Annotated in this window: 32 protein-coding genes and 1 tRNA gene; 25 read left to right on the top strand and 8 right to left on the bottom strand. The window is 65.2% G+C overall.

Annotated elements, in window-relative coordinates; all coding sequences use genetic code 11:
- Positions 1–560: 560 nt before the first annotated feature.
- The gene (locus GTW58_RS10400) at positions 561–1,772 is read right to left on the bottom strand and encodes a dicarboxylate/amino acid:cation symporter (protein ID WP_119933837.1); all 1,212 of its coding nucleotides are present in this window, start codon (positions 1,770–1,772) and stop codon (positions 561–563) included.
- A gap of 475 nt (positions 1,773–2,247) precedes the next feature.
- On the opposite strand from GTW58_RS10400, the gene GTW58_RS14355 reads away from it, so the two are divergent.
- From GTW58_RS14355 to GTW58_RS10350, 11 genes are all read left to right on the top strand, one after another.
- Complete coding sequence (locus tag GTW58_RS14355; protein WP_189587283.1) at positions 2,248–3,237, top strand: hypothetical protein; 990 nt, start codon at positions 2,248–2,250, stop codon at positions 3,235–3,237.
- Positions 3,234–4,142, top strand: a complete 909-nt coding sequence (locus GTW58_RS14350) for an ICP22 family protein (RefSeq protein WP_189587282.1) — start codon at positions 3,234–3,236, stop codon at positions 4,140–4,142. The genes GTW58_RS14355 and GTW58_RS14350 overlap by 4 nt, the downstream gene beginning before the upstream one ends.
- Entirely contained in the window at positions 4,132–5,166 is a 1,035-nt protein-coding gene (locus tag GTW58_RS10390) for an HAD-IIA family hydrolase (protein WP_232818091.1), read from the top strand. The genes GTW58_RS14350 and GTW58_RS10390 overlap by 11 nt, the downstream gene beginning before the upstream one ends.
- On the top strand, positions 5,163–5,345 hold the full coding sequence (locus tag GTW58_RS10385) for a hypothetical protein (RefSeq protein WP_157980530.1): 183 nt from the start codon (positions 5,163–5,165) through the stop codon (positions 5,343–5,345). Before GTW58_RS10390 ends, GTW58_RS10385 begins: the two co-directional genes overlap by 4 nt.
- A complete protein-coding gene (locus GTW58_RS10380) occupies positions 5,338–6,090 on the top strand; it encodes a TlyA family RNA methyltransferase (protein ID WP_119933394.1) in 753 nt (250 codons plus the stop codon). The genes GTW58_RS10385 and GTW58_RS10380 overlap by 8 nt, the downstream gene beginning before the upstream one ends.
- Positions 6,091–6,127: 37 nt before the next feature.
- Entirely contained in the window at positions 6,128–7,315 is a 1,188-nt protein-coding gene (locus GTW58_RS10375) for an NAD kinase (RefSeq protein WP_081993722.1), read from the top strand.
- Positions 7,312–9,033: a DNA repair protein RecN gene (gene recN, locus GTW58_RS10370; RefSeq protein WP_047689398.1), complete on the top strand. Its 1,722-nt coding sequence runs from the start codon at positions 7,312–7,314 to the stop codon at positions 9,031–9,033. Before GTW58_RS10375 ends, recN begins: the two co-directional genes overlap by 4 nt.
- 112 nt (positions 9,034–9,145) lie before the next feature.
- Positions 9,146–10,897 (top strand): CTP synthase, encoded by a 1,752-nt coding sequence (locus GTW58_RS10365; RefSeq protein WP_189587281.1) that lies wholly within the window; start codon positions 9,146–9,148, stop codon positions 10,895–10,897.
- Between the two features lie 3 nt (positions 10,898–10,900).
- On the top strand, positions 10,901–11,602 hold the full coding sequence (locus GTW58_RS10360) for an NUDIX domain-containing protein (protein WP_047689394.1): 702 nt from the start codon (positions 10,901–10,903) through the stop codon (positions 11,600–11,602).
- Positions 11,603–11,745: 143 nt separating this feature from the next.
- Entirely contained in the window at positions 11,746–12,735 is a 990-nt protein-coding gene (locus GTW58_RS10355; RefSeq protein ID WP_047689411.1) for a site-specific tyrosine recombinase XerD, read from the top strand.
- A gap of 330 nt (positions 12,736–13,065) precedes the next feature.
- Positions 13,066–13,953: a hypothetical protein gene (locus tag GTW58_RS10350; protein ID WP_119933388.1), complete on the top strand. Its 888-nt coding sequence runs from the start codon at positions 13,066–13,068 to the stop codon at positions 13,951–13,953.
- 161 nt (positions 13,954–14,114) lie between these two features.
- Here the strand turns inward: GTW58_RS10350 and GTW58_RS10345 are convergent, their stop codons facing one another.
- Genes GTW58_RS10345 through GTW58_RS10330 form a run of 4 tightly spaced genes read right to left on the bottom strand, consistent with a single transcriptional unit; the run spans position 14,115 to position 18,427 of the window.
- The gene (locus GTW58_RS10345; protein WP_119933387.1) at positions 14,115–15,257 is read right to left on the bottom strand and encodes a bifunctional 2-methylcitrate synthase/citrate synthase; all 1,143 of its coding nucleotides are present in this window, start codon (positions 15,255–15,257) and stop codon (positions 14,115–14,117) included.
- Positions 15,254–16,162: a methylisocitrate lyase gene (gene prpB / locus GTW58_RS10340; RefSeq protein WP_119933386.1), complete on the bottom strand. Its 909-nt coding sequence runs from the start codon at positions 16,160–16,162 to the stop codon at positions 15,254–15,256. The genes GTW58_RS10345 and prpB overlap by 4 nt, the downstream gene beginning before the upstream one ends.
- Positions 16,162–17,682, bottom strand: coding sequence for an MmgE/PrpD family protein (locus tag GTW58_RS10335; RefSeq protein WP_047689386.1), 1,521 nt, complete (start codon positions 17,680–17,682; stop codon positions 16,162–16,164). Before GTW58_RS10335 ends, prpB begins: the two co-directional genes overlap by 1 nt.
- Positions 17,683–17,722: 40 nt before the next feature.
- Positions 17,723–18,427, bottom strand: coding sequence for a GntR family transcriptional regulator (locus tag GTW58_RS10330; protein ID WP_119933385.1), 705 nt, complete (start codon positions 18,425–18,427; stop codon positions 17,723–17,725).
- 230 nt (positions 18,428–18,657) lie between these two features.
- Here GTW58_RS10330 and GTW58_RS10325 point away from each other — a divergent pair, with 230 nt between their 5' ends.
- From GTW58_RS10325 to GTW58_RS10305, 5 genes are all read left to right on the top strand, one after another.
- Entirely contained in the window at positions 18,658–20,631 is a 1,974-nt protein-coding gene (locus tag GTW58_RS10325) for an AMP-binding protein (protein ID WP_119933384.1), read from the top strand.
- Between the two features lie 410 nt (positions 20,632–21,041).
- A complete protein-coding gene (locus GTW58_RS10320) occupies positions 21,042–21,935 on the top strand; it encodes a ParA family protein (protein WP_047692076.1) in 894 nt (297 codons plus the stop codon).
- Positions 21,935–22,837, top strand: coding sequence for a segregation and condensation protein A (locus tag GTW58_RS10315; protein ID WP_119933383.1), 903 nt, complete (start codon positions 21,935–21,937; stop codon positions 22,835–22,837). The genes GTW58_RS10320 and GTW58_RS10315 overlap by 1 nt, the downstream gene beginning before the upstream one ends.
- Positions 22,834–23,508 carry an SMC-Scp complex subunit ScpB gene (gene scpB / locus GTW58_RS10310; RefSeq protein WP_232818090.1) on the top strand — a complete coding sequence of 225 codons (675 nt, stop codon included), beginning with the start codon at positions 22,834–22,836 and terminating at the stop codon, positions 23,506–23,508. Before GTW58_RS10315 ends, scpB begins: the two co-directional genes overlap by 4 nt.
- 120 nt (positions 23,509–23,628) lie before the next feature.
- Positions 23,629–25,122: a hypothetical protein gene (locus GTW58_RS10305; RefSeq protein WP_119933381.1), complete on the top strand. Its 1,494-nt coding sequence runs from the start codon at positions 23,629–23,631 to the stop codon at positions 25,120–25,122.
- Between the two features lie 24 nt (positions 25,123–25,146).
- Here the strand turns inward: GTW58_RS10305 and GTW58_RS10300 are convergent, their stop codons facing one another.
- Complete coding sequence (locus GTW58_RS10300) at positions 25,147–26,163, bottom strand: hypothetical protein (protein WP_119933380.1); 1,017 nt, start codon at positions 26,161–26,163, stop codon at positions 25,147–25,149.
- A gap of 445 nt (positions 26,164–26,608) precedes the next feature.
- Here GTW58_RS10300 and GTW58_RS10295 point away from each other — a divergent pair, with 445 nt between their 5' ends.
- From GTW58_RS10295 to GTW58_RS10275, 5 genes are all read left to right on the top strand, one after another.
- Positions 26,609–27,841, top strand: coding sequence for a pseudouridine synthase (locus GTW58_RS10295; RefSeq protein ID WP_119933379.1), 1,233 nt, complete (start codon positions 26,609–26,611; stop codon positions 27,839–27,841).
- A 31-nt stretch (positions 27,842–27,872) separates the two neighbouring features.
- Positions 27,873–28,967, top strand: a complete 1,095-nt coding sequence (locus GTW58_RS10290) for a prephenate dehydrogenase (protein ID WP_168023510.1) — start codon at positions 27,873–27,875, stop codon at positions 28,965–28,967.
- Complete coding sequence (gene cmk / locus GTW58_RS10285; protein ID WP_047689060.1) at positions 28,949–29,647, top strand: (d)CMP kinase; 699 nt, start codon at positions 28,949–28,951, stop codon at positions 29,645–29,647. Before GTW58_RS10290 ends, cmk begins: the two co-directional genes overlap by 19 nt.
- Positions 29,648–29,702: 55 nt before the next feature.
- Positions 29,703–31,271 (top strand): ribosome biogenesis GTPase Der, encoded by a 1,569-nt coding sequence (der, locus tag GTW58_RS10280; protein ID WP_052209399.1) that lies wholly within the window; start codon positions 29,703–29,705, stop codon positions 31,269–31,271.
- Positions 31,272–31,552: 281 nt separating this feature from the next.
- Positions 31,553–32,359: a CPBP family intramembrane glutamic endopeptidase gene (locus tag GTW58_RS10275; protein WP_119933377.1), complete on the top strand. Its 807-nt coding sequence runs from the start codon at positions 31,553–31,555 to the stop codon at positions 32,357–32,359.
- A 95-nt stretch (positions 32,360–32,454) separates the two neighbouring features.
- Here GTW58_RS10275 and GTW58_RS10270 read toward each other — a convergent pair whose 3' ends face one another.
- Positions 32,455–33,684 (bottom strand): FAD-dependent oxidoreductase, encoded by a 1,230-nt coding sequence (locus GTW58_RS10270; protein WP_119933376.1) that lies wholly within the window; start codon positions 33,682–33,684, stop codon positions 32,455–32,457.
- Between the two features lie 262 nt (positions 33,685–33,946).
- Between GTW58_RS10270 and GTW58_RS10265 the strand changes: the two genes are divergently transcribed.
- From GTW58_RS10265 to GTW58_RS10250, 4 genes are all read left to right on the top strand, one after another.
- Positions 33,947–37,396, top strand: coding sequence for a pyruvate carboxylase (locus GTW58_RS10265; protein WP_119933375.1), 3,450 nt, complete (start codon positions 33,947–33,949; stop codon positions 37,394–37,396).
- A gap of 264 nt (positions 37,397–37,660) precedes the next feature.
- A complete protein-coding gene (locus GTW58_RS10260) occupies positions 37,661–38,059 on the top strand; it encodes a (deoxy)nucleoside triphosphate pyrophosphohydrolase (protein WP_119933374.1) in 399 nt (132 codons plus the stop codon).
- Positions 38,056–40,947, top strand: a complete 2,892-nt coding sequence (locus GTW58_RS10255; protein WP_119933373.1) for a DEAD/DEAH box helicase — start codon at positions 38,056–38,058, stop codon at positions 40,945–40,947. Before GTW58_RS10260 ends, GTW58_RS10255 begins: the two co-directional genes overlap by 4 nt.
- Positions 40,948–41,045: 98 nt before the next feature.
- A tRNA-Pro gene (locus GTW58_RS10250) sits at positions 41,046–41,119 on the top strand.
- A gap of 362 nt (positions 41,120–41,481) precedes the next feature.
- Here GTW58_RS10250 and GTW58_RS10245 read toward each other — a convergent pair.
- On the bottom strand, positions 41,482–41,862 hold a 381-nt coding region (locus GTW58_RS10245; protein WP_245195199.1), incomplete at its 5' end, for an integrase core domain-containing protein.

Genomic DNA, 41,862 nt, shown 5'->3' with positions numbered 1-41,862 from the left:
TACAGCGCTGATGGTACTGCACTCGTGAGGGTGTGGGAGAGTAAGTCACCGCCGCATTAACACCACAAACAGGGTTAGGGGCCTCGAACCGTAGTGTTCGGGGCCCCTTTTCTCATACCCGGATTTTTTGTGTGCCGGGTGTTGCCCCCCCCTTGGGGGTGGGGGTTTGTAGTGGGGTGTGCTGGTGCTGGGTTGTTGAGTGCCCCTGTGCCTTGTGCCCTGTGGGTGTGCTGGTTGAGTGGTCGGTTTCCTGGCCCATCAACACTGATCAACCAGAACATCGACCACTGAACAGAGACCAACCAGGCAAGCGACCACTCGGCGTTGGTCGGGCGACGATTGTGGTGACCCCGGGGAGCCAGCACAGATCAGGAATCTGAGCACTGAATGCGGATCCACCATGACTGACCACTCCACGCGCATGTACCACCGGCACCGCGGTGCGGACTTAGAGGTGGGGATGGAGTCCTGTGAACCCGGCTCAGCAGAGATCAACAACGCCGCCGTGGTTCCCTGAGTCTGGGAACCACGGCGTCGTCGTTGGTGGGTGGGGAAGACCCTCAGGAAGCGGCGGGAGCGGGTTCCGTGGCGGGTTCGAGCTTCTGTTCGCGGTCGCCAAAGAACTTGTTGATGGCCACGGCAATGGCGCCGTCGCCGGTCACGTTGCATGCGGTACCAAAGGAATCGATGGCGACGTAGGTGGCGATCATGATGGAGATCATGGTGTCGTCAAAGCCGAGCATGGATCCCAGCAGGCCCACCGCAGCCATGATGGCGCCACCGGGGACGCCAGGGGCTGCCACCATGGTGATGCCGAGCATGAAGATGAAGCCGATGTACGTACCGGGATCGATGTCCCGGCCCATGAACATCATGACGGCAACGCTGAACAGCACGATCTTCAAGGTGGAGCCGGCCAGGTGAATGGTGGCGCACAGTGGGACGGTGAATCCGGCGACGTCCTCCCGGACGCCGTTCTTGAGGGTGCACTGCAGCGTCACGGGAATGGTGGCTGCTGAGGAGGACGTGCCGAGTGCGGTGAAGTAAGCCGGCAGCATGTTGCGCAGCAGCTTGAATGGGTTGCGCCCCGCAATGGCGCCTGCCACCGAGTACTGCAGCACCAGATACAGGACAGTCAGCGCAAAGGCCACGATGACCACTCGAATGAAGGTGTTGATCACGGTGCCGATCTGACCGTTCATGGTCAGGCTCAGGAACGCGCCAAAGATGTAGATCGGCAGCAACGGGATGATCACGGAGATCACGGTCTTCATGATGATTTTGCGCAGTTCCTCCAGCCCTCGGTGCAGGGTGTCGCCCTTGATGAGGGTGATTCCCACGCCAATGCAGAAGGCCAAGAGCAATGCCGTCATGATGTCCATGGGTGCCGGCATGGCGACTTCGAAGAACGGGGTCAGGAAGTGCTCGGAAGGATCAGCAAATGAGGACAGATTGCGTTCGCCCAAGAGCGTGGGGAACAGCGCCGTGGCCGTGCCATAAGCAAGCAACCCGGCAATGATGGTGGAGGCGTAGGCGATACCTGCGGTGATCAGCAGCCACTTTCCGGCGCCGCGACCCAGGTCCGCAATGGCGGGTGCCACCAGGGCCAGGATCAGCACCGGGATGATGAAGCCCAGGAAGTTGCTGAAGAGCCCGTTGAAGGTGGTGAAGACACGGGCAAGTCCCTCGGGGAAGAACAAGCCGCAGATGACTCCCAGGATGATGCCTGCGATCACCCGGGGCAGAAGAGGAGTGAAGATGCGTTTGAGCATGGATAGATCATGAGTGCCTGGGCGTTCATACGCAAAAGTGGTGCCGTGAGTTAACCCTGTGATCCCTGTCTCCAGCGGTGCTGGTCACCCAGAACGTCCTGGATCCAATGGCTCTGGACCCAGGTCAGTCTGGGGCGGGCTTGTAGACTGGCCCGAATGAATTGAGCCCGGCAGGTCTGACAGACCTGGGCCGAGCGAACACATGCGTTGTGCACATAGAGGTTTTGAGTCACCACCTCCGGTGGTGCGTTGAGGAGAGACATGTCCGATTCCCGTTCCCAGGGGTCCCAGGACCGCAATCGCCGCGATGGAGACCGCCAGGGCGGTGCCCGCGGATCCTATGGCCGTGATGGTGGCCGCGACTCGGGGCGTGGCGGCCACGGTCGCGCCTCCGATTCCGGGTCCGGCGGGTACGGTTCCCGCGGCGGGCGTTCAGAGGGCCGGGGCGGACCGCGGCGCAACAACGACGGCGGTCGTGGCTTCTCTGGCGGTGACCGCTCGGGGCACCGGCGGGATGACCGTGATGGGCGCGGTGATTCCCGTGGATCCCGGGACAACCGTGGCGGTTGGGAGAACCGGCGGGAGGATCGCCGGGGTCAAGACGGACGGTCATCCGATCGGCGTGACGATCGCCGTGGGGGCTACCGGGACCAGCGTGAGAACCGAGGCGATCGCAACAATGACCGCCGTGATGACCGCGGCGGCTACCGTGGCGAGCGGTCGGATGCACCCGCACGCCGCGAAGGTGGTGAGCGCTGGCAGCCTCGCCAGGGCGGCCGGGACAGTGGACGTCCTGATTCACGCAGCCGGTGGGAAAGTGGACGTCGGGATGAACGGCGCACCGAACGATTTGGTCGCCGGGACCAGGGCGATGGCCAACGGCGCCGCTGGGATGACCGTGACCAGGGGAACCGCGACGGTGCCGACCGCGGTGAGCGCACCTATAATCGCGATGATCGCCGCGGTGACAGCCACAGCAGGGATGGCTACCGTGGTGACCGCCGTGATGACCGGGGTGCTGCACGACGCGACGACCGGGGCGGTTCACGCCGTGATGACCGCCGCTACGATCGCCGTGATGCGAGGGGCTCGGAGGGCCGCGACGGCCAGCGCAGTGACTTCCGTGGTTCTGACCGGCGCGACGATCGCCGTGATGACCGGCGCGACGATCGTCTGGGTGGCTTCCGTGGTGGTCGTTCGGACGACCGCCAGAGTGGATTCAACCGCGACGGCCGGGACGGCCGTCGGGATGAACGGTGGGAGGACCGCCGGGACGATCGTGGGGAGGATCGTGGGGGCCGTCGGGGTGATGACCGCCAGGGCGGATTCAACCGTGACCGTCGGGATGGCCAGCGGCATGATCGCCGCACCCAGGACCGCTTCCGGGACGACGCCGACCGCAAGCCCCGGATCCCGGCGCCCGAGCTGGACGAGGATGTCACCGGTGACGAGCTGGACCGGGTGACTCAGCACCAGATCCGTTCCTTGGAGGCCACCAATGCGGAGGGCGTGTCCAAGCACCTGGTGATGGTGGGTCGTTACATTTACGACGATCCCGCCTTTGCGCTGGAGCACGCCCGCTACGCCGTCAGCCGTGCCGGCCGTGTGGCTGCTGTCCGCGAAGCAGCGGCTGTGGCTGCTTATGAGAACGAGGAGTACCACGAGGCTCTCAAGGAGTTCCGCACCTACCGGCGGATGACCGGTGACGACTCACATCTGCCGCTCATGGTCGATTGTGAGCGAGCTCTGGGCAAGGCGGACAAGGCCCTGGAACTGGCCACATCGGAAGCCGTGGAGAACTTGGACAAGAACGCCAAGGTGGAGTTGGCGATCGTCGTCGCTGGTATCCGCCGGGACCAAGGGGACTTGGACGGCTCCCTGAAGGCACTGGAGATCCCGCAGTTGGATCGTAACCGTGGCTTCAGCTACAGCCCTCGGCTCTTCCGTGCTTACGGTGAGGCGCTGCGGGGAGTGGGGCGTGAGCGTGAGGCTGCGGCTTGGGACCGGCAGGCGGTGGTGGCCGAGGCTGCATTGGGTCTGGGGCAGTTCAGCGAGCCGGAGATCTTTGACCTGGTGGGTGAGGAGCCCGAACCCGCCGAAGGCATCGCATTGGATGCAGAATCCGCCCCTGACGGTGAATCCACCTCCCTGAACGACGACGACGCCGCGCCCTCCGACGCAGAAGCGACCACGGCTGCGGAGGACGAACTGGGAGCGGAAGCTGATCAGGAGGACACGGAACCGGAGGCCGAACCGGCCGCTGAATCAGGCGTGGCCGATGCTGAGGCAACCGCCGATTCTCCTGACGCTCAAGCAGAGGCAGCAGCGCCTGCGGAGCGCGGTGATGAAGGAGAACCCGGTGAGCGCTGATCGGCTGATTGACCGCTTTGACGCGGTGCTCTCCGACCTGGACGGTGTGGTCTATGCCGGACCGCATGCCATCCCTGGGGCACCGGAGGCCCTGGAATCGGTCAAAGCCGCGGGGATCCCGGTGGTGTTCGTGACCAACAACGCGTCGCGTTCCGTGGAGCAGGTTGCTGAACATCTGAGTGAGTTGGAGGTTGCCACCACCGGCGAGCAGGTGATCAGCTCCGCACAGGCGGCCGCCGTGGTGCTGAAGGACAAACTGGATCCCGGTGCCAAGGTGATGATCACAGGTTCCCAGGCCCTGGCACAGATCGTGCGCGATGCCGGTTTGGAGCCGGTGTGGGGGCAGGAGGACCAGCCTCAGGCCGTGGTGCAGGGCTTTGATCCTGGGCTTGGCTGGAAGGATCTGGCCGAAGCTGCCTTTGTGTTGGCGGACTCGGAGGTGTTGTGGGTGGCCACCAACACGGACGGCTCCATCCCGCAGGCCCGCGGCATCGCTCCGGGCAATGGCACGTTGGTGGCTGCAGTCCGCTCGGCCACCAAACGCGACCCTTTGGTGGCGGGCAAGCCGGAGGCCCCGATCTTCACGGCCGGGGCGCAGCGCGTGAATGCTCAGAACCCTGTGGTGATCGGCGACCGCTTGGACACGGACATCCTGGGTGGCAACCGCGCAGGGTTTGCCACCATTGCCGTGCTCACCGGCGTGGACACCCTGGAGTCCATTCTGGGCGCGGTCACGGCGGAACGTCCGCAGATCGTGATCAATGAACTCTCCGAACTCTTTGAACCTCTCACCGAGGCTGAGTTGGTCACTGCCGCGACCGGCGATTCTCACGACGACGACGCCGCGTCCCCTGTTGAAGCGCGCTGCAAAGGTGCGTGGGCCCAGGCTCATGACGGCGGCCTGACCGTGCACGGTGACCGTGATGACCTCAACGCCTGGCGGGCGGCCATGGCGGCCTGGTGGGATTTGAACCCGGAGGTCACCACGGCGCACGTTCCTGAGATCACGTGGGAATCGGCGTGAGCGGATCACCGAAGTTCACCCCCACCGGACACGCCGGGGCGGACAAGGTGCTGCAGGAACTCCAAGTGCTGGGGGAGCGCCCGGTTCATGACCACGCTGTCGCCTACCAGGCCGCGCACCAGGAGCTGACCGCTGTGTTGGACGCCCCCGTCAATGCCGTACCTGCCCGCGATGAGTGATATCCTCCGGCTGGACCGAGCTCTGGTTGATCGTGGCCTGGCCCGGTCCCGCACCCAAGCCGCGCAGTGGATCGCTGACGAGCGGGTGGAGGTGGGCGGCGTCGTGACCGTGAAAAGCGCGTTGAAGATCACTGCGGATCAGGCGATCACGGTGCGCCCGGCAGGCGGCCCGGAGTACGTGAGCCGTGCGGGGCACAAACTGGCTGGAGCCTTGGAAGCGTTTGCGGAGATCTCCGTGGAGGGCAAGAGGTGTTTGGATGCCGGTGCCTCCACAGGCGGGTTCACGGATGTGTTGCTGCGCCGGGGCGCGCGCCAAGTGGCCGCCGTGGACGTGGGCCACGGGCAGCTGGTGGAGATCCTGCGTGCAGACCCCCGGGTGCAGGTTTTTGAAGGCGTGAACGTTCGTTACATGGACCCGGCGCTGATTGGTGGGCCGGCAGCCCTGACGGTGTGCGATCTGTCCTTCATTTCTCTGAAGCTGGTGGTGGAACCCCTGACGCAGGCCACGCAGCCCGGTGGGGATCTGATTCTGATGGTCAAACCGCAGTTCGAGGTGGGACCTGAGCGTTTGGGCCGCACCGGGGTGGTGACCAGTGAGGACCAACGGCAGGAGGCCGTTGAGGGAGTGGTGGCTGCCGCCCGGGCCGCAGGTCTGGTTGACCGTGACCGGGCGCGTTCTCCCTTGCCAGGCCAGGACGGCAATCACGAATTCTTCCTCTGGCTGAGCCGTCCTCAGGCCGGTTGAGGCTGTGTTGTCACAGGGAACACGTAGGCTGGAGCCCATGACTGATGACACGTCCGGCGAGCACGCGGCAACCATCCGCCGTGTGCTGGTGCTGGCCCACATGGGGCGTGCCGAGGCAAGACTGGCTGCGGAGCAAACCGTCCAACAGCTGCACGAGGCCGGTTTGCGTCCCGTGCTCACGGAGGAGGACCGCCGGGCACTGGCAGATGCCACCAACGGTCAGTCCATGCCGCCGGTGGACCTGCTGCCCGCGGACTGTGAACTCAAGGACCTGGAACTGGTCATGGTCCTGGGTGGGGACGGCTCCATCCTGCGTGCCGCTGAACTGATCCGGGACGTGGACGTTCCGCTGCTGGGGGTGAATCTGGGGCACGTGGGGTTCCTGGCGGAATCCGAGCGTGCCGGGCTGGGTGAGACCGTGGAGGCCGTGGTGGGTGGACGCTACACGGTTGAGGACCGCATGGCCCTGGACGTGGCGGTCTGGCAGGAGGGCAAGAAGGTCCTACACACATGGGCCCTGAATGAGGCCTCCATTGAAAAGGGTGACCGGGAGAAAATGCTGGAGGTGGTCACTGAGATCGACCGCCGCCCCATTTCCAGTTTTGGTTGTGACGGCGTCATCCTGGCCACCCCCACGGGTTCCACCGCTTATGCGTTTTCAGCCGGTGGCCCCGTGGTGTGGCCGGAGGTGGAGGCGTTGTTGATGGTTCCGCTCTCCGCCCACGCGTTGTTCTCCCGCCCCATGGTGGTGGCACCCACCTCCATGATGGCCGTGGAGGTGCTGACCCGCACCGATGCCCGCGGCGTGCTGTGGTGTGACGGCCGCCGGACCGTTGACCTGCCACCCGGCTCCCGGATTGAGGTCACCCGTTCCCCGCGTCCGGTCTCCCTGGCCCGAATGCATTTGACCCCGTTCTCCGAGCGCCTGGTGCGCAAGTTCGAGCTGCCCACGGTGGGATGGCGCGGTCCACGCGGGCAGGTGGTGGACTCAGGCCCACCCACCACCGCGCTGCCGATCGTGCAGCCCACCTACAACCAGCCCACAGTGGAGGGTCAGCGCATCCCTGTGGGCCGGGAAATCACTCCGGACCTTTACGACGACGCCGACCGCCAAGGCGGTCCCGCGACCGGTGGCCACTCGGCGGATGACTCTGCCTGGGACAACTCCCCGGCAACCAGTTCCAGGCCAAGCAGCTCTGCCGCCGGTGGAGGTGATGGCTTGTGATCGAAGAGATCCACATCCGGGATCTGGGTGTCATCACCGATGCCGTCCTGCCCTTGGGACCCGGGCTGAGCATCCTTTCCGGTGAGACCGGTGCCGGCAAGACCATGGTGGTCACGGCACTGGGCATGTTGTTGGGCAGGCGCACCGACGCCGGAGCCGTGCGCACCGGGGCGGAGAAAGCCTTGGCCGAGGCCGTGGTCACCGTTGCTTCCGATCACCGTGCAGTGGCACTGGTGGAGGATGCCGGCGGAGATGTGGACCGTGACGCCGATGCCGCACCGCAGACTGCCACGCTGCAGCTGAGCCGCACCGTGGCTGCCGGTGGGCGCTCGCGGGCCCACGTGGGTGGCCGCAGCGCACCCGTGGCGCGTCTGGGGGAATTGGGGGAGACCCTGGTTGCCGTTCACGGCCAGTCCGATCAGCTTCGGTTGACGTCCGCGGCAGCGCAGCGTCACGCCCTGGACACCTATGCCACGGTGCACGCAGCCGATGACTTCCCGCAGCTGTTGGCCGCTTACCGGCAGACGTTGGAGGACTACCAGGAGGTGTCCTCCCAACTGACAGAGATCCGGGACAAGGTGCGGGAACGTGCCCTGGAAGCCCAGAGCCTGCAGATGGCGCTGGAAGAAATCGACACTGTGGACCCGCAGCCCGGTGAAGACACTGAGCTGGATGCCGAGTCCCAAAAACTCACCCACCTGGAAGCACTGCGCTCAGCGGCCACCACGGCCCAGGCAGCACTCAACGGGGGAGATCTCGATCCGGATGCACCGTCCGCCGTCGTTCTGATTGCCGCAGCCCAGCAGGCACTGGACCAGGAATCGGATGCGGACCCGGAACTGGAGGACCTGGCCAAGCGTGTGCGGGAACTGGCGGTGCTGGTCAATGACGTCTCCGCTGACCTCTCCGGCTACGCCTCCGGTTTGGATGAGGACGGCCCGGCGCGGTTGGCCCAGGTGGAGTCCCGGCGGGCGGCCCTGCGTTCCCTGACCCGGACCTACGGGGCTGACATCACCGAGGTCTTGGAGTTCGCGGACACGGCGCGCACCCGCCTGGGAACGTTGGTGGAGGATCCGCAGCGTGAAGAGGAGTTGGCAGCGCGTCGGGGCGAGTTGGCCACCGAACTGGAGGCGCAGTCCCTGGCACTGACGGACAAACGCCTGGCAGCAGCAGCTGAACTCAGTGAAGTTGTCCGGGCCGAACTGGCCGCTCTTGCCATGCCCAATGCCGCGCTGGTGGTCAGTGTGACTCCCACAGAGAACTTTGGTCGACACGGCCGGGATCGTGTGGAGTTCCTGCTGCGTCCCCATGCTGAGGCCACACCGCGTCCGCTGGACAAGGGGGCATCCGGCGGTGAGCTCTCCCGCCTCATGCTGGCGCTGGAAGTGGTTCTGGCCGCCGTGGATCCGGTGCCCACGTTCGTGTTTGACGAGGTTGACTCCGGTGTGGGTGGCAAGGCCGCCGTGGAGATCGGGCGGAGATTGAAAATGCTGGCACAGCACGTCCAGGTGCTGGTGGTCACCCACCTGCCCCAGGTGGCGGCTTTTGCGGATCAACACATCCTGGTCTCCAAGAGCTCTGACTCCACCGTGTCCGATGTCCGGGTCCTGGATCGGGACGAACGAGTGGTGGAGCTGGCGCGAATGTTGGCCGGCCACGAGGACTCCCAGGCGGCCCGCGATCACGCCCGCGAACTTCTGGATGCTGCAGTGGTGTAGGCCAAAAGCAGTGTGGTCAGTCCGAACAAGCAGGGCTCTGGCCCCGAAGAGCTCAGTGCTACCGGCATCACAGGCCTGAAACCGACATTCCCCTCATGTCCGAACCCCTCCAGTGATAGGCTCGAATTCCGTGGTGAACGCAAACGACGCCGCCTCGACGGCAGGCCAGACGCAGACCGAGACCTCAGCCCCCGCAAAGGTCACCCGCCAGATCTTTGTCACGGGAGGTGTTGCCTCGTCCCTGGGCAAGGGACTGACGGCATCCTCACTCGGCATGATCCTCAAGGCCCGTGGCCTGAAGGTCACCATGCAGAAGTTGGATCCCTACCTCAACGTGGATCCCGGCACTATGAACCCCTTCCAGCACGGTGAAGTTTTTGTCACCGACGACGGCGCCGAGACCGACCTGGACATTGGGCACTACGAACGGTTCCTGGACGAAAACCTGGATGCCTCCTCCAACGTGACCACCGGACAGGTGTACTCCACGGTGATCGCCAAGGAACGCCATGGCGAGTACCTGGGCCAGACCGTTCAGGTGATACCGCACATCACGGATGAGCTCAAGGCCCGGATGCGCTGGCACGCCGACCACCCGCCGGAAGGTGAAGAGGCCCCGGACATCATCATCACGGAGATCGGTGGCACCGTGGGTGACATCGAATCCCAGCCGTTCATCGAGGCCGCCCGGCAGGTCCGCCGGGACATCGGGCGCAAGAACGTGTTCTACCTGCACGTCTCCCTGATCCCGTTCATCGGCCCGTCCGGTGAACTCAAAACCAAGCCCACCCAGCACTCGGTGGCTGCCCTGCGCAACCTGGGCATCCAGCCGGATGCCCTGGTGCTGCGTTGTGACCGGGAAGTCCCGGAAGGCATGCGCAAGAAGGTGGGTGACTCCTGCGACGTCGATGTGGACGCAGTGATCTCCTGTGCCGATGCTCCCTCGATCTACAACATCCCCAAGACCCTGCACTCCCAGAACCTGGACTCCTACATCCTGGACTGGTTCGGCATTGGTTACGGGGAGGCGGATTTCCAGCAGTGGGATCGTCTGCTCTCCGCCGTGCACGAGCCTGCACACCACGTGACGGTTGGCCTGGTGGGCAAGTACATCGATCTCCCGGATGCTTACCTGTCCGTTTCCGAGGCTCTGCGTGCCGGTGGTTTTGACAACAACACCCGGGTGAAGATCAAGTGGGTGGCCTCTGATCTGTGCGAGACCCCGGAAGGTGCGGCCCGCGAACTCGGGGACGTGGACGCCATCTGTGTGCCCGGTGGTTTCGGCATCCGTGGTCTGGAAGGCAAGCTGGGTGCCCTGAAGTTTGCCCGGACCACGGGCCTGCCCACACTGGGTCTGTGCTTGGGATTGCAGTGCATGGTCATGGAATACGCCCGCAACATGGCAGGTCTACCGGAGGCCTCGTCCACCGAGTTCGATCCCGAAACCTCCACCCCGGTGATCGCCACCATGGAAGAGCAAAAGGCCTTTGTGGAAGGTGCTGGGGATCTGGGCGGCACCATGCGGTTGGGCCTCTACCCGGCAGCACTCAAGGAGGGCTCCGTGGTGGCTGGTGCCTACGGTGCCACCGAGGTCCAGGAACGTCACCGTCACCGTTACGAGGTCAACAACTCCTACCGGCAGCAGCTGGAGGAAGCCGGCCTGGTGTTCGGCGGCACCTCGCCGGATGGCAACCTGGTGGAGTTCGTGGAGCTGCCTGCTGAGGTCCACCCGTACTACGTCTCCACCCAGGCGCACCCGGAGTACCTGTCCCGGCCCACGCGTTCCCACCCGCTGTTCCGCGGGCTGGTCAGCGCCGCCCTGTACCGTCAGGCCGCCCGCACCCAGGATCCCGCTCAGGACTGAACCATGGACTTCACGCAACTGAGTTCTGCCGATCTGGCCGATGCCGTTGACCCGCGGCACGTGCTGAGCTCGGAAATCGTCTACACAGGGCGGATCTGGGACGTTCAGTCAGAGGAGTTTGAACTCAGCGACGGCGGGCCCCGGATGACCCGTGACTTCATCACGCATCCGGGGGCCGTGACCGTGGTGGCCTTGGATGATCAGGACTGTGTCCATCTGATTCGTCAGTACCGCCACCCCGTGGGGATGACCCAGTGGGAGATCCCGGCAGGGATCTTGGACATGGAAGGCGAACGCCCGGAGGTCACCGCACGGCGGGAACTGGCGGAAGAAGCCGACCTGGAAGCGGCTGAGCTGTGGGTTCTGGCGGACTTCCACAACAGTCCAGGATCCTCGGCCGAGGCCATCCGGGTTTTCCTGGCCCGCGGACTGACCGAGGTCCCGGAGGACAAGCGCCACGATCGTTCGGATGAAGAATCCGAGATCATCGGGGCGCGCGTTGCCTTGGACGACGTGGTGGCAGCTGTCCTGGATGGCCGCATCAGCAGCCCCAACCTGGTGGTGGGGGTGCTGGCTGCACACGCCGCCCGGGCGGCCGGATGGTCCACCTTGCGCGATCCGTCCGTACCGTGGCCGGCGCATCCCGAGCTGCGCAACACCGGCGCAGTGGTGGCACGGTCCATTGTCCCGCCGGACCAGCGCTGAGCGCCGTGTCGCAGGTCGGCCCCACAAGTCCTGACCCCTCAGGTCGAGACTCCAGAAGTCCTGACCCAACAGGTACTGACCGCACAGGTCCTGACTCCGCTGCGCCACCTTCCGGGGCCGCCGGTGGGGCAGCCCCGGGTCCACTGGACCGTGCAGTTGAGCGCTACCTGCAGCATCTTGTGGTAGAGCGAGGCCTTGCCGCCAACACCCTGGTGGCTTATCGGCGGGACCTGACTCGGTACGTGGAGTTCCTGCGTGCCGTGGCGGATCCGCCCCACGCTCCCACCGTGGACTCACCAGAGATGGTCACTCCGGCGCATGTGTCCGCCTTCGTACGGTTTGTGCAGCGTCCGGTGGACGGTGATACGCCCGGAGCAGGGTTGAGTGCAAGGAGTGCGGCGCGCGTCGTCGTCGCTGTCCGAGGAGCCCACCGGTTCTGGGCTCTGGAAACCATCACGACCACCGACCCCGCAGCCCAAGTTCCTCCGCCCACCCCCGGGATGCGGTTGCCCAAGGCGATTTCGGTGGAGGCCGTGACGCGGCTGCTGGAGGCACCGGATCCGTCCACTGCTGCGGGGCTGCGGGAGCGGGCCCTGCTGGAGATCATGTATTCCACGGGTGCCCGTGTCTCTGAGGCGATCGGGTTGGATGTGGATGATCTCTCCGCGGCGGTCCGCGCGGCCTCCGGATCCCAGGCCGGTGAATCGGGAGAGTTGCCGTTCATCCGCCTGTTCGGCAAAGGATCCAAGCAGCGGCTGGTCCCCTTGGGGCGTCCCGCCGTGGCTGCTCTGGATGCCTGGCTGGTGCGGGGGCGTCCCGAATTCTCGGCCAAAGGCAAGGCGTCACCGGCCGTGTTCCTGAACGCACGCGGTGGTCGGATCAGCCGCCAGACCGCGTGGAACACCATCAAGGCCGCCGCCGAGCGCTCCGGGCTGACCAAGGACGGTGTGGAGGTCACCCCGCACACGCTGCGACACTCGTTTGCCACCCACCTGTTGGAGGGCGGTGCCGACCTACGTGTGGTTCAAGAGCTGCTGGGGCACGCGTCGGTGACCACCACCCAGGTCTACACGTTGGTCACCGCTGACTCCCTGCGCGAGGTCTGGACCACCGCCCACCCGCGTGCTCGCTGAGTCGGCGGTCGGGCGGCATCCGCGTTTGACAGGGAAACAACCGTTCCCGGCGTCCACAGGTGGTTATTTCCCTGACAAGCACACGAAGCATCCCGGACGACGGCGGTGGGCGCCTCCCGTAGAACGTCGAGCGAAGCAGTTCAAGGGAGGCGCCCACCGCCGTCGAGGTGAGCGAATCACCACCGTCAGGAAATAACCCTGTGGACAACTCAAATCCAGGGTGCGCGGGCGCTTAGGTTCGAAAGCATGAAGCCACCGCCCAGGACCCGAGCACGCAGTCACCGGCCGGAAGTGCGGTCCAAAGGTGACTGGGGGCGTCGCCCACGCTCCATGGACGCTGACCCCTGCATGCGTCAGATCGCCCACGGGTACTGGGCCAGGTGGCCGGACGCCAACCTTGCTCTCGAGTTGGAACATTGGGAGAAAGCCGCGTTGCTGCAACCGGAGTTGGGGCCTGATGCTCGGGTGTCACACCTGAGCGCGGGGGTCCTGTGGGGTTTCCCTTTGTCACCGGGGATGGCATGGGTTCATGATCTCCTGGGTGAGCCGATCCGATTGCCCCGTCAGGACCTCCGGCCGCACCTGTCCCTGCGATCGGGACGCCCCAGTCAGACGGCTCTTGGCCACGTGATGCACCGTGGTCTGGGGCTGGAGGACGTGACTGGATTGTGGGGCGCGCAGGTGACGTCGGCTGTGGAGACCCTGCTGGCTCTGCAGCCGTTGCTTCCCGGATGGCGCGGGGTGGCTGCGGTGGACTTTCTGCTGGCATACGGGGATGCCATGGATCTTCGGCGGCCCATGACGGTCGCCGAGCTGGAAACTCACCTTGATGACTTACCGGCAGGGACTCGAGGAACCCCGGCCATGCGCCGGAGCCTCAAGCACGCTGCGGACCGGACGTGGTCGCCCATGGAGACGGTGCTTCGGCTGCTGGTGGTCCACTTCGGATTCCCGCCGCCGGTCATGAACTACGGCGTGATGTTGCCTGACGGGTCCAAGGCGTACATCGATCTGGCGTGGCCCACGTACAAAGTGGGGTTGGAGTACAACGGGCGTGGGCACTACCTCAACGCCGGGTACTCGGAGGAGATGCACCGGTTCAACCAGCTGGGTGAGGATGGCTGGCAGATGCGCAACGTGCTGCTCAACGACCTCAAGCTACCCACCCGCGTGCACAGCCTGTACCAGTGGCTCGAGCCGTTCCTCCCGCGCGTTTGACAGGGAAACAACCGCTACCAGCGTCCGCAGATGGTCATTTCCCTGACAAACACGGGAACCATCCCGGATGACGACGGTGCCGCCCTCCCTCGAACGTCAAGCGAAGCAGTTCAAGGAGGGCGGCCCCGCAGTCGTCGGTCAACCCGGGTGAGGGGCTGGACTCAGCCCATGTGGCGCTCGTCGGAGCCGTTGTAGGCTGAGAGCGGGCGGATCAGGGAGTTCGCCGCACGCTGTTCGATGATGTGCGCGGTCCAGCCGGTGATGCGGGCGCACACAAAGATCGGGGTGAACGTGGGGATGTCGAATCCCATGAGCCAGTAGGTGGGGCCGGCGGGGTAGTCCAGGTTGGGTTTGATGCTCTTGGCCTCATCCATGGACTTGGCCAACCCGTTGTAGAGGCCAAGCAGCTCGGGGCGGTCGTAGTGCTCGAGCATGCGGAACAGGGCGTCCTGCATGGTGGGCACCCGGGAGTCGCCGTTCTTGTAAACGCGGTGGCCAAAGCCCATGACCTTCTTCTTCTGGGCCAAGGCGTCGTCCATCCAGGCCTTGGCGCGGGCCTCGGCCTCCTCGGCGGACTCTTCCTTCTTGATGCCCAGTTCCTCGAACGTGTGCATGACGGCCTCGTTGGCGCCACCGTGCAGCGGTCCCTTGAGGGCACCGATGGCAGCGGTCACGGCCGAGTGGAGGTCGGACAACGTGGAGGTCACCACGCGGGCCGTGAAGGTGGAGGCGTTGAAGGAGTGCTCAGCGTAGAGAATCATGGAGACGTTGAAGGCCTCCACCACCTCCGGCGCGGCTTCCTCACCGAATGCCATCCACAGGAAGTTGGCCGAGTAGTCCAAGTCCTCGCGGGGCTCGATGGGCTCCTGGCCGTGGCGGCGTCGTTGGTCATAGCAGACCACGGCGGGCATGGCGGCGAACAGGGACTTGGCCTTCTCCAGCTCGGCTTCCGGGGACTCGTCCTCCGCCTTGGGGTGCTGTGCACCCAGGACCGAGGCGGCGGTACGGCACACGTCCATGGGGTGACAGTCCTTGGGCAGGGCATCGATCACGGCCTTGAGCTCGGGCGTCGATGCGCGGTTGGCACGCTCAAAGGTGGTGAACTCCGCCAGCTCCTCATCCGAGGGAAGCTCGCCGTTCCACAGCAGCAGAGCCACCTGTTCGAACGAGCAGTTGGCCGCCAACTCCTGCACCGGGTAGCCGCGATACAACAGGGAGTTGGACTCCGGGTTGACCTTGGACACCGCGGTGACATCGGCCACCACACCGGCCAGGCCCTTCTTGATCTCAGTGTTCTGGCTCATGATCGCCCTCCGGGAACCTCGAAGTTGAAGACGTTGCTGTCGAATGCGCTGTAACCGTCGTAGTCAACGGTCTGATACAGGCGGGTGCGGGTTTGCATCTCGGACACTGCGGCTTGCTGGGTGCCATCGGCCTTGATGGTGTCCAAAAGACGTTCGACGGCGCCCATGGCCGCCCTCTGAGCCGAAACCGGGTAGATCACCATGGAGACCCCTGCGTTGTGCAACTGCTCCACGGTGAACAACTCGGACTTGCCGAACTCGGTCATGTTGGCCAGCACCGGAACGGAGACGGCCGAGGCAACGGCCTCGAACTCGTCAATGTCCTTCAGCGCCTCCGGGAAAATCACGTCCGCTCCGGCTTGCACCAAGGCCTGAGCCCGCTCGATGGCGACCTCCAGGGGCTCAATGGCGCGGATGTCCGTGCGGGCCATGATCACAAAGTTGGGATCACGGCGTGCCTGGGCAGCAGCCTGGATGCGCTTGACGGCGATCTCCAGATCCACCACGGACTTGCCGTCCAGGTGACCGCAGCGCTTGGGATTGAACTGGTCCTCGATGTGGCATCCGGAGACCCCGGCGTTCTCCAACTCCTGGATGGTTCGCGCCACATTCATGGGCTCACCGAAGCCGGTGTCAGCATCAATCAACGTGGGCAGGTCCGTGGAGCGAGCGATCTGCGCACCGCGCTGGGCCACTTCCGTCAGCGTGGTCAACCCGACGTCGGGAAGACCCAACTCGTTGGCCAGCACGCCGCCGGAGATGTAGACGCCGTCGAACCCCTTGTCCTGGATGACCTTGGTGGCCAGAGGAGTGAAGGTGCCAGGGAACTGGACGCAGCGGTCTTCTGCCAGCAGTTCGCGGAACTTCACCCGCTTGGCTTCAGCGGTGACGTGTGAATACAACATCAGAAAATCCCCTTGGTTCCGGATTCCAACTTCACGGAAGCGGTGATGTTCAACGCGTCCAGGTCACCGGCGCCCAGCTCCGGCAGAGACTCGGCAGCCTGGATGAAGCGCTCGAGCTCGGTGTCGGCCACCAGACCCTCGGCCAGGGTGCGCAGCTTGGTCAGGTACTGCTCGCGGGCGAACGGGCGGGCACCCAGCGGGTGGGCGTCGGCCACGGCGATCTGGTCCACGATGCTGGTGCCGTCCTTGAGCACGATCTCCGCGCGGCCACCAAAGGCCTTCTCGGAGATGTCCAGGGAGTGGTACCGGCGGGTCCACTCGGCATCCTCTTCCGTGGTGATCTTGTGCCACAGCTCCACGGTGTCCGCCCGGCCGGCACGTTCGGGTGCGTAGGAGTCCACGTGGTGCCAGGAACCGTCCTGCAGAGCCACCGTGAAGATGTAGGGGATCGAGTGATCCAGGGTCTCGCGGGTGGCCTTGGGGTCGTACTTCTGGGGATCGTTGGCCCCGGAGCCGATCACGTAGTGGGTGTGGTGGGAGGTGTGCAGCACAATGCGCTCCACGTTGGACGGATCCGCGATCTCCGGGTGCTCGGCGTGCAGCTTGCGGGCCAGATCGATCCAGGCCTGAGCCTGGTACTCGGCGGAGTGCTCCTTGGTGTAAGAGTCCAGGATGGCGCGCTTGGTCTCACCGGGGGCGGGCAGCGGGACCTCGTATGCAGCATCCTTGCCATCCAGCAGCCATGCGATCACGCCGTCCTCACCCTCCCAGATGGGGGTGGGGGAGGTCTGCCCGCGCATGGCACGGTCCACGGCCTCCACTGCCATCTTGCCGGCGAACGCCGGGGCGTGGGCCTTCCACGTGGAGATCTCACCCTTGCGGGACTGGCGGGTGGCGGTGGTGGTGTGCAGCGCCTGACCGATCGCGTGGAAGATCGTGGTGGTGTCCAGGCCGAGCAGCGTACCGATTCCGGCTGCGGCAGAGGGACCCAGGTGGGCCACGTGGTCAATCTTGTGCTTGTGCAGGCAGATGGCCTTGACCAGGTCCACCTGGATTTCATACCCGGTGGCCAGACCGCGCACCAGGTCCCGGCCGTTGGAGCCCACGTGCTGGGCCACGGCCAGGATGGGCGGAATGTTGTCACCGGGGTGGGAGTACTCGGCGGCCAGGAAGGTGTCGTGGTAGTCCAGTTCGCGCACGGCCACGCCGTTGGCCCAGGCAGCCCACTCGGGGGAGACCTTGGTCTGGGCGGCATCCACACCGAACACTCCGGCGCCGGTTCCACCGGGGCCCGGCTGGTGGGCCAGGGCCTGGTCGCGGGCGGAGATGATCGGCCCGCGGTTCAGGGAGGCGATGGCCACGGAGGCGTTGTCCAGCACGCGGTTGATGACCATCTCGGTGACCTCGGAGCTGACCTCAACGGGGTCGGCGGCAACCTCAGCCACCTTCCACGCCAGCTGGTCTTCCTTGGCCAGGTTGTCCGAGGACGGGTGAACACGCACGGAGTGATTGACGGTCATGGGGTTTCCTCTCATGTACTTCGGGTCTGGGGTGCTTCAGTCACGACGACGACGCCGCGGCCACCTGATCCGCATCTGCTTGTTCTGGCGCAGGGGGATGTGGCGGGGCCTTGGCCAAAGCGGATTTCAGGGCATTGCTCAGGTGCAACCGGACGGCGGCTTCTGCCAACTGGGCTGAGCCCGTGGAGACGGCGCGGGCGATCTGAGCGTGTTCCCGTGCGGCGGCTGCCAAACGGGAGGGATCGTGGGCGGCCAGGCGGCGAACACGGGCCAGCTGCATGCGCACCGTGGAGGAGGCGGCATCCAACCAGGGGTTGGCGGCAGCGGAATCGATGGCACGGTCCATCTGCTCCACCAGGTCGTAGTAGGCCGCCGAGGAGTCGTGATGGACCGGTCCGGTGTCAAAGTCTTTTGCCACCGACTCCAGCTGATCGGCCAATGCCGTGAACTCAGCCGGGTTGCCGCGCAGCGCGGCCAGGCGGGCGGCTTGGATGTCCAGGGCCTCGCGGACCTCGAACAGGGGAGTGATGTCATCCACGGTGACTTCCGAGACCACCACACCGCGGCCACCTTGCTGCTCTGCCAATCCTTCTGCGGCAAGCCGGCCGATGGCCTCACGGACCGGGGTGCGGGAGATGCCGAACCGTTGGGACTGCTCCACTTCCGCCAGGACCTGGCCGGGAGGGAGGTCACCGTCGATGATCTCGGCCCGCAGTTGTTCGTACACACGCTGGCTGGCTCGCACAGTGATCCTCCTCTCATTCGGGACGTGCCCCAAATGTATACACAGATGGCTGCTTGCGCAGCAACAACCGATAAAAAGGCAGAAAAACTTCGGAAAATGTATACACAGCTCTGGCGTTGGGTGACTGAGATCACTACTGTGACCGGTGAGCGAGACAACTGTTGGCTGACGCCATCCGCCAACGACTCCCAACGGGCCCACCGCCCGCATGAAGCGCGAAAGGATCCGCCATGAGCCACCATGACGACCACTCCAACCAGTCCTCGGGCACCGCCTCCCTGCCGGGCAACGGCACCTACGGCGCGGCATTCACCCGCAGCGTGGAGGATCCGGAAGGCTTCTGGCTGGAGGCCACCGAGCGCATCGACTGGGAGACCAAGCCCACTCGTGCCCTGGATGACTCCAGGGCACCCGTCTACCGCTGGTTCCCGGACGGCGTGCTGAACACCTGCTACAACGCGGTGGACCGTCATGTGGAGGCCGGCAACGGGGACCGCACGGCCATCATTTACGACTCCGCCGTGCTGGGGCTGCAAGAGAGCATCACCTATGCGCAGCTGCAGGAGCAGGTTGCCGGGTTCGCCGGGGCCCTGGCAGCCGCTGGTGTGGGCAAGGGGGATCGTGTGCTGATCTACCTGCCCATGATCCCGCAGGCCGCCATTGCCATGCTGGCCATCGCCCGCTTGGGTGCCGTCCACTCGGTGGTGTTCGGCGGATTTGCACCCAAGGAGTTGGCGGTGCGCATTGATGATTGCCAACCGACCGTCGTCGTGACGGCTTCCGGTGGTGTGGAGCCCAAGCGGCGCATTGAGTACCTGCCCGCAGTGGCTGACGCAATTGGGATGGCCGGCCACACTCCGGGCACGGTCCTGGTGCACGAGCGTGACGGTTTTGAGCACACCGTTGCTGAAATGCAGGCAGCAGCTGAGCAGGGCAGCATGGGGGTGAACTGGAAGTCCTGGGCGGAGGCGGTGGCTGACAGCGATCCCGCCGACTGTGTTCCGGTGGCTGCCACTGACCCCCTGTACGTGCTCTACACCTCTGGCACCACCGGCACCCCCAAGGGTGTGGTCCGGGACAACGGTGGCCACGCCACAGCTCTGGCGTGGTCCATGGAGAACATCTACAACGTGGCCCCGGGCGAGGTCATGGCCACCGCCTCCGACGTCGGGTGGGTGGTGGGCCACTCCTACATCGTCTACGGGCCGCTGATTGCCGGTGCCACCACGGTGATCTATGAAGGCAAGCCCGTGGGGACCCCGGATGCCGGTGCGTTCTGGCGGTTGATCCAGGATCACAAGGTGCGTTCGTTCTTCACCGCACCCACCGCGCTGCGCGCCATCCGTCGTCAGGACCCGGAGGGTGAACTGGTCGAGGACTACGACATCTCCAGCCTGCGTGCCCTCTACGTTGCCGGTGAGCGACTGGACCCGGAGACCTGGAGCTGGGCCGGGCAGGTGCTGGGTGTGCCCGTGGTTGACCACTGGTGGCAGACCGAAACCGGGTGGGCCATTGCCGGTAACCCCATGGGCCTGGAGGCCTTGGAACTGAAGTCCGGTTCCCCCACGGTGCCCATCCCGGGTTACCAGGTGGAGATCCTGGACCCGCTGGGCGATCCCGTGGCACGCGGCGAGGAAGGCAACATTGCCGTGAAGCTCCCGCTGCCGCCAGGCACGCTGGCCACGTTGTGGGGCAACGACCAACGCTTCATCGACTCCTACCTCACCGCCTTTGACGGCTATTACGCCACGGGGGACTCCGGGCTGATGGATCAGGACGGTTACGTCTACGTGATGGGCCGCACCGATGACGTCATCAACGTCTCCGGGCACCGTCTGTCCACCGGCCACATGGAACAGGTGCTTTCCTCCCACCCCAAGGTGGCAGAGTGCGCCGTGATCGGTGTGGCTGATGACCTCAAGGGACAGCGACCCTCCGGTTACGTGGTGCTCAAAGCCGGTATCGAAACTGACGAGGACCGTGTGACCCAGGAACTCGTTGCCATGGTGCGTAACCAGATCGGGGCGGTGGCTGACCTCAAGCACATCGCTGTGGTGGACGCACTCCCCAAGACCCGCTCCGGCAAGATCCTTCGCAAGACCATGCGCCAGATCGCCGACGGCGTTGAAGCTCCGGTGCCTTCGACCATCGAGGACCCGGCCGTGCTGGAGGCCATCTCCAGCGTCTTGCGTCCGCAGAACTAAAACCCGGCCGGGCCGTCAAGGCTTAAACCGCCGTTCTGACAGGATCACGTGCAGTGTGGGGCGGGAGTTTTGCTCCGTTGCTCCTGCCCACGCTGCACGTGACCCCCGGACTCATTCGGGCCACCGTCCACTCCCGCATCGGACGGTGGCCCCCCACCTTTTCCGCCGAGTAGGCCGTTTGATCGCCCCAGCCAGCAGCGATCAAACGGCCTACTCGCCTGTGGGGGAGGGTGGGATGCAAGACGACGGCGCGGCCCACCGTCCGTCGTCGTGCATCCACCGGGGCAGCCGGAGTGGGTGGTTCTGCGAAAAAAGTGCCCCGGCGGTAGTCTTGGCCGAAGTGTGTGAGCTGACCGCCAGCCACTTCCCGCACCTGAAGATGACGCGATCAACCGAGGAGACGACCTTAAGTGAGCAGCAAGAGCGAGGCCCGGTTTCCCGAACTGGACGATGCCAGCGCGGGCAAAGTGGGCCCCACCGGCCGTCCCTTGAGGACTTTCCCGGATCCTGCGCCGCTGGAGTCTCACGGGCCGGCGCGGATCATCGCGATGGTGAACCAGAAGGGTGGCGTGGGGAAAACCACCTCCACCATCAACTTGGGTGCGGCCTTGGCCGAATGTGGGCGCAAGGTGCTCATGGTGGACTTTGACCCCCAGGGTGCGCTGTCTGCTGGTTTTGGTGTGAACCCGCATGAGCTGGATCAGACCATCTACAACGTGATGATGGAACGCGGCGTGGATCCCTGGGACGTGATCCTGGAGACCGAGGTGGAGAACATCGACCTCATGCCGGCCAACATTGACCTCTCCGCCGCTGAAGTGCAGCTGGTCACGGAGGTGGCGCGTGAGCAGGTGCTGGCCTCTGCCTTGCGCAAGGTGGAGGAGCACTACGACGTCATCCTGATTGACTGCCAGCCCTCCCTGGGTCTGTTGACCGTCAACGCACTGACGGCCTCCCACGGCGTGATCATCCCGCTGATCTGCGAATTCTTCGCCCTGCGTGCCGTGGCCCTGCTGGTGGACTCCATTGAGAAGGTCCAGGACCGCCTGAACCCCAAGCTGAGCATCGACGGCGTGGTGGCCACCATGTTCGACTCCCGCACCCTGCATTCGCGTGAGGTGCTGGATCGTATTGTGGAGGCCTTTGGGGACAAGGTGTTCGACACCGTCATCAAGCGCACCGTGAAGTTCCCGGATGCCACCGTGGCCGCTGAACCCATCTTGTCCTTTGCCTCCAACCATGCCGGTGCGGAGGCCTACCGCCAGTTGGCCCGCGAACTGATCTCCCGCGGGGGCGCTCCCTGATGAGCACGCTGGTGCCCGAGGTGGACGCCGGTGAACTCTCACCGGGTCTGTCCTCCGGGTTCGCGGTGGAGCTGGAGAACTTTGCCGGCCCGTTCGAGGTCTTGTTGGGCTTGATCGGCAAGCACGAGCTGGACATCACCACGGTGTCCCTGGCGCAGGTGACTGACGAGTTCATTGAGTACGTCCGTGCTCTGCGTCTGGAGAATTCACCGGCTGCTCTGGATGCAGCCTCCGAGTTCTTGGTGATTGCTGCAACCCTGCTGGATTTGAAGGCCGCCCGGTTGCTGCCCCGTGGAGAGGTCAGCGATGAGGAGGACCTTGCGCTGCTGGAGGCCCGGGACCTGTTGTTCGCCCGGTTGCTGCAGTACAAGGCCTTCAAGGACGTGGCGGCTCTCATGGGGGAGTCCATGCGCATTGAATCTGCGCGCCAGGCCCGTTCGGTCCCGTTGGATCCGGAGTTCGCCTCCCTGCTGCCCGAGTTGGTGTGGCGTACCACGCCGGAGCAGTTTGCGGAGATTGCACGCAAGGCATTTGAAGCCCGGACGGAGACCCCCACGGAGGTGGGAACGGATCACCTGCACGGCTTTGCGGTGACGGTCCGGCAGGAGGCTGAGGAACTGCGCCTGCTGCTGGAAGACGGCGCCGAACACGGTTTCCGGTCCCTGATCGCCCACGCCGAATCCGTGCTGGTGGTGGTGGTCCGCTTCCTGGCCCTGCTGGAACTCTTCCGCGACCGGGCCGTGGACCTGCGCCAGGAGCACCCCCTGGACGAACTCTGGGTCACCTGGACTGCTGCCTCCGATTGGACGGCGGACCGGTTGTCCGACGAACACGACCGCCCGGTTCTTCCCGACGACGACGGAGCCGATGCTTCCGTGACGCCCCAGGAGGTGTCCGCGTGAGCAATGAACCCGAGGCCGCCGGAAAGCGCCAGGCTCCGGTGGACGTGGACACCCTGCCCGGTGGACTGGCCGCTGCCCTGGAAGCCATCTTGATGGTGGCCGACCGGCCTGTGAGTGAATTCGACCTCTCCAAAGTCCTGGCCGTACCCGTGGCCGAGGTCCGCGCCGCGCTCGATTCCCTGCGCGCCGAATACGACGGACTCAGTGCCGACACCACTTCCGTTGCTGACCCCGCGATCAGTGAGGACGGGGCGGGCCAGGTGAGCTCCGGCGTCGTACCCCGGGGTTTTGAGCTGCGCACGGTGGGCGGCGGATGGCGGTTCTACTCACGCGCTGAATTCGCCCCGGTGGTGCAGGCGTTCGTGTTGGAAGGGCAGACCTCGCGATTGAGTCGGGCGGCCATGGAGACCCTGGCGGTGGTGGCCTATCGGCAGCCGGTGAGCCGAGCACGGGTTTCTGCGATCCGTGGGGTCAACGTGGACGGGGTGATGCGCACCCTGGTGGCTCGTGGCCTGCTGGCGGAGGTGGACCGGGACCCCATCAGCGGAGCGCTGCTGTATGCCACCACGCCGTATTTCTTGGAGAAGCTGGGATTGGACTCCCTGGAGGAGCTGCCGCAGATTTCCCCGCACCTGCCGGGTGTGGATGAGCTGGAGGAGTTCAGGGGATAGCCCTTCCCTGCCCTCCCCGTGAGATCACCACCCGATGTTGAGATGACACCCCGTTGCTGGTGATCTCAGCATCAGGTGGTGATCTCACGGGCGGTGTCACGCGTTTGCTAACGTAACGGCATGGATCCCCTGACCGTTCAGACGCATCTGCTGCCCTGGGCGTCCTCTCTGAAGCACTCGGGGCAGAAGCTGGATGCAGCGTTGCGCGCGGCTGAGGCCATGATGGCGGCCCGCGTCCCGGACCACGGCGATGTCTGCGCCCGGATCTACCAGCGTTACGCCCAGACCACCAGTGTGAACAGAGCGCAGGCCGAACGGATCGAGCTGCTGGCCATGACCTGCCTGATGATAGCAACCCTCACTCCTCAGCCTCCACCGCACGCCACTCAGACACTGATGATGCGATTCCACACGGTCAACAGGACCCAAGGAGCCCGTGTTCGCCCCATTCACGACGACGAATGGAACGCCGCCTGCACAGCCATAGCCCTCAGTGGAACGGGAGGTCCGGCCCACGGGTTGCTGACCCACATGCTGCCGGAGGCCACGTGGCGTCAGGACCCTGCACGCTGTGAGGTGCTGTTGGCTGCCATGGAGACTTCGGCAAGTCGTGACGTGGACCCCTTCCTACGGAGGCTGGAGCAGGAAACTCCCGTGGACGCCGCTGATGTGGCCCGCGCTGACATGGCGCTGCAGGTCCGCCGTAACCGGCAAGAAAACCCTCCGCAGGAGGTGCCCACCGGACCCGCTGCGTTGACGCTGTATCGCGAACTCAGCGATCGATTGGTTCGGGCCGGGGTGGGCGACGCCCAGCGGTGGCAGGCCGCCGAGCAACGTGTTCTGGAGCTGATGGGCTGGATGGGTGCCGCCAATCGGACGCAGCTGTTGGAGGTGATGCTGCGGGAGGGTGGGTGTGCTGCCGTTGTGGAGCATGCGGAATCCGGTGGCAGTGACTCCGCCGCGCGGGAGATTGCCGGCGACCAATTGCGCTCCATGGAGGTGACCAGCAGGAGGGGTCAGCACATAGTCAGGGTCCCTGGATGGGCGGTTGACACCACCGAGGACCAGGTGTTCGTAGCGATCTATCCAGAGGCGTGGGCGGATCTGCTGACGTGGGTGCGTGCAGATGACACGCCGATCACGGGGTTTCCGCAGCCCGGGACCGCTGGGCCTCAGCCCTGGGATCCCGCACTCTTGGCTCGTCTGCGGCAGCAAGGCTGGGCCACCGCTGGTGCGGGAGTGGGCGCCGGTGCCACGGTCAGGCAGCGAATTGGCGCCAACCCGGTGTTGGTCAAGGTGTCCGTGGCAAGCGTGGTGATCGTGATGGCCGCGGTGGCTGGTCATCTGCTGGTCGGCGAGCACACGACCTTGCGCAGCCTTCTGGCGCCGCTGATCGCGGGGCTGGGAAGCCTGATCACGGTGTCCATGCGCAAGCCGTTTCCGGTGGTCACGCCGTGGATTCCCCTGGCAGTCCTGGCGGTCTACGTCTGGATGACGTTGGCAGGATCGGATGTGGGCCGCGTGCTGGTTTTCGCCGCTTTCATCCCGGCGGCTTACGGCTCACTGTGGATGGATCGACGACGACGCAACCACCCGCGCCGTCGTCGATCCTGAAGGCCAGGCAAGGCCAGGGTCAGCTCAGGCTCGCGTCAAGCCGTCCACTGAGAACTCCTGGCCATCCGGGATGCCGTTCATGTTCTGGTCAGGATTCAACGGGTCCACCAGGACCACCAAGGGCTCTTGCAGCCAATCAATCCAATCCACGATGTAAAGGCCTTCCTGGGCATCCGTGAAGCCGTCGCCGTCAGTGTCTGCGCTGTTGGCATTCGTACCCTGGGCGATCTCAATCGCGTCAGACAGTCCGTCAGAATCAGAATCCGCCGAGTTGCCACGCGTTTGGCTCGCGGGATAATCCGCCCAATCCGCGTTTCCGTACCCGAAGATCTCCACTGCATCCACCACGCCGTCGCCATCGGTGTCCGTGTTCAGAGGATTGGTGCTGTTGCCGATCATGCTGTACTCAACTCGACCGGGCGCACAGTCACCGTCAACGTCTTCAATGCGGTAGACAGGGAACGGTTCGGCGCTTTCATTGAAATTGGGGTCGGTACCGGCTGCGACCTCGTCACCGTCAGTCACGCCGTCGTAGTCAGTGTCTGCGCTGAGCACGCAGGTTCTGAACATTCCTCCCCTGCCGAGTTTTTGGTTGACTTCCTGGGCGTCAGTGAGTCCGTCATTGTCAGTATCGGGATTGTCGGGACGCGTGTACTCGCGGTTTTCTTCCGAATCGCTCAGACCGTCCCCGTCCGTGTCGGCCAAGACAGGATCTGTGGGGATGACGAATGGCGTTGTCTGACCGGAACCCGTGAGGGCTCCTTGACGTTTGGTTCCAACACCGATCAGCTCATGGCCGTCCGGGATGCCATCTCCATCCGTGTCCGGGTGACGCGGGTCCGTGCCCAGTGCCAGTTCGTCGGTGTTGGTCACGCCATCCAGGTCCCAGTCGTTCCAGGCCACGTTCCACAGGGCGTCGTAGGAAGACGTTGGCTCGACTGCGCCCGCGGGTGCCTGTGCCAGAAGCGTGCTCAAGGGCAGTGCAACCGCCGCCCCGATCGATGCCACTCGGCGTGATGCCTTGATGCTGATGCTGTTCACGATTCCCCCTGCGTTACAGCGATTAATGGCGATGTGGTTCGCATCGCTACCTCATTCTGCGCCCACCTTCGGGGTTGACCAGCCTCGATGACCACAAGTTGCAGTAGTTGCTGGGGAAACTAGATGGGTTGTGGTGGCACCTGGGTGAGATCACCGGCTGTTGTTGAGATGACACCCCGTTGCTGGTGATCTCAGCATCAGGTGGTGATCTCACGGAAGTGGGCGGGGTTGGGGTAGCCGTGCCGTGTGACTGGGGTGACAGTCGTCGGCAGGCGGTGGCCCGGTAGACTGGGGGCTTTGCGGCGCGCCATACATGACGCAGACGGTCGGCATAAAAGCTGTTGAAACCAGCACCACGCTCATTACGACGCCGCACCCACCACCCAGATGAGCCATCCGGGGTAGTGCAGACAAACCACCACAGACCTGAAACGGACAGTGAGACATGGCTGAGAACAGACAGAACAACAATCGCGGCGGACGCCCCTCATCGGGTGGATCCGGGCGCGGACCGGCCCGCAGCGGCGCCAAGGGCGGATCCGGCCGTCCGGGTGGAAACCGCGGCGCAAGCCAGGGTAGTTCGGGCAAGGGTGGACCCCGCCAGTCAGGCCCCGGCCGTCCTTCACAAGGCCGACCGTCACAGGGACGCCCCGCACAGGGTGGCTCTTTCCAGGGCGGCAAGCCCGGAGGCAACAAACCTGGTGCCAACAACTCCGGTTCCAACAAGCCGGCAGCCGCAGGCAGCAAGCCCCGCCCCGGCCGGGCCGGTGCCGGCAAGCTCGGTGCCAAGGGCAACACCCCGCCCAAGGCTGATGCCCAGCGCCCTTACGCCAACACGGATCGCTACGGCCGGAAGATGCCGGACAAGGTGGCAATCTACGGGCCGCACCGTCGTCGTCGTCCAAAGAACCCGCCGGTGGACCGTCTGGTGGTCCACGACTCGGAGGGCGTGCGTCTGCAGAAGCTACTGGCCAACGCCGGTGTGGCATCGCGGCGCGTGTGCGAGGAGATGATCACTGAGGGCCGCGTGACCGTTGACGGTGAAGTGGTCACTGAGCTGGGCGTGCGCGTGGACTCCAAGACCGCGGAGATCACCGTGGACGGCCTGCCCATCCAGCTGGATGACAAGCTGGTCTACTACGCCTTCAACAAGCCCGAAGGCGTGGTCTCCACCATGGGGGACCAGGAAGGCCGGCAGTGCATTTCTGACTTCCTGATCCCGCACCGCCACCAGCAGCGGATCTTCCACGTGGGCCGGTTGGACATTGAAACCGAGGGTCTGCTGCTGCTGACCAACGACGGCGAACTCACCAACCGCCTCACCCACCCCTCCTACGAGGTGCCCAAGACCTACCTGGTGCAGGTCCGCGGCCCCATGGAGAAGGGCATCGGGGACCGCATGAAGGAAGGGATCATGCTGGATGACGGCATGGCCAAGGTGGATTCGTTCCGCCTGGTGGACTCCGTGCCGGGGCACATCCTGGTGGAGGTGGTCCTGCACTCGGGCCGCAACCGCATTGTGCGCCGCCTGTTCGATGCCGTGGGTCACCCGGTGGAGCGCCTGGTGCGCACCCAGGTGGGCCCCATCCGCATCGGCAACCAGAAGCAGGGCGTGGTGCGTGACCTCTCCAAGACCGAGGTGGGCCACCTGCTGGCTTCCGTGGGATTGAGTTCCTGAGGTGACGCCTGCGGATCACCAGGTCCCTGCCGTGACGACGGCGCCCGTTGGTTCCGTTCTGATTGTTGGCGCCGGGTTGTTGGGGGCCTCCATCGGATTGTGCCTGCGCAACCTGGGTGTGGAGACGTGGCTGCGTGATGCCTCTCCAACGGCTGAGGCCGTGGGGGAGGACATCGGCGCCGGGTTGAGTGAACGCGCCTGGGTCGGGCAGATGCCCGAGCCTCAACTGGTGGTGGTGGCAACCCCGCCTGATGTCACGGTGAGCCTGGTGGTGGCAGCGTTGGAGGAGTTCCCGGGCGCGGTTGTGACTGATGTGGCATCCGTCAAGGGCGCGATTCTGCGCGGGCTGGAGGCCACGGGTGCCGATCTGACCCGTTATGTGGGTTCGCACCCCATGGCGGGGCGGGAAAAGTCCGGGCCGGTGGCCGCGCGTGGTGAGTTGTTCACCTCCATGCCGTGGGTGCTGTGTTCATCGGAGCAGACGGCTCCGTCCGCGCGTCGGCTGGTGAAAGCGCTGGCGGTGGAGCTGGGGGCCACGGTCACGGAGATGTCTGCCGATGAGCATGACACCACTGTGGCCCTTATCTCCCACCTGCCCCAGGTGATGTCCTCCTTGCTGGCTTCCCGCCTGCAGGACACCCCGCTGCATCATTTGGCTCTGTCCGGGCAAGGACTGCGGGACACCACCCGGATTGCGGGTTCGGATCCCGGGCTGTGGGTGCAGATCCTGACGGCCAATGCTGCCTCGATCGTGCCGGCTCTGCACGGTGTCCAGGAGGATCTGCAGCGGCTGATTTCCACGCTGGAGGCACCCACCGCGCCGGGCTCGCGCCTGGATGTGGCCCAACTGATTGCCGAAGGCAACGCCGGTCAGGCTCGCATTCCGGGCAAGCACGGCGGCGCGCCCAAGGCATTCGCCCAACTCACGGTTCTGGTGGATGACGTCCCCGGCACCATCGCTCACCTGTTGACGTTCATCGGTGAGATCGGGATCAACCTGGAAGACTTGCGGCTGGATCACTCACCGGGGCAACCGGTGGGTCTGGCGGAGGTCTCCGTGGAGCCCAATCGCAGGGAAGAATTGGTGGAAGCACTCACCACAAACGGATGGAAGGTTGTCCAGTGACGGATCAGGTGCAAGTGCTGGTGGCCATTGACGGGCCCTCGGGCAGCGGGAAGTCCACCGTGGCCAAGGAGATCGCTCGTCGCCTGGACCTGGGCTACCTGGACACTGGTGCCATGTACCGCGCCGTGGCGTGGTGGGCCATGCAGCAGAACGTGGACTGGGCGGACACCCACGCTGTTGTGGCTGCGGCCCAGGATGCCCCGGTGGAGATCTCCACGGACCCGGACCGGCAGTTCGTGAGGGTGGGAGACACCAATGTCACGGAAGCCATCCGGACGCCTGAGGTGACCTCCCACGTGTCCTCCGTGGCCACGGTGCCGGCCGCCCGGGAGGTGTTGGTGGCCCGGCAGCGCGGGATCATTGCGGATTCCGGACGCCGGATGGTGGCCGAGGGCCGGGACATCACCACCGTGGTGGCCCCTGATGCGGAGGTCCGGATCCTGATGGTGGCCTCCGAGGAAGCCCGGATGCAGCGCCGCGGTGCTCAACTGGGTGGCTCCCAGAACGCTGAGGCCCTGCGTGCCCAGGTGGTGGGCCGCGATGCCAAGGACTCCACCGTGGTCAACTTTTCCACCGCAGCTGATGGTGTGATCACCCTGGACAACTCCGATCTGAACCTGGAGCAGTCCGTGCAGGCCGTCATGGACCTGGTCCTGCGCGCCGTGCCGCAGCTGGCCTGAAATACTGCTGGAAACACAGCAAACTTCTAAAAAACTTGTGAGAGGAGAGTGCTCCATGACTGAGAACTCAACCCCCAACCTTGAACCGTGGCAGCACCCGGTGGACCCGTACGTGGAATCGGTGCTGGGAGGCGAGGACGACGACGTCGTAGAGCGCCTGGCCGCCATTGACGACGACGAAGCCGACCAGCGTGCCGATGCCCTCCGTGCCGGGCTTGAAGACTACGAACTGGACGAGGAAGACCTTGCCCTGTTGGACGAGTGGGAGGATGACGCCTTTGGCGGGCTGACCCGCAAGCCCGCTCCCGTGGTGGCTGTGGTGGGACGCCCGAACGTGGGCAAGTCCACGCTGGTCAACCGCGTGATCGGGCGCCGTGAGGCCGTGGTGGAGGACGTTCCGGGCGTGACCCGTGACCGTGTTTCCTACAGTGCCGAGTGGCTGGGCCGCCCGTTCACCATGGTGGACACCGGCGGCTGGGAGTCGGACGCCCGCGGAATCGACAAATCTGTGGCGGAGCAGGCCGAACTGGCCGTGGCGCGCGCTGATGCCGTCCTGCTGGTGCTGGACACCACCGTGGGCGTGACGGCCACGGATGAGGCGATCGTGAAGATGCTGCGCCGCGCCGGGCGCCCCGTGATCCTGGTGGCCAACAAATGCGATTCGCCGGCCCTTGAGCTGCAGGCCACCGAGTTGTGGTCCTTGGGTATGGGGGAGCCGTACCCGGTCTCCGCGCTGCACGGCAAGGGTGCCGCTGACCTGCTGGATGCACTCTTTGAGGTACTGCCGGAATTCTCCCAGGTGGCGGAGCCCGAGGTGCTGGGCGGTCCGCGTCGTGTGGCACTGATCGGCCGGCCGAACGTGGGCAAGTCCTCCCTGCTGAACAAGCTGGCAGGTGCCGAACGTGTGGTGGTCAACGATCTTGCCGGAACCACCCGTGACCCCGTGGATGAAATGGTGGAGCTCGGTGGGCGCCCCTGGCGTTTTGTGGACACCGCCGGTATCCGCCGCCGCGTGCACATGGCCTCCGGTGCGGACTACTACGCCTCTCTGCGGACCCAGTCCGCCCTGGAGCGCACCGAGGTGGCCGTGGTCCTCCTGGACGTCTCCGAGCCGTTGGCCGAGCAGGATGTCCGCATCCTCCAGATGGCGATCGACTCCGGGCGCGCCCTGGTCCTGGCCTTCAACAAGTGGGACCTGCTGGATGAGGAGCGCCGCTACTACCTGGACCGCGAGATCGAGAAGGACCTGGCCCACGTGGCCTGGGCGCCGCGCGTGAACATCTCGGCCAAGACCGGGTGGCACAAGGACAAGTTGGTGCCCGCCCTGGAGAAGTCCCTGGATTCTTGGGACACCCGCATTTCCACGGGTCGCCTCAACGCATTCCTGGGCGAACTGGTGGCAGCCCACCCGCACCCGCTGCGTGGTGGCAAGCAGCCCCGCATCCTGTTCGGCACGCAGGCCTCGGCCCGTCCGCCCAAGTTCGTGCTGTTCACCACCGGGTTCCTGGACCCCGGCTACCGCCGATTCATCACCCGCCGCCTGCGGGAGACCTTCGGCTTTGAGGGCACCCCCATTGAGGTGGCCATGCGCGTGCGTGAACGCCGCCCGCGCAACAAGCGCTGAGGGTTTCAGGCATCACCACGACGGCGCCTCCTCCCACCCCTCTGACGTCAGAGGCTCACGGGAGGGGGCGCCGTCGTCGTTTTTTGGTCCAGGTTGCCGAGATCATCAGAAAGTGCACTTTTTGCGCGTCAAGTGCACCAACGCATGATCTCGGCGGCGCTGCAAGGACGACGCCGTGCGGTCCCTTTTTCGTCATTTCACCCGACGCCACGGCTGCCCGCACCTTCCTAATCTCAGCAATGTACGAGCGTTGCTGAGATGACCGGGAAGCTGGTGAGGACATGCGGGATCCACAGATCCGCCGTGGTGGTGCCGTGGAGATCACGGCGTACGTGCTGGTGGCCAGTTTGCTGTGTGTGGCTGCGGCAGCACCGGCCCTGCTGGGGGTGATGCCCCGTGACATTGCAGGCCTGGTGGTGCCCGTGGCCCAACTGACACCCTTTCTCACAGCGCTGATCTTCTGGGCCGTCATGCGCCCGGGCACCTTCACCACTGCGTTCGCGATGCGCTGGTCATGGGCAGGTGTGGGAATCGGTGTGAGCGCCGTGGCTGTGATCAGCGCGGCCCAGTTGATTGCCGGGCTGACGGTGGGCGAATGGCAGGTGCGCCCTCTGGACATGATTGTGCCCGCAGTGATTGCAGTGGTGCCGTTCCTGGTCCTGCAATCCGTTTTTGCCATCGGCGAAGAGCTGGGCTGGCGGGGATGGCTCGCCACGCGAACCGCCCGCTACCCCTTTTCTGTGGCAGCAACGGTGTCCGCTGTGGCATGGGCTTTCTGGCACCTGCCCGCAGTGCCGTTGATTGTTGTGGACGGTGATTGGCAGCGGGCTGCGGCTTATCTGCTGGCCATTATGTCCTGGGCGCCGTTCTTGCTGGCACTGCGCCAGCTCACGGGCTCCGTGTGGGCGGCCGTGGTGGCGCACGGAGCGCTGAACAGCATTCGGGTGTTCTTCACGCAGTCGGTAGCTTCTTCATCCTCTGTCTCCTGGCCGGTCGAGGCCATTGGCTGGGTGGCCTGGCTGGGTGCGGCGGTGTTGCTGGTTCACCTGGCTCGTCGACAGGGGCCGCCGCTGGCGGGCGCACGCTGAAGATCACTGACCGCCCAGGACATGCAGAAGTCCAGAATCCGGCCCAGAGAGTGCATCAACGCATGACCTTGACGGCGTGGGAGCGCGTACCGCTCTCACCGCCGGAAGCGCCTCACCGTGGCCGAGAGGTACCCGGCCGCGGGGAGCAGTCCCGTCAGCGCCACCCGAGCGACCGGGTGCGCTGAGGCCTTGATCCACCGCACGGGCTCCAGGGAGTCCCGGACGGCCTGGGGCGCGTAGCCGAGCATGGTGCGCTGGAATGATGCAGCGGCTTCAGTGATTGTGACCTCACCGTCAGCGGCCCGAGCCAGTTCCGCAGTCAGGTGCGCGGCGTCGCGGATGGCGGTGGCTGCCCCCTGCCCACCTGTGGGAGGCATGGCATGGGCGGCGTCGCCCAGGGCGGTGACCGGCCCAGGTGCCCAAGTGGCAACGTTCAGAGGGTCGGCTGCCAGGAAGCGGAACGCACCCACGGACTGCGGGTTCGAGCGCTGAGGTAGTTGCTGAAGATCCCGTAGCCAACGACGCCGTCCCAACAGTTCCGCTGCGAGTTCGGCCAGGTGGGGGCTCGGTAGGTTTCGGAAGTCGCTCGGGAGTTGCTCCTCTGTGGCGATCATCCCCCAGATGACCACGGGTTCAGGCGGGCCTTCGGTGAGCCCAGTCCGGTCGTAGGAGCTTTGCGGTGCATGCCAGGACGTGAAGAGCCCCACCCCACCGGCGCCGACAGCCAAGGATGGACGTTCACGCAGGAGGTCTTGGGAAGTGTGGGTCAGCGCAGATGTTGACGTACGGCCGGCGATCCCCACCAAACCCGTTGGCCTGTTGGTGATGCCGCCGGAGAGCTGTTGGATCAGGGTGGAGTGCGCGCCATCGGCGATCACCAGCACGTCTGCATGGTGGACGTGGCCCGGACGTGTACGGATGCTCACGTGATCTCCCGTGAGGTCGTAAGACGTGGCGGTTCGGTCAGTGAGAAGGTGAGGTTCCAGGCCCTCGGCCAATATCCGTCGCAGCGTGATGCGGTCGATGTCCAAGGACTCGCCCGATTCAACTTCCCCGGCTGTGAGTAGTAGCTGTCCCCGGTGGGTGCGCACTGCCAGCTCGAATGCGTCAGTGCGAACGGATGCAGCCCTCAAACGGGCCATGCGTTCGGGTGGGAGAAGTTGGTGCAGAGCGCGGACAGCCATCGGCCCCAAATGGAGCTTGTAACCGCCCGTCCGAGTGAAATCGGTATCGCGTTCCAACACGTCTGTGTGGATACCGCGCAGGGTGAGCCCGTGGGCCAGGGCCAGGCCTCCAATGCCTCCGCCAACCACCACAACGCGCATGCCCGCAATCTAACAAGCGGGGTCTCCGGCGTCCACGGGTGGTCGCGGTTACACCCGGGACACGTCATGCTGGTATGAAGTACCCAGAGGGCTGAGTTTTGTGTAACACCGCACAAATAAACAGGTGTCACCGTAAGCTGGTGCCGCTGCCGTCCCCACTCGACGATGAGTGGACCGGATGACCCCATGAAACTGCGTCAGGGACTTGGGGTTCGATCAACCACGACGACGCCCGGACCGGTCCCGTACAGAAGGAGTGCCTGTGTTCAAGAAGATCCTGGTGGCCAACCGCGGTGAAATCGCCGTCCGCGCCTTCCGAGCCGCCTACGAGCTCGGCGCCAAGACCGTGGGTGTGTACCCGCTGGAGGACCGCAACTCGATTCACCGGCAGAAGGCTGACGAGGCCTACCGGATCGGCACGGAGGGTCACCCCGTCAAGGCTTACCTGGACGTGGACGAGATCATTCGCGTGGCCAAGGAGTCCGGCGCCGATGCCGTTTACCCCGGCTACGGTTTCCTGTCCGAAAACCCGGGCCTGGCCAAGGCCTGTGCGGAGAACGGCATCACCTTCATCGGCCCCTCCGCTGACGTGCTGGATCTGGCCGGCAACAAGGTAGCTGCCCTGAAGGCCGCCAAGAAGGCGGGCATTCCCACGCTGCAGGATTCGGAACCGTCGTCGGACCCGGAGGAACTGCTGGCCGCAGCGGATGACATTGGGTTCCCCATTTTTGTGAAGGCCGTGGCCGGCGGCGGTGGCCGCGGCATGCGCCGCGTGGAGACCAAGGAGCAGCTGCCGGACGCCCTGGACGCCGCCATGCGTGAGGCCGGGACCGCTTTTGGTGACCCCACCGTGTTCCTGGAACAGGCCGTGTTGCGGCCGCGGCACATCGAGGTTCAGGTGCTGGCGGACTCCACGGGGGAGACCGTGCACCTGTTCGAGCGTGACTGCTCGCTGCAGCGTCGCCACCAGAAGGTGGTGGAGATCGCCCCGGCACCCAACCTGGATCCGGAAGTCCGTGAGGCCCTGCATCGCGATGCCGTGAAGTTCGCCCGCGAACTCGGTTACGTCAACGCCGGCACGGTCGAGTTCCTCCTGGACACCGTGGGGGAGCGCGCCGGGGAGCACGTGTTCATCGAGATGAACCCGCGTATCCAGGTGGAGCACACCGTGACGGAGGAAGTCACGGACGTGGACCTGGTCCAGGCTCAAATGCGCATTGCCGCCGGTGAGACTTTGGCTCAGATCGGTATTCAGCAGGATGAGCTGGAAGTCCGTGGCTTCGCCATGCAGTGCCGTATCACCACAGAGGACCCGGCCAACGGTTTCCGCCCGGACGTGGGCAAGGTCACCGCCTACCGGTCCGCCGGTGGCGCCGGTGTGCGCCTGGATGGCGGCACCCTGTACGCCGGTGCGGAGATCTCCCCGCACTTTGACTCCATGCTGGTCAAGCTGACCTGCCGAGGCCGCGACTACCAGACCGCCGTGCACCGCGCCCGCCGTGCCCTGGCGGAGTTCCGCATCCGCGGTGTGGCCACCAACATCCCGTTCTTGCAGTCCGTGCTGGAGGATCCTGAGTTCCTGGCCGGCAACGTGACCACGGACTTCATCGAGCGTCGCCCCGAGCTCCTGGAAGCCCGCGGCACCGCCGACCGCGGTACCCGCGCCCTGACCTACCTGGCCGAGGTCACGGTCAACAAGCCCAACGGCGAGCGGATCGAGGGCATCGACCCCCGCACCAAGCTGCCCCGTTACCCGGGTGACAAGGTGGAGGACCCGGATCGTTCGCCGCTGGACGGCCCGGGTGAGCACACCCCGCCGGACGGGTGGCGGAAGGTCCTCCTGGACGAGGGCCCCGAAGGGTTCGCGGCCAAGCTACGTGCGCAGACCGCCGTCGCCGTTACTGACACGACCATGCGTGACGCGCACCAGTCCCTGCTGGCCACCCGCATCCGCACCCGTGACCTCCTTGCCGCAGCACCCGCGTACGCGCACACGCTGCCGCAGTTGTTCTCCATGGAGGCCTGGGGCGGGGCAACCTACGACGTCGCGCTGCGGTTCCTGGGTGAGGATCCGTGGGAGCGCCTTCGGTACCTGCGCGAGGCGATGCCCAACATTCCCATCCAGATGCTGCTGCGCGGCCGGAACACCGTGGGCTACACGCCGTACCCGACGGAGGTCACGGATGCGTTCGTGAAGGAGGCCGCGGAGACGGGGATCGACATCTTCCGCATCTTCGACGCGCTCAACGACGTCTCCCAGATGGCGCCCGCGATCGAGGCCGTGCGCAAGACCGGCACCGCGGTGGCCGAGGTGGCGCTGTGCTACACCTCCGATCTCCTGGACCCGGCCGAAGAGGTCTACACGCTGGACTACTACCTGGATCTGGCGCAGCAGTGCGTGGATGCCGGGGCGCACATCCTGGCGATCAAGGACATGGCGGGTCTGCTGCGCCCGGAGGCCGCGCGCCGTCTGGTCTCCGCGCTGCGTGAGCGCTTCGACCTGCCGGTTCACCTGCACACCCACGACACCGCGGGTGGCCAGATCGGTACGCTGCTGGCCGCGATTGACGCCGGGGTGGACGCGGTGGACGTCGCCACCGCAACCATGGCTGGAACGACGTCGCAGCCTTCGGCTTCCGCTCTGGTGGCCGGTCTGTTGCACACCGAACGCGACACCGGGCTGTCCCTTGAAGCCGTGTGCGACATGGAGCCGTACTGGGAGATCATCCGCGGGATCTACAAGCCGTTCGAGTCCGGACTGTCCGGGCCCACGGGGCGCGTGTACCGCCACGAGATTCCCGGTGGGCAGCTCTCCAACCTGCGCCAGCAAGCCATTGCGCTGGGGCTGGGGGAGAAATTCGAGCAGGTCGAGGACATGTACTACGCCGCCGACCGGATGCTCGGCCACCTGGTCAAGGTGACGCCGTCCTCCAAGGTGGTGGGCGATCTTGCCCTGCAACTGGTGGGCATGGACGTGGACCCCGCTGAGTTCGAGGAGAACCCGCAGAAATTCGACATCCCGGATTCCGTGATCGGGTTCCTCAACGGCGAACTGGGTACCCCGCCTGCTGGTTGGCCGGAGCCGTTCCGGTCCAAGGCGTTGGAGGGGCGGCACGAGAAGCCTGCGGTTGCTGATCTGTCCGCGGAGGATCTGGCCGGGTTGTCCGGAGAATCCGCGGTGCGCCGTGCCACGCTGAACCGGTTGCTGTTCCCCGGCCCCACGGCGGACTTCGAGTCCAAGCAGAAGGACTACGGGGACATTTCCGTGCTGCACACCCGTGACTTCCTGTACGGGCTGCTCCCGGAGCGTGAGCACGTGATTTCGTTGGGCAAGGGCGTGCGCCTGCTGGTGGTTCTGCAGGCCATCGGCCCGGCCGACGACAAGGGCATGCGCACCGTGATGGTCACCCTGAACGGTCAGATGCGCATGTTGGAGATCCGCGACCAGTCCGTGGCCACCGACCACGTGGAGGCGGAGAAGGCGGATGCGTCCAACCCGGGTCACGTTGCGGCACCGTTCGCGGGATCCATCACGGCCACGGTGTCCGTGGGTGATTCCGTGTCCGCCGGTGACCGGGTGGCGACCATTGAGGCCATGAAGATGGAGGCCTCCGTGACCACCCAGCGGGGCGGTACGGTCAAGCGTGTGGTGATTGAAGGTCCGTCGCCGGTGGCTGGTGGGGACCTGGTGGTGGAGATCGAGCCGGAGTGACGCTCCTAGATTCCTGAACGACGGCAACGGGCCCCGGCGATCTGTGGATCGTCGGGGCCGTTGCCCCTATTTGGTTCCTGTGTTCAATACAAAAGAGCCGTCGCGTTCTGCGCAAATTCAAGGTTCGGTGTGGCTTCGAGCGATGAGGCGCTCGACAACTAATGCGTTCAGTGCCGCCCAGCGAGCCCTGCGCTAGGTGGGCGCGTCTCTCTGACTTACGCCGTAGGCTGCTTCTCGAGGGTGCAGTCGAGGACAGGAGCCAGGGTGAAGAAGCAGGTCAAGGTCGTGGGTGCGGTGCTGGTGGACGGGCAGACAGTGCTCGCCGCAAGGCGCAGCGAGCTGATGAGCCTCCCTGGCATGTGGGAGTTTCCCGGCGGGAAGATCGAGGCAGGGGAGACGCCTGAGGAGGCGCTGGCCCGCGAGCTCGTCGAGGAACTGCAGTGCACGGCTGAGATCGGCGCGCACGTGGAGACCACGGTCTACGAGTACGCGAAGATCATCGTCTCCCTGGCCACCTACTACTGCACCCTGCGCGAGGGCACGCCCCGACTCACCGAGCACTCCGAGATCCGCTGGGTGCCCGTGGCCGAGCTGCAGGGGCTCGGCTGGGCGCCGGCGGACGTCCCGGCCGTCGAGCGCGTGATCGCCGACCTCTCGGCATGAGCCGATCGCACGACGTCCTGCGGGCCGACACGGCCTTCGGCTTCCTGGATCGCACGACCGCCTCGGAACGACTGCACCACCCGGTTCTCATCTCTAACGACGACGACAACACCATGCTCCGGGCAATTCTGGAAGAGCTGCGTCGCTCGAGATCCTTCACCTTCTCGGTGGCGTTCGTGACCACCGACGCTCTGGCCATGCTCAAGCAGGCTCTGTTGGACTTCCCGGGGCACGGGCGGATCGTCACCTCCACTTATCTGGGTTTCAACTCCCCGGATGCCCTGCGCGAGCTGCTGGAACTGCCCGGCGTGGAGGTCCACCTCAATCCGCGACCGGGCTTCCACTCCAAGGGCTACGTCTTCGACCAGGACGCCGGCACGACCGCGATCATCGGCAGCTCGAACCTGACGTCGAACGCGCTGCTGCGCAACCGGGAATGGAACCTGCGGTTCTCCGCACTGCCGGAGGGCGATATCGCCGAGCAGCTGCGCGCGGTCGTCGAGAATCAGATCAGCGAATCGGTTCCGCTGACCCACGAGCTGATCGATGCCTACGGACTGGAGTACGCGCGGCGGCCGCGACCGACCGTCGTGCCCGTCGATGGATTCCTGCCGACGACGACGGGGGAGCCGTCGTCGTCGGTGATCGTTCCCAATGCCATGCAGGAGGAGGCGCTCGAGGCGATCGCCGCCCTGCGCGCGGCGGGGGAGCGGCTCGGGCTCGTGATCTCCGCGACCGGCACCGGCAAGACCATCCTGGGTGCGCTCGAGGTGCGGCAGGCGCGGCCGCGCAAGATGCTGTTCCTGGTCCATCGCGAGCAGATCGTGGACAAGGCGCTCACCGAGTTCCAGCGCGTGCTCGATGATCCTGCCGACGCTTTCGGCAAATTCGTGGGGCCCGTGCAGCAGCTGGATCGTCGCTATGTCTTCGCAACTATCCAATCCGTCTCCCGGCCGGATGCTCTGGAGAGGATCGCCGCGGCCGGTTTCGATTACGTGATGATCGACGAGGTCCATCGCTCCGGTGCAGCCACCTATCGGCGCGTGATGGAGCGCCTCACTCCGGACTTTCTGCTGGGTCTGACGGCAACGCCCGAGCGCACGGATGATGTGGACGTGTTCGAGCTCTTCGACCACAACATCGCCTATGAGATCCGTCTGCAGGCAGCGCTCGAGGCGGACATGCTTGTGCCGTTCCATTACTACGGGGTGCAGGACTTCCAAGACGACGACGGCAACCTGATCGACGACACCGCTCAGCTCTCCCGGCTCGTGGCACCCGAGCGCGTGGCGCATCTGCTGCGCATGATCGATCGCTATGGCCACAAGGGTCCGGTGCGCGGGCTGATCTTCTGCTCGCGGATCCAGGAAGCCCAGGAGATCTCCGCGCTACTCAACGAACAGGTCATGAACGGCGCCCGGCTTCGTACAGAGCCGCTGGTCGGCGCGGATTCCATGGCGCATCGTGCACGCGCCGTTCACCGGTTGGAGGCCGGCGAGCTCGACTACCTCGTGACCGTCGACCTGTTCAACGAGGGCATCGACATCCCCTCCGTCAATCAGGTGGTGATGATGCGCCAGACGCAGTCGCGGATCATCTTCACCCAGCAGCTCGGCCGCGGGCTGCGTCTGGCCCAGGGTAAGGACCATCTGCGGGTCATCGACTTCATCGGCAACTACGCGAATAACTACCTGATCCCAATCGCGCTGTTCGGGGACTCGTCGCTGAACAAGGACCAGCTACGCCGCAAGGTCCTGGGTGCGCAGACGGCCGGGGCGATCTCGGGGCTGTCGTCCGTGAACTTCGACGAGATCGGCCGCGAGAAGATCCTGGCCGCCATTACCGCGACCGCGCTCGACTCCCTGGCGAACCTGAAGTCGGCGTATCGGGAGATGTACCAGCGCCTAGGGGAGCAGCCGTGGCTAATGGACTTCGCGCGCTTCGACACCGTGGACCCCGTGGTGCTGGCGACCGCGCGCACGAACTCATACTGGGACTTCCTGGTGAAGGCGAAGGCCGTCGACACAGCCCCGACGCCTGCGCAGCGCGGCTTCCTGGCCTTCCTGGATCACGAGTTGCTGCCGGGCAAGCGCCCGCATGAGCTGCTGCTGTTCCAGGCGCTGCTGGAGGGGGAATCCCTGACGCGGTCGCAGTTCCGCGCCTTGCTTCGGGCGCAGGACCTGACCGACGACACGCGAACGGTCCTGTCTGTGGAGGGCGTGCTCTCGCTGCGGTTCTTCACGAAGCAGGAGATCACGAAGTACGGGGCGGGCCTCGTCGACCTGGTGGGGGAGCGGTACCAACTGAGCCCGGCGTTCCTGGATGAGTGGGACGCGTCGGGGACCTTCCGCGCCCACGTGCGCGACGCTGTGGCTACCGGACTGTACCTGGCCCGGCACCGTCATGGCTGGTCCAGCGGGCTGCAGCAGGGGCGGCGGTACTCGCGCAAGGACGTGTGCCGGCTGCTTGGGTGGGAGACGAATCAGCAGGGCGTGATGTTCGGGTACAAGATCGACATGGCCACCCAGACCTGCCCGATCTTCATCACGTACCAAAAGGACGAGGAGGTCTCCGCGTCCACCCAGTACGAGGACGAGCTGCTCGACCCGCAGACCGTGCGCTGGTACACACGCAGCCGCAAGACGCTGGAATCGCGCGACGAGCGGGCGATCGCCGCCGACGAAGTTCCGCTGCACGTGTTCGCCAAGAAGGACGACGCCGAGGGCACCGACTTCTACTACCTGGGCCAGGCCGCGCCCCGGGAGGCCGAGCAGTCGCAGATGTCTGACGAATCCGGTGCGATGCTGCCGGTGGTGACCATGAAGCTCGACCTCGAGGCGCCGCTGGAGGATAGCCTGTACGAGTACTTCCTGAGGCCTACGTCGTGACGTCGTGGCACGGTACGTCGATGTGAACTGGACCGACGGATGGGGTACAGTACTTCGAGTGCTCGGAGCGATCCGGGTGAAGTGGACGGCTACGTCCGCGGGATGTGGCGCAGCTTGGTAGCGCACTTGACTGGGGGTCAAGGGGTCGCAGGTTCAAATCCTGTCATCCCGACAGTTGTGATGTCTCACGACATCTGAAATCCCCGAACCCTCATGGGTTCGGGGATTTCGTGTTTTTCTGTGGTTGGTAGTCCTTGGTGGGGTCGAGGGTGAGTTCGCGCAGTATTTCGCCGGTGGTGGCGTGGATGATGGTGATCTCGCGGTTTTGGATGAGCAGGATGACTGGTTCGCGGTTGTATCGGCGTCCGATGCCGATGTGGTGCAGGCGTCCTGCGTGGCGGATGGTGACCGAGCCGTCGCTGATTTTGTCGTGGCGGACTCTGTTGTGGGTTCGGTCTGCAGGTTCGGTGTTCGGGGTGGCTTTCGGGCGGGCGGCGTAGGCCGCAGTGAAGCGCCCCAGGTTCTCTGCCGCTCCTATGCGGGTTGCGGCTCTCGGTTGAGGGTCGCGTAGTGGGCTTGCTCGAACTCGGCGGGTGTGGCGTAGCCGAGGCTCGAGTGAAGCCTACGGGTGTTGTACCAGTCGACCCAGCCGGCGGTCGCGAACTCGACGTCGCTGATGGTCTTGTAGGGCCCGTCGTGGAACACGGTCGTGCGGACGCATTCAGTTTTGAACAGCCCGTTGACCGTCTCCATCAGCGCGTTGTCGAACGCGTCACCGACGGACCCGATCGAGGGCGTGATGCCGTCGAGCGAGAGTTTGTCAGTGTAGGCCAGGGAGACGTATTGCCTGGTTTCAACCGGTCGTTGCAACACCGGGTTGTTGGAGTGAGCGTAGCTGCTCTTCGAAGACTTCGG

It is taken from the genome of Kocuria subflava (genome assembly GCF_012163155.1).
Taxonomy (GTDB): Bacteria; Actinomycetota; Actinomycetes; order Actinomycetales; family Micrococcaceae; genus Kocuria; species Kocuria subflava.
Note: the sequence above shows the minus strand (reverse complement) of the source record. Positions and strands in the feature narration are given on the sequence as shown.

What these genes read in the sequence shown, in the direction of transcription:
- GTW58_RS10360 (WP_047689394.1), top strand. Translation starts at nt 10,901, where the DNA reads ATGGACTTCACGCAACTGAGTTCTGCCGATCTGGCCGATGCCGTTGAC.
- GTW58_RS10295 (WP_119933379.1), top strand. Translation starts at nt 26,609, where the DNA reads ATGGCTGAGAACAGACAGAACAACAATCGCGGCGGACGCCCCTCATCG.
- GTW58_RS10335 (WP_047689386.1), bottom strand. Translation starts at nt 17,682, where the DNA reads ATGACCGTCAATCACTCCGTGCGTGTTCACCCGTCCTCGGACAACCTG.
- GTW58_RS10305 (WP_119933381.1), top strand. Translation starts at nt 23,629, where the DNA reads ATGGATCCCCTGACCGTTCAGACGCATCTGCTGCCCTGGGCGTCCTCT.
- prpB (WP_119933386.1), bottom strand. Translation starts at nt 16,162, where the DNA reads ATGTTGTATTCACACGTCACCGCTGAAGCCAAGCGGGTGAAGTTCCGC.
- GTW58_RS10375 (WP_081993722.1), top strand. Translation starts at nt 6,128, where the DNA reads ATGACTGATGACACGTCCGGCGAGCACGCGGCAACCATCCGCCGTGTG.
- GTW58_RS10400 (WP_119933837.1), bottom strand. Translation starts at nt 1,772, where the DNA reads ATGCTCAAACGCATCTTCACTCCTCTTCTGCCCCGGGTGATCGCAGGC.
- GTW58_RS10270 (WP_119933376.1), bottom strand. Translation starts at nt 33,684, where the DNA reads ATGCGCGTTGTGGTGGTTGGCGGAGGCATTGGAGGCCTGGCCCTGGCC.
- GTW58_RS10380 (WP_119933394.1), top strand. Translation starts at nt 5,338, where the DNA reads ATGAGTGATATCCTCCGGCTGGACCGAGCTCTGGTTGATCGTGGCCTG.
- GTW58_RS10315 (WP_119933383.1), top strand. Translation starts at nt 21,935, where the DNA reads ATGAGCACGCTGGTGCCCGAGGTGGACGCCGGTGAACTCTCACCGGGT.
- der (WP_052209399.1), top strand. Translation starts at nt 29,703, where the DNA reads ATGACTGAGAACTCAACCCCCAACCTTGAACCGTGGCAGCACCCGGTG.
- GTW58_RS10275 (WP_119933377.1), top strand. Translation starts at nt 31,553, where the DNA reads ATGCGGGATCCACAGATCCGCCGTGGTGGTGCCGTGGAGATCACGGCG.
- GTW58_RS10325 (WP_119933384.1), top strand. Translation starts at nt 18,658, where the DNA reads ATGAGCCACCATGACGACCACTCCAACCAGTCCTCGGGCACCGCCTCC.
- GTW58_RS10345 (WP_119933387.1), bottom strand. Translation starts at nt 15,257, where the DNA reads ATGAGCCAGAACACTGAGATCAAGAAGGGCCTGGCCGGTGTGGTGGCC.
- cmk (WP_047689060.1), top strand. Translation starts at nt 28,949, where the DNA reads ATGGAAGGTTGTCCAGTGACGGATCAGGTGCAAGTGCTGGTGGCCATT.
- GTW58_RS10255 (WP_119933373.1), top strand. Translation starts at nt 38,056, where the DNA reads ATGAGCCGATCGCACGACGTCCTGCGGGCCGACACGGCCTTCGGCTTC.
- GTW58_RS10350 (WP_119933388.1), top strand. Translation starts at nt 13,066, where the DNA reads ATGGACGCTGACCCCTGCATGCGTCAGATCGCCCACGGGTACTGGGCC.